The 55,968-nt window shown below is 69.8% G+C and carries 51 protein-coding genes (2 of these 51 cut by a window edge); 33 read left to right on the top strand and 18 right to left on the bottom strand.

The annotated features are described in order from the left end of the window. Positions 1-109: the beginning of an SDR family oxidoreductase gene (locus tag ACZ6ZD_RS23210; protein WP_465675354.1), read on the bottom strand. The gene continues 725 nt to the left of window position 1, outside the view; only the first 109 of its 834 coding nucleotides appear in the window; its start codon is at positions 107-109; the stop codon falls past the left edge of the window. Positions 110-246: 137 nt separating this feature from the next. Here ACZ6ZD_RS23210 and ACZ6ZD_RS23205 point away from each other — a divergent pair, with 137 nt between their 5' ends. From ACZ6ZD_RS23205 to ACZ6ZD_RS23195, 3 genes are all read left to right on the top strand, one after another. Further along, positions 247-399, top strand: coding sequence for a hypothetical protein (locus ACZ6ZD_RS23205; RefSeq protein ID WP_465675352.1), 153 nt, complete (start codon positions 247-249; stop codon positions 397-399). Then, the gene (locus ACZ6ZD_RS23200) at positions 399-704 is read left to right on the top strand and encodes a hypothetical protein (RefSeq protein WP_465675350.1); all 306 of its coding nucleotides are present in this window, start codon (positions 399-401) and stop codon (positions 702-704) included. Before ACZ6ZD_RS23205 ends, ACZ6ZD_RS23200 begins: the two co-directional genes overlap by 1 nt. 61 nt (positions 705-765) lie before the next feature. Continuing rightward, positions 766-1,218 carry an SRPBCC family protein gene (locus ACZ6ZD_RS23195; RefSeq protein ID WP_465675348.1) on the top strand — a complete coding sequence of 151 codons (453 nt, stop codon included), beginning with the start codon at positions 766-768 and terminating at the stop codon, positions 1,216-1,218. Position 1,219: 1 nt separating this feature from the next. On the opposite strand, the gene ACZ6ZD_RS23190 is transcribed toward ACZ6ZD_RS23195, so the two are convergent. After that, on the bottom strand, positions 1,220-2,011 hold the full coding sequence (locus ACZ6ZD_RS23190) for an oxygenase MpaB family protein (protein WP_465675346.1): 792 nt from the start codon (positions 2,009-2,011) through the stop codon (positions 1,220-1,222). Positions 2,012-2,069: 58 nt separating this feature from the next. Here ACZ6ZD_RS23190 and ACZ6ZD_RS23185 point away from each other — a divergent pair, with 58 nt between their 5' ends. The 6 genes from ACZ6ZD_RS23185 (at position 2,070) to ACZ6ZD_RS23160 (ending at position 7,196) form a co-directional block, all read left to right on the top strand. After that, positions 2,070-2,561, top strand: coding sequence for a MarR family winged helix-turn-helix transcriptional regulator (locus ACZ6ZD_RS23185; RefSeq protein WP_465675344.1), 492 nt, complete (start codon positions 2,070-2,072; stop codon positions 2,559-2,561). Positions 2,562-2,636: 75 nt separating this feature from the next. Further along, on the top strand, positions 2,637-3,464 hold the full coding sequence (locus tag ACZ6ZD_RS23180; RefSeq protein ID WP_465675342.1) for an SDR family NAD(P)-dependent oxidoreductase: 828 nt from the start codon (positions 2,637-2,639) through the stop codon (positions 3,462-3,464). A gap of 107 nt (positions 3,465-3,571) precedes the next feature. Next, on the top strand, positions 3,572-4,681 hold the full coding sequence (locus tag ACZ6ZD_RS23175) for an ABC transporter substrate-binding protein (RefSeq protein ID WP_465675340.1): 1,110 nt from the start codon (positions 3,572-3,574) through the stop codon (positions 4,679-4,681). Between the two features lie 48 nt (positions 4,682-4,729). Then, the gene (locus ACZ6ZD_RS23170; RefSeq protein ID WP_465675338.1) at positions 4,730-5,872 is read left to right on the top strand and encodes a sensor histidine kinase; all 1,143 of its coding nucleotides are present in this window, start codon (positions 4,730-4,732) and stop codon (positions 5,870-5,872) included. Beyond that, positions 5,869-6,489: a response regulator transcription factor gene (locus ACZ6ZD_RS23165; protein ID WP_465675336.1), complete on the top strand. Its 621-nt coding sequence runs from the start codon at positions 5,869-5,871 to the stop codon at positions 6,487-6,489. The genes ACZ6ZD_RS23170 and ACZ6ZD_RS23165 overlap by 4 nt, the downstream gene beginning before the upstream one ends. Positions 6,490-6,593: 104 nt before the next feature. Further along, the gene (locus tag ACZ6ZD_RS23160) at positions 6,594-7,196 is read left to right on the top strand and encodes an NAD(P)-dependent oxidoreductase (RefSeq protein ID WP_465675334.1); all 603 of its coding nucleotides are present in this window, start codon (positions 6,594-6,596) and stop codon (positions 7,194-7,196) included. Here the strand turns inward: ACZ6ZD_RS23160 and ACZ6ZD_RS23155 are convergent. After that, positions 7,193-7,612 carry a hypothetical protein gene (locus ACZ6ZD_RS23155; RefSeq protein ID WP_465675332.1) on the bottom strand — a complete coding sequence of 140 codons (420 nt, stop codon included), beginning with the start codon at positions 7,610-7,612 and terminating at the stop codon, positions 7,193-7,195. The two genes, ACZ6ZD_RS23160 and ACZ6ZD_RS23155, sit on opposite strands and share 4 nt — an antisense overlap. 97 nt (positions 7,613-7,709) lie before the next feature. Between ACZ6ZD_RS23155 and ACZ6ZD_RS23150 the strand changes: the two genes are divergently transcribed. From ACZ6ZD_RS23150 to ACZ6ZD_RS23100, 11 genes are all read left to right on the top strand, one after another. Next, entirely contained in the window at positions 7,710-9,194 is a 1,485-nt protein-coding gene (locus ACZ6ZD_RS23150) for an amidohydrolase (RefSeq protein WP_465675330.1), read from the top strand. Between the two features lie 25 nt (positions 9,195-9,219). Further along, on the top strand, positions 9,220-10,038 hold the full coding sequence (locus ACZ6ZD_RS23145) for a M55 family metallopeptidase (RefSeq protein WP_465675328.1): 819 nt from the start codon (positions 9,220-9,222) through the stop codon (positions 10,036-10,038). Positions 10,039-10,152: 114 nt separating this feature from the next. Then, a complete protein-coding gene (locus ACZ6ZD_RS23140; RefSeq protein WP_465675326.1) occupies positions 10,153-11,238 on the top strand; it encodes an ABC transporter substrate-binding protein in 1,086 nt (361 codons plus the stop codon). Continuing rightward, a complete protein-coding gene (menC, locus tag ACZ6ZD_RS23135) occupies positions 11,235-12,350 on the top strand; it encodes an o-succinylbenzoate synthase (protein WP_465675324.1) in 1,116 nt (371 codons plus the stop codon). Before ACZ6ZD_RS23140 ends, menC begins: the two co-directional genes overlap by 4 nt. After that, a complete protein-coding gene (locus ACZ6ZD_RS23130; protein WP_465675322.1) occupies positions 12,347-13,717 on the top strand; it encodes a serine hydrolase domain-containing protein in 1,371 nt (456 codons plus the stop codon). Before menC ends, ACZ6ZD_RS23130 begins: the two co-directional genes overlap by 4 nt. Beyond that, on the top strand, positions 13,714-14,748 hold the full coding sequence (locus ACZ6ZD_RS23125) for a FecCD family ABC transporter permease (protein ID WP_465675320.1): 1,035 nt from the start codon (positions 13,714-13,716) through the stop codon (positions 14,746-14,748). Before ACZ6ZD_RS23130 ends, ACZ6ZD_RS23125 begins: the two co-directional genes overlap by 4 nt. Then, the gene (locus tag ACZ6ZD_RS23120; protein WP_465675318.1) at positions 14,745-15,806 is read left to right on the top strand and encodes a FecCD family ABC transporter permease; all 1,062 of its coding nucleotides are present in this window, start codon (positions 14,745-14,747) and stop codon (positions 15,804-15,806) included. Before ACZ6ZD_RS23125 ends, ACZ6ZD_RS23120 begins: the two co-directional genes overlap by 4 nt. 17 nt (positions 15,807-15,823) lie before the next feature. Then, positions 15,824-16,666 carry an ABC transporter ATP-binding protein gene (locus ACZ6ZD_RS23115; RefSeq protein WP_465675316.1) on the top strand — a complete coding sequence of 281 codons (843 nt, stop codon included), beginning with the start codon at positions 15,824-15,826 and terminating at the stop codon, positions 16,664-16,666. After that, positions 16,650-17,291, top strand: a complete 642-nt coding sequence (locus tag ACZ6ZD_RS23110) for an FMN-binding negative transcriptional regulator (RefSeq protein ID WP_465675314.1) — start codon at positions 16,650-16,652, stop codon at positions 17,289-17,291. Before ACZ6ZD_RS23115 ends, ACZ6ZD_RS23110 begins: the two co-directional genes overlap by 17 nt. Further along, positions 17,288-18,757, top strand: coding sequence for an amidohydrolase family protein (locus ACZ6ZD_RS23105; RefSeq protein WP_465675312.1), 1,470 nt, complete (start codon positions 17,288-17,290; stop codon positions 18,755-18,757). Before ACZ6ZD_RS23110 ends, ACZ6ZD_RS23105 begins: the two co-directional genes overlap by 4 nt. A gap of 23 nt (positions 18,758-18,780) precedes the next feature. Next, on the top strand, positions 18,781-20,418 hold the full coding sequence (locus ACZ6ZD_RS23100) for a PucR family transcriptional regulator (RefSeq protein WP_465675310.1): 1,638 nt from the start codon (positions 18,781-18,783) through the stop codon (positions 20,416-20,418). On the opposite strand, the gene ACZ6ZD_RS23095 is transcribed toward ACZ6ZD_RS23100, so the two are convergent. Then, positions 20,370-21,269, bottom strand: a complete 900-nt coding sequence (locus tag ACZ6ZD_RS23095; protein ID WP_465675308.1) for a GNAT family N-acetyltransferase — start codon at positions 21,267-21,269, stop codon at positions 20,370-20,372. The genes ACZ6ZD_RS23100 and ACZ6ZD_RS23095 overlap by 49 nt on opposite strands. Before the next feature lie 135 nt (positions 21,270-21,404). After that, entirely contained in the window at positions 21,405-22,439 is a 1,035-nt protein-coding gene (locus tag ACZ6ZD_RS23090; protein ID WP_465675306.1) for a helix-turn-helix domain-containing protein, read from the bottom strand. Between the two features lie 55 nt (positions 22,440-22,494). On the opposite strand from ACZ6ZD_RS23090, the gene ACZ6ZD_RS23085 reads away from it, so the two are divergent. From ACZ6ZD_RS23085 to ACZ6ZD_RS23075, 3 genes are all read left to right on the top strand, one after another. After that, complete coding sequence (locus tag ACZ6ZD_RS23085; protein ID WP_465675304.1) at positions 22,495-23,472, top strand: AraC family transcriptional regulator; 978 nt, start codon at positions 22,495-22,497, stop codon at positions 23,470-23,472. A gap of 70 nt (positions 23,473-23,542) precedes the next feature. After that, positions 23,543-24,574, top strand: a complete 1,032-nt coding sequence (locus tag ACZ6ZD_RS23080; protein WP_465675303.1) for a hypothetical protein — start codon at positions 23,543-23,545, stop codon at positions 24,572-24,574. Then, positions 24,571-25,311: an LppM family (lipo)protein gene (locus ACZ6ZD_RS23075; protein WP_465675301.1), complete on the top strand. Its 741-nt coding sequence runs from the start codon at positions 24,571-24,573 to the stop codon at positions 25,309-25,311. The genes ACZ6ZD_RS23080 and ACZ6ZD_RS23075 overlap by 4 nt, the downstream gene beginning before the upstream one ends. A 41-nt stretch (positions 25,312-25,352) precedes the next feature. Here the strand turns inward: ACZ6ZD_RS23075 and ACZ6ZD_RS23070 are convergent, their stop codons facing one another. Continuing rightward, the gene (locus ACZ6ZD_RS23070; protein WP_465675299.1) at positions 25,353-26,591 is read right to left on the bottom strand and encodes an ROK family transcriptional regulator; all 1,239 of its coding nucleotides are present in this window, start codon (positions 26,589-26,591) and stop codon (positions 25,353-25,355) included. Between the two features lie 158 nt (positions 26,592-26,749). On the opposite strand from ACZ6ZD_RS23070, the gene mmsA reads away from it, so the two are divergent. The 4 genes from mmsA to ACZ6ZD_RS23050 all read left to right on the top strand — a co-directional run bounded on the left by mmsA (position 26,750) and on the right by ACZ6ZD_RS23050 (position 32,043). After that, entirely contained in the window at positions 26,750-28,294 is a 1,545-nt protein-coding gene (mmsA, locus tag ACZ6ZD_RS23065; protein WP_465675297.1) for a multiple monosaccharide ABC transporter ATP-binding protein, read from the top strand. After that, positions 28,294-29,592, top strand: coding sequence for a multiple monosaccharide ABC transporter permease (mmsB, locus tag ACZ6ZD_RS23060; protein WP_465675295.1), 1,299 nt, complete (start codon positions 28,294-28,296; stop codon positions 29,590-29,592). The genes mmsA and mmsB overlap by 1 nt, the downstream gene beginning before the upstream one ends. A gap of 76 nt (positions 29,593-29,668) precedes the next feature. Continuing rightward, positions 29,669-30,778 carry a substrate-binding domain-containing protein gene (locus ACZ6ZD_RS23055; protein ID WP_465675293.1) on the top strand — a complete coding sequence of 370 codons (1,110 nt, stop codon included), beginning with the start codon at positions 29,669-29,671 and terminating at the stop codon, positions 30,776-30,778. Between the two features lie 80 nt (positions 30,779-30,858). Further along, entirely contained in the window at positions 30,859-32,043 is a 1,185-nt protein-coding gene (locus tag ACZ6ZD_RS23050; protein ID WP_465675291.1) for a PQQ-dependent sugar dehydrogenase, read from the top strand. Between the two features lie 28 nt (positions 32,044-32,071). On the opposite strand, the gene ACZ6ZD_RS23045 is transcribed toward ACZ6ZD_RS23050, so the two are convergent. Beyond that, a complete protein-coding gene (locus ACZ6ZD_RS23045; RefSeq protein WP_465675289.1) occupies positions 32,072-32,626 on the bottom strand; it encodes a hypothetical protein in 555 nt (184 codons plus the stop codon). Between the two features lie 153 nt (positions 32,627-32,779). Here ACZ6ZD_RS23045 and ACZ6ZD_RS23040 point away from each other — a divergent pair, with 153 nt between their 5' ends. Next, entirely contained in the window at positions 32,780-36,040 is a 3,261-nt protein-coding gene (locus tag ACZ6ZD_RS23040) for a S8 family serine peptidase (protein WP_465675287.1), read from the top strand. Positions 36,041-36,064: 24 nt separating this feature from the next. On the opposite strand, the gene ACZ6ZD_RS23035 is transcribed toward ACZ6ZD_RS23040, so the two are convergent. The 5 genes from ACZ6ZD_RS23035 to ACZ6ZD_RS23015 all read right to left on the bottom strand — a co-directional run bounded on the left by ACZ6ZD_RS23035 (position 36,065) and on the right by ACZ6ZD_RS23015 (position 43,307). Further along, positions 36,065-36,469 (bottom strand): nuclear transport factor 2 family protein, encoded by a 405-nt coding sequence (locus ACZ6ZD_RS23035; RefSeq protein ID WP_465675285.1) that lies wholly within the window; start codon positions 36,467-36,469, stop codon positions 36,065-36,067. A gap of 64 nt (positions 36,470-36,533) precedes the next feature. Continuing rightward, positions 36,534-38,105 (bottom strand): serine/threonine-protein kinase, encoded by a 1,572-nt coding sequence (locus tag ACZ6ZD_RS23030; protein WP_465676085.1) that lies wholly within the window; start codon positions 38,103-38,105, stop codon positions 36,534-36,536. A gap of 53 nt (positions 38,106-38,158) precedes the next feature. Next, complete coding sequence (locus ACZ6ZD_RS23025; RefSeq protein WP_465675283.1) at positions 38,159-38,665, bottom strand: hypothetical protein; 507 nt, start codon at positions 38,663-38,665, stop codon at positions 38,159-38,161. Further along, positions 38,665-41,406 carry an ATP-binding protein gene (locus tag ACZ6ZD_RS23020; protein ID WP_465675281.1) on the bottom strand — a complete coding sequence of 914 codons (2,742 nt, stop codon included), beginning with the start codon at positions 41,404-41,406 and terminating at the stop codon, positions 38,665-38,667. The genes ACZ6ZD_RS23025 and ACZ6ZD_RS23020 overlap by 1 nt, the downstream gene beginning before the upstream one ends. After that, positions 41,403-43,307: a hypothetical protein gene (locus ACZ6ZD_RS23015; RefSeq protein WP_465675279.1), complete on the bottom strand. Its 1,905-nt coding sequence runs from the start codon at positions 43,305-43,307 to the stop codon at positions 41,403-41,405. The genes ACZ6ZD_RS23020 and ACZ6ZD_RS23015 overlap by 4 nt, the downstream gene beginning before the upstream one ends. Positions 43,308-43,413: 106 nt before the next feature. On the opposite strand from ACZ6ZD_RS23015, the gene ACZ6ZD_RS23010 reads away from it, so the two are divergent. Continuing rightward, on the top strand, positions 43,414-45,636 hold the full coding sequence (locus ACZ6ZD_RS23010) for a helix-turn-helix domain-containing protein (protein ID WP_465675278.1): 2,223 nt from the start codon (positions 43,414-43,416) through the stop codon (positions 45,634-45,636). A gap of 28 nt (positions 45,637-45,664) precedes the next feature. Here the strand turns inward: ACZ6ZD_RS23010 and ACZ6ZD_RS23005 are convergent, their stop codons facing one another. Both ACZ6ZD_RS23005 and ACZ6ZD_RS23000 read right to left on the bottom strand, forming a co-directional pair. Next, a complete protein-coding gene (locus ACZ6ZD_RS23005; protein WP_465675276.1) occupies positions 45,665-46,036 on the bottom strand; it encodes a hypothetical protein in 372 nt (123 codons plus the stop codon). 118 nt (positions 46,037-46,154) lie between these two features. Next, positions 46,155-48,929: an AfsR/SARP family transcriptional regulator gene (locus ACZ6ZD_RS23000; RefSeq protein WP_465675274.1), complete on the bottom strand. Its 2,775-nt coding sequence runs from the start codon at positions 48,927-48,929 to the stop codon at positions 46,155-46,157. Positions 48,930-49,062: 133 nt separating this feature from the next. Here ACZ6ZD_RS23000 and ACZ6ZD_RS22995 point away from each other — a divergent pair, with 133 nt between their 5' ends. Beyond that, the gene (locus ACZ6ZD_RS22995; RefSeq protein ID WP_465675273.1) at positions 49,063-50,244 is read left to right on the top strand and encodes a mannosyltransferase family protein; all 1,182 of its coding nucleotides are present in this window, start codon (positions 49,063-49,065) and stop codon (positions 50,242-50,244) included. 9 nt (positions 50,245-50,253) lie between these two features. On the opposite strand, the gene ACZ6ZD_RS22990 is transcribed toward ACZ6ZD_RS22995, so the two are convergent. Beyond that, entirely contained in the window at positions 50,254-50,844 is a 591-nt protein-coding gene (locus ACZ6ZD_RS22990) for a TetR/AcrR family transcriptional regulator (RefSeq protein ID WP_465675271.1), read from the bottom strand. Positions 50,845-50,932: 88 nt separating this feature from the next. Here ACZ6ZD_RS22990 and ACZ6ZD_RS22985 point away from each other — a divergent pair, with 88 nt between their 5' ends. Beyond that, positions 50,933-51,535, top strand: coding sequence for an NADPH-dependent F420 reductase (locus ACZ6ZD_RS22985; protein WP_465675269.1), 603 nt, complete (start codon positions 50,933-50,935; stop codon positions 51,533-51,535). 25 nt (positions 51,536-51,560) lie between these two features. Here ACZ6ZD_RS22985 and ACZ6ZD_RS22980 read toward each other — a convergent pair whose 3' ends face one another. Both ACZ6ZD_RS22980 and ACZ6ZD_RS22975 read right to left on the bottom strand, forming a co-directional pair. Continuing rightward, complete coding sequence (locus ACZ6ZD_RS22980; protein ID WP_465675267.1) at positions 51,561-52,235, bottom strand: alpha/beta fold hydrolase; 675 nt, start codon at positions 52,233-52,235, stop codon at positions 51,561-51,563. 36 nt (positions 52,236-52,271) lie between these two features. After that, on the bottom strand, positions 52,272-53,036 hold the full coding sequence (locus ACZ6ZD_RS22975) for an MBL fold metallo-hydrolase (protein ID WP_465675265.1): 765 nt from the start codon (positions 53,034-53,036) through the stop codon (positions 52,272-52,274). 214 nt (positions 53,037-53,250) lie between these two features. Between ACZ6ZD_RS22975 and ACZ6ZD_RS22970 the strand changes: the two genes are divergently transcribed. Next, the gene (locus tag ACZ6ZD_RS22970) at positions 53,251-53,988 is read left to right on the top strand and encodes a peptide deformylase (RefSeq protein ID WP_465675263.1); all 738 of its coding nucleotides are present in this window, start codon (positions 53,251-53,253) and stop codon (positions 53,986-53,988) included. A gap of 40 nt (positions 53,989-54,028) precedes the next feature. Beyond that, positions 54,029-55,177 carry an esterase-like activity of phytase family protein gene (locus tag ACZ6ZD_RS22965; RefSeq protein WP_465675261.1) on the top strand — a complete coding sequence of 383 codons (1,149 nt, stop codon included), beginning with the start codon at positions 54,029-54,031 and terminating at the stop codon, positions 55,175-55,177. On the opposite strand, the gene ACZ6ZD_RS22960 is transcribed toward ACZ6ZD_RS22965, so the two are convergent. Next, a protein-coding gene (locus ACZ6ZD_RS22960) for an ATP-binding protein (protein WP_465675260.1) crosses the window boundary here: on the bottom strand, positions 55,111-55,968 show its end. It continues 1,893 nt past the right edge of the window; the window shows 858 of its 2,751 coding nt (coding positions 1,894-2,751); its start codon lies beyond the right edge, outside the window; its stop codon occupies positions 55,111-55,113. The two genes, ACZ6ZD_RS22965 and ACZ6ZD_RS22960, sit on opposite strands and share 67 nt — an antisense overlap.

The raw sequence follows: 55,968 nt of genomic DNA, 5'->3' as shown, positions 1-55,968 counted from the left end.
CGCCCGCCCCATGCACACAAGCGAACACCCGCCACCCCTCAGCATCCAGCCGCAACGTAGTCGCGGCCCCGATCCCACTACCAGCTCCCGTAATCACAACGCTGCGCATCACAGCCCCTTCCCTCGACCAAACCCCGCCAGTACCCCAAACCCAGCTAGGTAACAAGACGCACGCCGATCGGGCCCGAAGCGTCTGGGGTGGTTGGGCCCGGGTACCGGCTCGGGACTCAGTGAAAGGACGGGACGATGTCGGGCGATGTTGTCGATCTGATCATGCATGACCACCGTGAGGTGGAGCGGCTGTTCGACGAGTTGAAGGACAGTCCGGAGAAGCGGCCGAACTTGCTGCCGGTGTTGACGGCGCTGCAGGAAAAGGTGCAGCGCGCGGCGGAGAGCTGATGCGGTCGAAGGTGGGCCGGGTGGTCGTGGTGTTGTTGGCAGCGGTGGCGTTCGGCGCGCTGGTCGTGGTGACGCCGTGGACTTCGGGTGCGACCGCGGCTGACGGTCTCGTCGTGCAGCCGATGGCCGACCCGACGCCGACGCCGACGTCCACGGACACTCCGTTGCCGACCAATCCGCCGGGGACCGCGGACGGCGACCCGGATGACTTCAGTGGGACGCCGTGGGTTGTGGTCGGGGCCGGCGTCGTGGTGCTGCTCGTCGCCGGGCTGACCCTCCTGGTCTTCCGTAGAAGATCCGGTTAGCTGCTGCGGGGGCGGGCACCGGGGGCCTTCGACAGCAACGACTTCTTGGAGGTCAGCGACGATGAGCACGATGACGCAGTCGATCGATGTCGACGTCCCGGTGACGACGGCGTACAACCAGTGGACGCAGTTCGAGTCCTTCCCGCAGTTCATGGAAGGCGTCGAGGAGATCCGTCAGCTGGACGCGACGCACAACCACTGGGTGGTCAAGGTCGGCGGGGCGACGCGCGAGTTCGACGCGACCGTAACCGAACAACACCCGGACGAACGCGTCGCCTGGAAATCGGACTCAGGCCCGCGCCACGCCGGCGTCGTGACCTTTCACAAACTGACCGACACCAGCAGCCGAGTGACCGCCCAGATGGACATCGACCCCGAAGGATTCCTGGAGAAGGTCGGCGACAAACTCGGCGTAGTCGAGGGCCGCGTCAAAGGTGACCTCCAGCGTTTCAAAGAGTTCATCGAATCCCGCGGCGCCGAAACCGGCGCCTGGCGCGGCGACGTACCGCGGTAGGTCAGACTCGGTTAGTGGCGATTCGGCGACGTAAGTCCCAGAGGCAGAGGTTGAAGGGGAAACGGCGGATCGGGCCCGGCGAACGGCGGACGACGGACCGAATTCCGCGTAGTAGCCGCTGAAAACGGACTTCGTCGCGGGAGCTCCAGGTCAGGTTCATCTGGTCGCGGAACAGGGGTGGCAGGAAGCCGATTGTTACGAAACGGTGGAAGCGTCGGCCGAGCGCGGCCAGCCAGGCTGGTAGGAATTTGAGATCGATGATTGCTAGTAGGTGTTGCCGGACGTCGTCGTCGACGTGGACCTGGTCGAGCGCCTGGGTCCAGTACTCCTCGAAGGCCGCCCGATCCGCCGGCCACAGCTCGGGCCGGACTTGGAGCATCGTGCCGAAGATGGCTGCCTCCGCATAATGCCGCTCGGGGTCGGGGCTGAAGAAGGCGCGTTGGGTGTCTTCGAAACCTTTGTAGAGACAGGCTGCTACCCAGAGTTGCAGCTCGGGGTCGAAGGCGTTGTAGGTAACCGGGCTCGCCGCGGTCGAACGCACTTGGGTGTGCGCCCGGTTCACGAACCGTCGGTACGCCGCCTGCTCCGCCGGGGTCCCCATCGCCGCGACTGCCAGGTAGGTGAGCGTCGTCCGGGTTCGCCGGACCGGGTGCCGAAACAGATTGCTCCCATCCACCCGGCTCTCGACGACCCCGCGCCCGACCCCGGGCCGTGCCAGTTGCATCACCACATTCGCGCTCCCGGCCAGCAACGAAACGCCGAGCAGGACGTCGCGCAACGTCGGCTGATTCATCGGGCCTCCGGGGGATTAGCATCGGTACTGAAATTTCAACAGGACGGGGACGGCGGTCGTGGCGAAGCGAAAATGGCTGGATGCGGAGGAGCAGGCGACGTGGCGCAGTTTCCTGCTCGCGACGAAATTGCTCACCGATCGGCTCGAGCGGGAGCTCAAGGACGACGCAGGGCTGTCTTTCGCGTATTACGACGTACTCTCCCGTCTGTCCGAAGCGCCCGGCCGCTCGATGCGGATGGCCGAGCTGGCCGCTGGTTCCGTGTTCGACCGTAGCCGCTTGAGCCATATCGTCGATCGCCTGGCCCGCGACGGCTGGGTTCGCCGCGTCCCGTCGCCGACCGACGCCCGCGGTCAGCTCGCCGAGCTGACCGACGAGGGGATGGCCCTTGTCCGCCGGGCGGCGCCGGCACACGCGGCCCAGGTTCGCGCGCTGATGTTCGATCGGCTGACCAAGGAGCAGCAGCGTTCGCTGCGTGAGATCAGCGCGGTGCTGGCCACCGCGGTCGTCGCCCCGGACGGACTGCGAAAACTCGGCTGGCCGGAGGCCTGACACCCTGTTTGTTGAAATTTCAGCACACTCGACTAGGGTTGTGCTGAAATTTCAACGACCGACGGGAGTGCTCGGATGGGACGGTTGCGGGGCAAGGTCGCGGTGGTCACCGGGGCGGCGGGATTGCTGGGGCTGGCCGGCGTCCGGGCGATGGCGGCCGAGGGCGCCAAGGTGGTGATGATGGGCCGGTCCGCCGCGGTGGAGGCGCGGGCCGCGGAGTTGGTTGCCGAGGGCTCCGAGGTGACGGCGTACCGCGGTGACGTGGGCTCCGAGTCGGATATCGCCGCGGTGATCGAGCTCGCGCGGACGACGTACGGGCGGCTGGATGTGCTGTGGAACAACGCCGCGCTGACGGAGCTCGACTGGCTGCAGGGGGACGTCGACGTACTGGCGACCACCCGCGAGCACCTGGTGCGGACCTTCGAGGTCAACGCGGGCAGCGTGTTCCTCGGCAGCAAGTACGCGATCCCGCTGATGGCTGAGACCGGTGGCGGCTCGATCATCAACACGTCGTCCAGCCAGAGCGCGGGCGGTGATCTGGTGCTGGTCTCCTACGGCACCAGCAAGGCGGCGATCGACTACCTGACGATGTCGGTCGCGACCGCGTACGGCCATCTCGGCATCCGCTCCAACGCGATCGCCCCGGGGCTGATCCCGGCCGGTGACATCGACGCCGGCCCCTGGCCGGACTGGCTGGAGCCGCAGAAACTCATCCGCGATTCCCAGGCCATCACGACCCAGGGCGAGCCCGACGACATCGCCGCCGCCGTTGTCTACCTGGCCTCCGACGAGTCCAAGTTCGTCACCGGTCAGACACTGCGCATCGACGGCGGCCTGACCGCCATCCTGCCGATGCTCTCCGACCGCCGCCGGGTCTTCCCGGCCGTTCAACCGAACGGTTGAATCCCGGTTCCATCGGACGGCGGCCGGTTGAACCGGACGGACGACGCGCGCGGGGCCGGCCCGGCGACAGGATCGAGTGGTCAGGTTGTCGAGGAGAGGTTCGGATCGTGACCGGTGGATTGAGTCGGCGGATGTTGCTGGGCGTGGGTGCCGGTGTCGGGGCGGCGGTGGCGGTCGGGACGCCGTCGTCCGCGCGGACGACGGCGCGGGAGGAGAGCCGCTCGCTGGATGAGCTCTACCGGGCGGCCGTGGCCGAGTCCGGGAAGCTCGTGGTGTACGCCGGTGGCGACCGGTCGCTGCAGCAGGACGCGATCGCGGCGGCGTTCCGGGCACGGTTCCCGGAGGTCGACATCCGGATCATCGTCGACTACAGCAAGTTCCACGACGTCCGGATCAACAACCAGCTGGCGACCGGCACGCTGGTCCCGGACGTCGTCCAGCTGCAGACCGTGCAGAACTTCCCGCGCTGGAAGCACGAGCGGCAGCTCCTGCCGTACAAGCCGGCCGGATTCGGGAAGGTCCACAACCGGTTCAAGGACGCCGACGGCGCCTGGATCGCGATCAACCTGTTCGCGTTCAGCTTCATGTACGACGTGGCCGCCGTCGGAGGTGCGGCGCCGACGTCCCCGCGAGAGCTGACGGATCCGCGCTGGCGCGGCCGGATCGCCTCGGCCTACCCGAACGACGACGATGCCACGCTGTACCTGTTCAAGCTGTACGCCGAAGCCTACGGCTGGTCCTGGATCGCGGACCTCGCCCAGCAACAGCCCACCTTCGCCCGCGGCAGCTTCACCCCGGCGGAGGCCGTCGCCCAGGGCGCGAAGGCGCTCGGCGTGGGTGGCGGCGGAGACCCGCGGGTCACCTCGCCGACCCGCTGGATCGTCCCGGCTGCCGACCCCTTCATGGCCTGGGGCCAGCGCGCTGCGATCCTGGCCAGGGCGAAGAACCCGGCCGCCGCCAAGCTCTACCTGAACTGGATGCTCAGCGTCGAACGCCAGCGCCTCGCCTTCAACGGTTGGTCGGTCCGCACGGACGTCGCTCCCGGCACCGGCCTGCGCCCGATCTGGACCTATCAGAACGCCAACCTCGACGGCTTCCCGGCGTTCATGGCCGACCGGGCCGAGGTCGAGCGCTGGCGGCAGACCTTCAGCTTGTACTTCGGTGAGGTCGTCGGTGCGCCCACCCCGGGCTGGCTGGGCCTGCACCCCGGCCGCTGACTGGTTGCCGCTGGCTACACTCGAGTGTCCTGCCCGGAGGGAGCCCAGATGTCCCGGAACGCCGTTTCGCGCCTGGAGATCGCCGTCCATGCCGCGTTCTTCCTGATCGTGGCCGGCACCTTCGGGCGGTTGCTGACGCTCAACTCGCCCTTGTGCGTCCGGGTGCTGACACTCAGCGTGCTGCTCTGCGGCGGGTACGCCGCGGCCGCGTGGCTCGGCCGGGGTCAGCTTCCGCTGGTCGCGGCCACGACTGTCGTGTGGATCGTGCTGATCAACGTCGTCCCCGGTCCGCTCGCGTCGGTCTACAGCTGGCTCGCCGTGCCGCTGGCCTGCCTGCTGCTCCGAGCGCTCGCGGGCCGGACGGCGATCGTTGCCATCAGCATCGTTACCGCAGCGCTCGTCATCACGCTCTACCGGCACGGCGGCGGGTTCGAGCTGATTCTGCTGCCCGCGGTCGCGACCTGGGCGACCGTCGCGCTCTACGCCCGCCAGCACAGCGATCTCGCCGCCAGGCAGGACCTGCTGGACCAGCTCCAGAGCACTCGCGACGAGCTGGCGCGCCAGCAGCACGAGGCCGGCGTCCTGGCCGAGCGCGCCCGGCTCGCCCGCGAGATCCACGACACGATCACCCAGGAGCTCGCCGGCAGCCGCATGCTGCTGCAAGCCGCGGACCGGGACTGGGACGACGACCCGGCGCAGGCCCGGCAGTACCTCCAGGCGGTCTCCGAGACCCTCGGCCGGAACGTCACCCAAGCCAGGCGGTTGATCGCCGATCTGACGCCGCCCGAGCTGGACGACGGCGGCCTCGAAGTCGCCCTCGAGGAGCTGTGCCGCCGCGAACGCCAGTACGGTCCGGCCGTCGAGCTGATCACCAACGGCGCGCGCAGACCGCTCAGCCCGGACGCCGAAGCCGCGCTGCTCCGGACGGCGCAAGGCGCGCTCGCCAACGTTCGCGATCACGCCGGCGCCGACCGGATCGAGGTCGTCCTCGACTGGCTCGACGAGTCGCTGCGGCTCAAGATCACCGACAACGGCGGCGGCGTCTCCGGCCGGGCCAACGCGCCGGACCGCGGCTTCGGTCTGCCCTCGCTGCGCGAGCGGCTCCGCGCCCTCGGCGGCACGCTGACCGTGGACAGTACGCCGGGCCGCGGCACGGCGCTGATCGCCTCGCTGCCGGTGGGTGCGCGATGAGGGTCCTGCTCGTCGACGATCACGTCGTCGTTCGGGCCGGGCTGCGCGCGCTCCTGGCCGGTGAGCCCGGGGTCGAGGTGGTCGGCGAGACCGGCGACGGCGAAGCGTCGATCCGGCTGGCGCTCGACCTGCGGCCCGACGTCGTCCTGATGGATCTCCGGCTCGACAACGGCGCGATCGACGGTATCGAGGCGACCCGGCGCCTGGCCGCCGTCGCGCCCGCGATCAAGGTCGTCGTCCTGACCAGCCACGGCACCCGCACGGACGTCGCCCTCGCTCTGGCGGCCGGCGCCCGCGGCTACGTCCTCAAGGCCGGCCCGCCCGACGAGCTGTTCCGAGCGCTCCGGACGGCGAACGACGGCGGCACCGGGATGGCCCATCAAGCCGTCGAGCTGCTCGTCGACGAAGTCACCAGCCCGGCCGCGCCCGTCAGCGACCGGGAGGTCGAAGTCCTCCGCCTCCTTGCCCAGGGCCACAGCAACCGCGAGATCGCCGCGGCGCTCTTCCTCAGTGAAGCCACCGTCAAGACCCACCTCGTCCGCGTCTACCGCAAGCTGAGCGCGCCGAACCGCGCTGCCGCCGTCACCGAGGCGACCCGGCGTGGCCTGATCAGCTGAGCGGTTTGTGGTCATCAGGTGAGCTGCGATCGACCTGTTCGGTGACCTGCGCTGCGACGTCCTCTGGAGCCACGTAACCAGTTGCTCCGGTAAGGGAGAGTGCAGTGAAGATCGCGGTGTACGGATCGAGCGGGATGGTAGGTAGCCGGGTGGCCGCCGAGGCGTTGGCGCGCGGGCACGAGGTGATCGGGGTGACCCGATCCGGCGGGGTCTCGCCGGACGGCGTCCGCGCGGTCACCGGGAGCGCGGGCGACGCGCAGGCGGCCAAGGAGCTGGCCGCCACGGTGGACGTCGTGGTGTCCGCCATCGGTCCGGCCGGCGGTGATCCCCGAGACTTCGTCAACGCCATCGAAACGCTGATCAGCGCGACCGTCGGCACCCGCCTGATGGTTGTCGGCGGCGCCGGCAGCCTGCTCGTCGACGGCCGCCTGCTCCTGGACGCCCCCGGCTTCCCCGAGATCTACCGCCCGCCGGCCCTCGCGCTGGCCGAGGTCCTCGAAACCCTCCGGGCCACCCCGCCCGAGATCGACTGGACGCTCTTCTCGCCGGCCCCCGAGATCGCCCCCGGCGAACGCACCGGAGTCTTCACCCTCGGCAAGGACGAACCCGTCGGCACCCACATCTCCGCTGAGGACTTCGCCGTCGCCCTCATCGACGAACTGGAGACGCCCGCGCACCGCCGCACCCGCTTCACGATCGCGTACTAACCGCCGACCGGCGACCCCAGCGTGTATTCGTCGTCGTGCTCGTCGAGGGGGACGAACACGACGGCTCCGTCCGGGCCGGTCAGCGTCCACAGACCGGGCGGCTCGGTTTCGCCGTGGAGGACCTGGGTGTCGAAGGCCGCGGCGAACCGGGCGGCGAACTGCTGACAGGTGGCGCGCGCGGCGGCGTCCGGGTCGAGGCCGATGCTGAGCGTCATGGCGAAGTCGCCGCGGACGCGGGACCAGATGCAGAACACGCCGAAGGGATCGGTGCCGGGGCAGTCCGCGAGCTTGGCCGGGGCCTCGTCCTGCTCGGCCAGGAAGACGTCGTCCGGCTCGGCGCCGAAGGTGGTCAGCAGGAAGGTCCACAGCGCCGGCTCGCTCACCAGCCGGCCGGAGAGTACGTCGTAACCCGTCACGCCACGGAGCCTAGTCGTCGGACTCGACGAGGCGGGGGTGGCAAATGTGTGGGATGGGCTGGTGTCCGGGGGCGGTGGTGGGCTGGAGAGTGTCGGCATGACGCTTTCCAGGACGTTGACTCGGGCTCGGTTGGTTGGGACGTTGTCGAGTGGTGACGGACGGTTGATGGACGTCGTCCTCCGGGACGGCCTGATTGCGGCGGTACGGCCGACCGGCAGCGCACCGGCCGTGGGGGAGACCGTCGATCTGGACGGGCGAGTGCTCATGCCCGGGTTGTGGGATCACCACGTGCACTTCGACATGCTGGCGCTCAGCGAGAGCCGGCTGGACGTGTCGGGGGCGCGGTCGGCGGCCGAGTGTGCGGCGCTGGTGGGCAAGCGGTTGGCGGAGCGGCCGACCGCGCCGGGCGCGACCATGGTCGGGACGGGCTTCCAGGACGGGACGTGGCTCGACCGCCCGACCGCGGAGCTGCTGGACAAGCACAGCGCCGACGTACCGGTTGTCCTGATCAGTCACGACATCCACTGCGCTTGGCTCAACACCGCGGCGCTCCGCCGCTGGGTGCCCGGGCTGGCCTCCGACGGGCTGGTCCTGGAAGACGACTGCTACGAGCTGGTGGCCCGGGTCAACGATCTCCCGATCGCCGAGCTGGACGCGCTGGTCGCCGAGTCGGTCCGCCGGGCGCACGCCCGCGGGACGGTCGGGATCATCGAGTTCGAGCGCCGCCCGAACCTGGACAGCTGGGTCCGCCGGACCCGCGCCGGGACGTCGATGCGGGTCGCCTGCGGTGTCTACACCGACCACCTGGACGACGCCATCCGGCGTGGGCTGGCGACCGGCGACGTCCTCCCCGACACCCGCGGCCTGGTCGAGATGGGGTCGTTCAAGATCGTCGTCGACGGCTCGCTGAACACCCGGACCGCCTGGTGTCACGAGGCGTTCCCGGGCCTGGCGGGCGATACGGCGTACGGCGTCCAGGCGGTCCAGGCCGAGGACCTGGACGAGCTGGTCAGCCGGGCCCACGCGGCCGGGATCGCATCCGCCGTGCACGCAATCGGTGACCGGGCCAACACGCTTGCCCTCGACACCTTCGAGCGGACCGGCGCCCGCGGGACGATCGAGCACGCACAGCTCTTGAGCACGGCGGATCTCGGCCGCTTCGCGCGGCTCGGCGTCGCCGCGAGCGTCCAGCCCCGGCACGCGATCGACGATCGCGACGTCGCCGACAAACACTGGGCCGGTCGTACCGAGCGCGCTTTCCCGCTCGCCTCGCTGCTCGCTGCAGGCGCTCGGCTACTCCTCGGATCGGATGCGCCGGTGGCGCCGCTCGACCCCTGGGTCTCGATCGCCTCCGCGGTCACGCGAACCGATGCCGGGCAGGAGCCCTGGCATGCGGAACAGCGGATCTCGGTCGGTCAGGCGCTGGCCGCGTCGACCCGCCACGAGCGGATCGAACCCGGGCAGCCGGCCGACCTCGTCGTCCTCGCGGCGGACCCGCACACACATCCCGTCGAGCAGCTCGCGACCGTGCCGGTCGAGGCCACGGTGATCGCGGGTGAGCTCGTACACGGCAACTGGTGAATCACGAGAACAGGAGCGCAACTGCATGCGAGTCTTCATCTCCGTCGACATGGAGGGCATCGCGGGGATCGCGACGCCGGACCAGGCGTACCACGGCGGTCACAACTACCCGATGGCGCAGCGGCTGATCACGGCGGAGACCAACGCGGCGATCGCGGGCGCCTTCGACGCGGGCGCCACCGAGGTCCTGGTCAACGACGCGCACGGCACGATGGACAACCTGCTGCCCGACCTGCTCGACGAGCGGGCCGAAGTCCTGCAGGGGCGGCCGAAGGCTCAGTGCATGATCCAGGGAATGACGTCGGACCACGACGTCGCATTGTTCGTCGGCTACCACGCGCCGGCCGGGTTGCCGGGCGTCTTCTCACACACGCTGTCCTCGCTGGCGTTCACCCGGTTCCTGGTGAACGGCGAGATCGCGTCCGAGACCGACCTCGGCGTCCTGCAGGCGGCCGCGCTGGGCGTCCCGGTCGGCCTGGTCACCGGGGACGACGAGATCTGCCGGCTGACGCGGGAGAAGCACGCCGGCGTCGAGGCGGTCCAGGTGAAACGGGCCGTCGGGCAGTTCGCGGCGGCGTCCGTCCATCCTGTGAAGGCGCAGGAGCTGGTCCGGGCCGGCGCCGCGGCCGCCGTCCGGCGGGCCGACACCCTGCCGGTCCCGAAGTTGCCCGAGGCACTCACCTTGACCGTGGATCTGAAGATGCCCGCGCACGCCGAGATCGGCGCGCTGATCCCCGGTATGCGGCAGATCGACCGGCTGCGACTGGAGTTCGACGCGGCGTCACCGGATCAGCTGCTGGGGGTGTGCGCCTTGTTGTGGGAGACCGCGCCCGGACACGTCTGAACCGACGGATCGGGGCCGGATAGTTCGTCGGCTTCGCCGACGAAACGGCGGTCCGGCGCTACCTAGCATGTGCGACACCTGAGCGCGGGGACAGACTCTGAAGGAGTGGTCGGAATGAGCAGGCCAACGGCACACGGCGCGGCACGCGTCTACACGCAGAACAGTTTCGGACGCCGTCGCCTGCTCGCCGGGCTCGGCGCACTGGGCGCGGCGAGCGTTCTCCCGGGGTGTACGAACGACGGGCTGAAATCCTCCGGCGCGTCGTCCGGCGCGAGTAGCGCACCCACCAGCAGCACCATCGAGCACGCGTACGGCAAGACCACGGTTCCGCCGGAGCCGAAGCGGATCGTCGCCCTCGGGCAGACCGATATCGACGTCCTGGTCGCCCTCGGCGTCCCGCCGATCGCGGTCGGCGTCTTCAGCGGGGACTGGTACTCGCCGCTGCACCCGTGGAACAAGGACGCCTTCCCGAAGGCGCCGGCCTTCCTCGACTTCGAGGAGTACTCCGTCGAGCAGATCCTGGCCCTGAAACCGGATCTGATCACCGGCGTGATGGGCGGGATGACCAAGAAGGAGTACGACAAACTCAGCGCGATCTGCCCGGTACTGGCCCAGCCGGCCGGGTTCACCGACTGGAACACCCCGATGGACCAGCAGACCCAGATGCTCGCCCAGGCGCTGAACAAGGTTGACAAGGGCAACGAGCTGGTCGACGAGGCGCGCCGGAAGGTGTCCGCGGCCGGCGCCGAGAACACCGGTTTCGCCGGGCTGACGATCGCGCTCGCGGAGCGCTGGGGCGAGACCTACAAGGTGATCGGGCCGTCGACGCCGCGGTCGAAGTTCTTCACCGACCTCGGGTTCAAGACGCTGCCCGAGCTGGACAAGCTGATCGGCAAGGCCTACAGCGCCGACATCTCGTCGGAGAAGCTCTCGCTGGTCGGCAAGGCCGATCTGGTGCTCTGGACGACGGACGGCGGTCAGGTCGAGGCGCTGAAGAAGAACCCGGTCGTCGCCGGGCTCAAGTCGACCAAGGAGGGCCGCTCGCTGTGGTCCACCGGGATGAAGGCCGACTCGGCGTTCTGGGCGATGGACTGGGGGACGGTGCTCAGCCTGCCGTACGCGATCGAGCACGTCGTCCCGCAGATCAAACTCGCGATCGACGGCGCCCCGGACACCAAGGTGGCGAACTTCTCCTCATGACCGGACTGATCGAGACCATCGAGGTCCGCACGGTGCGCCTGCCGTTGCGGACCCCCTTCCAGACGTCGAACGGCGTCAGCACCGAGCGCGAGATCGTGCTCGTCCGGCTGACCGGCGGCGGTGTCGAGGGCTGGGGTGAGTGCGTCGCCGAGCAGCAGCCGACGTACTCACCCGAGTACAGCCGGGGCGCGGCCGACGTCCTCCGGTCGTTCCTGCTGCCCCGGCTGGTCGCGGCCGACGTCCGTTCCGCCTCGGACGTCGCCCCGGCGCTGAGCGGGATCGTCGGGCACCCGATGGCCAAGGCCGCGCTGGAGCTCGCGGTCCTCGACCTGGAGCTCCGGCAGCGCGACATGTCCCTCGCCCGCTACTTCGGCGCGACCAGGACCAGGATCCCGGCCGGCGTCTCGGTCGGCATCCAGCCGTCGGTTCCGGCCCTGCTGGACGTCGTGGGCGGCTTCCTCGACGAGGGGTACCAGCGGATCAAGCTGAAGATCCAGCCCGGCTGGGACGTCGAGCCGGTCCGCGCGGTCCGGCAGCGGTTCGGGGCCGATCTGCCGTTGCAGGTCGACGCGAATTCGGCGTACGACCTCGCGGACGCCGCGCAGCTGCGCCGCCTGGACGAGTTCGGGCTGCTGCTGATCGAGCAGCCCTTGCACCACGACGATCTCTTCCAGCACGCCCAGCTCGCCGAGCTGATCACGACGCCGGTCTGCCTGGACGAGTCGATCGTCTCGGCCCGGGCCGCCGCGGCCGCGATCTCGCTCGGCGCGGCCCGGATCATCAACATCAAACCCGGCCGTGTCGGCGGCTACCTGGAGGCCCGCCGGATCCACGATCTCGCCCAGGCGCACGGGGTGGCCGTCTGGTGCGGCGGCATGCTGGAGAGCGGGATCGGCCGCCGGGCCAACATCGCGCTCGCCGCGCTGCCCGGCTTCACCCTGCCCGGCGACACGTCGGCCTCGAACCGCTTCTACGACACCGACCTCACGGTGCCTGTCACGCTCGAACCGGACGGGCACGTACTGGTGCCGACCGGTCCCGGGATCGGCGCCGCCCCCGATCCGGAGCTGCTGGCCAAGTTCACCGAAGACAGCTGGAGCTACGAACGATGAGTGAACCCACCCTCGTACCGAGCCTCGACCAGGTCGCCGACCGGATCGCGGAGCTGCTCGACGAGCACCAGCTGCCGTCGATCGCGGTCGCGGTTGCCCACGGCAACCAGGTGCAGGCCCGCGGTTTCGGGATGGCCGATCTGGCGGGCCGCCCGGCGACCGGCGACACGCCGTACCTGCTGGCCTCGGTGACCAAACCGCTCGTTGGGACGTTGTGCGTCCTGCTCGCGCAGCAGGGTCTGATCGATCTCGACGAGCCGCTCGGCGACCGGTTGCCCTGGCTCGACGGCAAGAATCGCGCGACCGTCCGTCAGGCGCTCAGCCACACCGCCGGCTTCGGCCGCTACTGGGACTTCGCGTACGGCGAGCCGACGCCCGGGATCGAGCAGGTCGTGCAGCGGTACGGCGTCCAGATCCGCCCGCCCGGCACTCGCTTCGAGTACGCCAACCTCGGGTACGGCGTCCTCGAACCCTGGCTGCTCGCGGCGACCGGCCGGTCGCTGGCCGAGCTGCTGCGGGAGCACCTCTACGAGCCCTTCGGCCTCACCTCCGGCGCCTTCGGTCCCGGCGCGGGCGGGGCGCAGGCGGCGGTGCAGTACACCGCCGAGAAGCTGTTGCCCTACCCAACGATCCACAGCAGCCATTCGGCCGCCGGGATGGCCTGGATGTCCGCCGCCGACCTGGCCCGCTTCGGGCAGTTGCACGTCAAGGGATCCACTGCGTTGACACCCGCGTCCGCGGCCGCAGTACGGCGTCCAGGTGTCGCTCCGGCGTCCGGTGGGCGCCCTGATGTCTACGGCCTCGGGCTGAACGCTCGCTACCCGGACGGCGTCGAGGTGCTGACCCACCTCGGCGACATGTGCGGCGTGGGTACGTCGATCGCCATCCTGCCCGAGCACGGCGTGAGCGTGGCCGCGGTGATCAACCGCACCGGTTCCTGCCTGCAGGCGCGGGCGGCGTGTGAGCTCCTCCTCGACGGCTTGGTGAGCCGGATCGGATCGGGCGACGGCCCGCCGCCGTCCGCCGTCCGCGCGATCGGGGAGTGGGCCGGGTACGCCGAGACGCCGACCGGGCCGGTGCCGCTGCGGCTGGGGGTGTCGGCCGACGAAGGTGCCTGGGTCGAGGTCGCGGACGGTACCCGGACCACGGCCCGCCTCGAAGAGGACGAGTCGTACGACGTGATGTTCGCGGCAGAGGTGCAGTTCCCGACCCCGGACGCGATGCTGGCCAGCCCGTGGCTCGAACTCGCGCTCGACGTCCAGACCGATCGGCTGGTCGGTTCCGCCCGGGCCGTCAAGCACGGCGAGGCGGGCGACCGGGTGGGCAACTGCCTCACCCACTGGTGCGAATTGGAGCGTGTCCAATGAGTACCGAGGTGTTGTCGCCGCCGGTGGTGGTGCACGACGTCCGGCGTCGATTAGTGCTCGGGCTCGGCGTCGCAGCCGCGATTCTGGTCCTGCTGATGGCGTCCAGCCTGGCGTTCGGGGCTGAGCATGTGCCGTTCGGTCAGGTCTGGCGGGCGCTGACGGTCGGGGGTACGGACGCCGACGTGATCGTGCGCGACGTCCGGTTGCCGCGCACGCTCCTCGGCGTCCTGGTCGGCTCGGCGTTGGCCGTCGCCGGCGCGCTGATGCAGGCGCTGAGCCGTAACCCGCTCGCCGAGCCCGGCCTGCTCGGCGTGAACGCCGGCGCCTCGCTCGGCGTCGTGATCGCGATGGCGTACTTCGGGATCGGCGCGCTCTCCGGCTACGTCTGGTTTGCGCTGGTCGGCGCGAGTATTGCGACCGTCGCCGTCTACGCCCTCGGCTCGGCCGGCACTGCCGGTGCTAGCCCGGCCCGCCTGGCCCTGGCCGGCGCGGCCATCACCGCGGCGCTCACCGGCGCGATCTCCGCGATCGTGTTGCTGTCGTCCACGGTCTTCAACGGCTTCCGGGCCTGGAGCGTCGGCACGCTGTCCGGCCGGACGATGCCCGTCGTCGTCCAGGTCGCGCCGTTCGTCGTGCTCGGCCTGATCCTCGCATTGTTCTTGGTCGCCTCCCTGAACGCGCTTGCGCTCGGAGAGGACGCCGCCAAAGGCCTCGGCGCGAACGTTGCCCGGACGCGGCTCCTCGGGGTCGTCGCGACGACCCTGCTCTGTGGCGCCGCGACCGCGGCGGCCGGGCCGATCTCGTTCGTCGGCCTCGTCGTCCCGCATATGGTGCGAACCTTCACCGGCCCCGATCATCGCTGGGTCCTGCCGTACTGCCTGCTCGTCGGGCCGATCCTGATGATCGCCGCCGATCTGGCCGGGCGGCTGATCGCCCGGCCCGGTGAGTTGCCGACGGCACTGGTCACCGCCGTCGTCGGCGCGCCGGTGTTCGTCTACCTGATCCGCCGGCGCCGGATGGCCGGGCTGTGACCGCGCCGCGGGTGGTGCAGAGCGGGCCGGCGATCGCGCGGCTCGCGTACGGCGACTGGTCGGTGCTGTGGCGGCCGCGGGCCGTGATCGCCAGCGGTCTGGTCGTGCTGGCGATGCTCGCCTTCGCGCTGGTCCAGCTGTGCAGCGGCGACTATCCGATGACACCGGGGGAGGTGTTCGCGACGCTGAGCGGCCGCGGCGCGGCAACCCAGGAGTTCGTGATCTACAACCTGCGGCTGCCTCGGCTGCTGACCGCGGCGTTCGTCGGGCTCGCGCTCGGCGCCAGCGGCGCGATCTTCCAGTCGGTGACGCGGAACCCGCTGGGCAGCCCGGAGATCATGGGCTTCACGATGGGCGCCTCGGCCGGCGCGGTGGCCACGGTGCTGGTCCTCGGCGGCCAGGAGCTCGCCGGGATGGGCGGCGCGCTCGTCGGCGGCTTCGTCACCGCGGCCGTCGTCTACCGGCTCGCTTACCGCGGCGGCGGCGTCCAGGGGTTCCGCCTGATCCTGGTCGGCGTCGCGGCGACGGCGCTGCTCGACAGCCTGGTCTCGTACTTGTTGCTCCGGGCCCGCTTGCAGGACGCCGAGGGCGCGTACACCTGGCTGGTCGGCAGCCTGAACGGAGCGGACTGGCAGCAGGTGCAGATCATCGGCCTGACCATCGCCGTACTGATCGTCCCGATTCTTGCTATCGGCAACCAGATGCGGCTACTGGAGATGGGTGACGATCTCGCCCAGGGGCTCGGCGTCCGGGTCAAGGTGACCCGGCGGCGGCTGCTGGTGATCGGCACCGTGCTGTGCGCCGGCGCCGTCGCGACGGCCGGGCCGATCGCGTTCGTCGCGCTGGCCGCGCCGCAGATCATGCGCCGGCTGACCGGCGGCTCGGTCTCGATCGTGCCCGCGGCGCTGATGGGGGCGCTGATCCTGATCGTCGGCGACCTGGCCGCGCAGCGGATCTGGCCCGACACCCAGATGCCGGTCGGCATCCCGACCCTTTGTATCGGCGGCACCTACCTGGCCTGGCTGCTGTACCAGCAGAGCCGTGCCTCCCGACTCTGAGCAGGAACGAGTGAGCCATGACTGACGTTCAGACCGTGCCCGAGACCCAGCCCGGCAACCGCCTGCGCGCCCACGACCTGTCGCTCAAGTACGGCGAGCGGGTGGTCGCGGAGAACCTGTCGATCGACATCCCCGACAACTCGCTGACGATGATCGTCGGCCCGAACGCCTGCGGGAAGTCGACGCTGTTGCGGTCGCTCGCGCGGCTGCTCCCGCCGGACCGCGGCAGCGTCGTCCTCGACGGGCAGGACATCTCCCGGTACCCGTCGAAGGAGGTCGCCCGCCGGCTCGGCCTGCTCCCGCAGACCTCGATCGCGCCGGACGGCATCACGGTGGCCGACCTGGTCGCCCGCGGCCGCTTCCCGCATCAGAAGTTCCTGCGGCAGTGGTCGACGGACGACGACGTGGCGGTCAAGGCCGCGCTGGACCGAACCAACACCACCGAGCTGGCGAGTCGCTTCGTCGACGAGCTGTCCGGCGGGCAGCGGCAGCGCGTCTGGCTGGCGATGGCGCTCGCGCAGGAGACGCCGCTGCTGCTCCTCGACGAGCCGACGACGTACCTCGACATCGCCCACCAGGTCGAGGTGCTGGACCTGTGCGCCGAGTTGCAGGAGAGCGGCGAGCGGACCGTCGTCGTGGTGCTGCACGAGCTCAACCTCGCCGCGCGCTACGCGACCCACCTGATCGCGATGCGCGCCGGAAAGGTCGTCGCGCAGGGCGCTCCGAAGGAGGTCGTGACCCCGGAGCTGATCGAGAGTGTCTACCACTTGCGATGCTCGATCATCGACGACCCGGAGACAGGGACGCCGCTGGTCGTCCCGGCCGCTCGGAGGAGTGTGGATCGTGTACGTCAATCCTGATTTCACCGCCGACACCCGGCAGGCGCACGAGCTGATCGTGCGCTGGCCGTTCGCCGTCCTGGTCTCGATCGAGCCGGAGGTCCGGCTGGCGTTCGTGCCGATCGAGCTGCGTGCGCAGGAGGGCCGGTTCGGGACTCTGGTCGGGCATGTCTCGGCCGCGGATCCGATGGCGGCCGCGATTCGCGCGGGTAGCGAGCTGCGGGTGGCCTTCACCGGCCCGACCGCCTACGTCAGCCCGGCCTGGTACGCCGACGCCGGGCTCCCGACGTACAACTTCGGCGCGGTCGAGGCCGCCGGAGCCGCCGAGCCAATGGACGATCCGCGCGACGTCGAAAGGCATCTGATGACCCTGCTCTCCCAGCACGAGAAGGCTCGTACCGACGAAGGCGACCGCTGGCGGCCGGACCGGTGGGCGCGGGAGCGGACGACGGAGCTGCTGAGCGAGTTGCAGGCGTTCACGATGGAGATCGAGCGGCTCGAGGTGAAGCTGAAGATGGGCCAGAACCGGACGCCGGGCGATCGGGTCGGCACGATCACCGGGCTGGAGGCCGCGAGCCGCGCGCACCTGTCCGAAGCCGCCGCGATGATGCGGATGCGGTACGACGCCGACGGGTGCCCGCGATGAGCGGCCGCGCGGACGTCGCCCTGGTCGGCGGCCGGGTGATCGACCCCGAGACCGGCCTGGACGACATCCGGACGGTCGCCTTCACCGGCGGCGCGATCAGCCACGTGACGACCGAGTTCGTCGCGGCCCGGAAGGTCATCGACGCGACCGGGCTGGTGGTCGCTCCCGGTTTCATCGACCTGCACAGCCACGCGCAGTCGTTGCTCGGTGCTCGCCTGCAGGCGCTGGACGGCGTCACCACCGCGCTCGACCTGGAGGCCGGCCGCTGGCCGGTCGGTCCGGCGATCCGCGCCGCGGAGGACCAGGGCCGCCCGATCAACTTCGGCTTCTCGGCCGGCTGGGCGCATGCCCGGGCCACGATCGCCGGCGGGGTGAAGTTCGGGCCGGACGTCGTCCTGCCCGCGGCGCCCGGCTGGGATCAGCCGTGGTCGAGTCGCCAGGTCACCGAGGTGCTGGACCTGCTCGCGGAGGAGCTGGCCGCGGGTGCGATCGGCATCGGCGTCCTGCTCGGCTATGCGCCCGGCGTGACCCGCGCCGAGTACCTGGATGTCGCCCGGCTCGCGACCGAGTTCACCGTCGGCACTTTCACCCACGCCCGCTACCTGTCCGGGGCCGAGCCCGGGTCGTCCCTCGAAGGCATCCTGGAGGTGATCGCGGCCTCGGCGGCGACCGGGGCGCCGATGCATCTCTGCCATCTGAACAGCACCTCCGGCCGGCAAGCGCCCGACGTGGCCAGCGCCTTGACGACGGCCGCGGCCCAGGGGCTGCACGTGACCGGCGAGGCCTACCCGTACGGCTCGGGGGCGACCGAGATCGGCGCCGCCTTCCTCAGCCCGGAGAACCTGCCGCGACTCGGCATCGACCACTCCGCCGTCCATCTGCTGAACGCCGGCCGGGCGGTTCGCGATCCGGATGAGTACGCCGAGCTCCGCGCCAACCGGCCGGATACCGATGTGATCGTCGCGTTCCTCGACGAGGCCGACCCGGACGACCAGGCGACGCTTCTCGAGACGCTGCTGCTCCCGGACACCGCGATTGCCTCCGACGCGTTCACGCCGTTCCTCGATGCGGCGCCGGTGACCGCCGATCTCTGGCCGGCGCCGTCCGGCGCGGTCACCCATCCGCGCAGCGCGGGCTGCTTCGCGAAGGTGTTCCGCTGGCTGGTGCGCGACCTCGGCGCGCTCACGCTGCCGGACGCCGTCCGGCGCTGCACGCTCATCCCGGCCCAGGTCCTGGCCGCGAGCGCGCCGCAGGCAACGCGGAAGGGCCGGCTGCAGACGGGGTGCGACGCCGACGTGGTGGTGTTCGACCCGGCGCGGTTCGGCGATGTCGCGACGTACGAGCAGCTGGAGGCGTCGCGCGGGATGGTGCATGTCTTCGTGGACGGCGTCCCGGTCGTGCGGGACGGCGAGCTGCAACTCGACGCTCAGCCCGGCCGCCCGATCCTCGGCGCGGGCGCCGGCTGACCCGGCCGGGCCTACCATCGATCATGAGCACCAACGCGAGCTCCGGCCGTGGGCCGACGCTGGGCATGGTTCTGCAGCATCTGGGGCCGATGCTGCTCTCGACCCTGGCCGGCACACCGCACTACCTGACGCCGGTGGGCGGAGTCGTCGTCCACGACCCGAGCGACCCGCCCGCGCTGCCGGCCGGCGCGATCCTGCTCGGGATCGGGGTGACCGACGCGCGCGCGATCGCCGACCTGGTCGAGCTGGCCGATCGGCACGACGCCGCGGCGGTCGTGATCCGGGAGCCGAACGATCGTGGGCTGGTGCTGTCCGACGAGGGGACAGTCGTTCTCGGCGTACCGGCCGGGGTGTCCTGGCAACAGGTGATGGGCGTGCTGACCACGGCGATGCAGTCGGCGCTGCACCCGGCCGACCGCGGGCTCGACGGCCAGGAGGCCGGCGACCTGTTCGGGATGGCCGGAGCGATCAGCGATCTGATCGACGCCTCGATCACGATCGAGGACCGCAACTCGGTCGTTCTCGCGTACTCCGACCATCAGGGCGAGACGGACGCCATCCGGGTCGAGGTGATCCTCGGTCGGCGGACGCCGGACGTCTACGCGGGTTTCGACGAGGAGCGCGGCGCGATGCGGTCGATCCGCGAGTCGCAGCGCCCGGTCTTCCTGCCGCCGCTGGCTCTGTCCGACGGCCGGCAGACGCGCGGGCGGGTGGCGCTCGCCGTCCGGGCCGGGGACGAGATCCTCGGCTTCATCTGGGCGGTGGCCGACAAACCGCTCAGCACCGAGAAGGACGACCTGCTGCTCGACGCGTCCCGGCTGGTCGCGCTGCACATGCTCCAGTTGCGGGCCGGTGCGGACGGCGCTCGCCGGCTACGCACCGACCTGCTGGCGACCGCGCTGACCGGCGGTCCGGAGGCGCGGTCGGCGCTGGACCGGCTGCGGCTGGCCGATCGGCCGCTGATCGTCGTCGCTCTGACCCTGGCCGGAGGAGCGCACGCAGCCGCCGCCGCGCACGTCACGAAGTCGCAGCGGGTGGCGGTGTCGTTCCAGGTCCACCTAGCCGGGAGCTGGGCGGACGCCGCGGTCGCGCTGCTCGACGACACCGTCTACGCGCTGGTGCCGGCTCGGCGTCCGGACACCGCGGTCAGCCTGGAGTACCTGTGCCGGAACTTCGTCGAGCGCACCGCGGACGACGCCGTCGTCGGCATCGGCCGCGTCGTCGAGCACCCGGCCGAGCTGGAGTTGTCCCGCGCCGATGCGGATCGCGCGCTGCGCGTACTGGCCCGGCGGCCCGCCGCGCAGGGGGAGCGGGTCGCCCGCGCCACCGAGATCGAGGCCGAGGCGATGCTGCTGGAGCTGCGCGATCTCGCGCTCGCATCGAAACGCGGGCCGTTCGGCGCGTACGCGCGGTTACTTGCCTATGACGACAATCGCGACTCGACGTTCCTGGTCGACTCGCTCCGGGCCTGGCTGGACGCGCACGGCGACGTGATGGCGGCAGCCGCGGCGACGCACGTCCACCAGAACACCTTCCGGTACCGGCTCAAGCGGCTGTCGGAGATCGGTGAGTTCTCGCTCGAAGATCCGGCGGCCAGGTTCGCCCTGCAGCTTCAGCTGCGCCTCTGGCCGCCGGACTCCGCCGGACGCTCGAGCAAGTAGCACCCGTCCCTGCGGACGTCGACGACCTTCCAGCCGTCGGCGAGCGCCCAGGTCAGCACCGCCCGCAGCCCGGCCCGCCAGGCGCTGGCCGCGCCCGGGTTCGTCTGCCGCAGCCCTTCGATATCGGTCGGAATCTGCAGGGTCAGCGGGCCGGCCGGTGACTCCCCGGCCGGCAGCTCGACCTGCGGTTGACTGCCCTGCGCACGCAGGACGTACGCCGGCTCCCGGTCGAGCACCGTCGGGCGGCGTGGGTAAGGGCGCAGCAGGTTCCAGTTCGCCAGCGCACGGTCGGAGTCGTCGTGCCCGTTCAGAGCGTCGCCCATGTCGCCGTAGAAGTTCTCGAAGTAGCACTCGATATCGGCGCCGAGCCGATGCACGTTCAGGTAGGCGTTGCGGGCGACCAGCGGGTCGAAGGTCCAGGTGATGTTGGTCGCGCCGACACCCAGTGCCCAGTGTCGCTGATGGAGTTTCAGCGCGATCCCCGCGCCCCGGCCGCGCAGCTCGGGCAGCATGCCCGCGATGTGACTGTGCAGCGTCTGTGCCCGCGGCGGCGAGAAGAAGCCCGCGGCTGCGCCGACGACCCGATCACCCACCCGGACCAGCGCGACGTAATTGCCGCTGTGGGCCAGCGCGATCAGCGCTCCCGGCGTCAGCACGCTGCTCTCGCTGTCGTGCCACACCTGGTCGAACAGCTGGCTCGCCGCCTCGCAGTCCGCATGGGTGGTGGCCAGCTCGATCCGCACTCCGGCCTGCTCGGCCGCGTCGTCCGCCAGCACCTTCGCCTCCCGCACCCAGCTGTCCGGAACGAGCACTGAGTCCCCGGCGTCGGGTGCCTTGCTGTCAGCCGTCATCACGTCTCTGCTCTGCCTCTCACCCCTGGGTAGCGGACCCGGCCATCCTCACCGGAACCACCCACCCACCGGCACAGCCCGCCTCACGAATTCCAGCCCCCTCCTTGGGTGAACCGGACGAACCGGTCCAGGCGGCTACTTGTAGGGCTCGAGCCGGCGCTCGATGGCTTTCGCGGTGGCGGCTACTCGGGCTGAGCCGAGCTGGGCGCCCAAGGCTGCGCCGCGCTCGAAGGCGTTGGCGGCCTGCTCGGGTTCGCCGGTGTCGAGGTAGGCGCCGGCCAGCCAGAGGAGGTAGAGCGATTTGTCGCGGCCGCGGGCGTCGTCGTGGGCGGCCAAGGCTCGTTCGAGCGGCGGGATGGCGAGGGCTGGTCGACCGAGGGCGATCCAGCAGGCGCCGGAGATTATGTCGAGGCTGCTGTCGTCCACCCAGTTGATCCAGGGCGGCTCCGGGGTGGAGCGATCTGTGGCCGCGTACGCGTCGCGGGCCGCGTTGAGCGCTGCCTCGGCGCGGCGCGCGTCACCGGCGACGGCGTGCGCCCACGAGGCCCGCGCGTGGACGTCCACCCGGACAAAAGGTGTCGTCGAGCGGTCCAGCGACTCGACCGCTGCGGTGGCTGTGGCCGGATCGGCTTCGAGGTAGGCGAGTAGCGCAAGCGCCTCGCTCACCAGCGGCCGGTCACCAGCGTCGTTCGCGGCCGCCAGGGCGGTCCGATGCAACTTGAGCGCCTCCGGCCGACGGCCGGCGTCATGCGCGGACCAGCCGGCGAGATGGGCCAACTCGGCAACGATCCCGGCGAGCACCTCGCGATGCGGCCCGGCGTCGCGGAGCAGATCAGTTGCCATCCGCAACTCACGCGCGTAGATCGGGTAGGTCTCGTTACCGCCCATGACGTCGTCCAGCCGCCGGAGCGTCTCCGTCCGGGCCCGCAGCAGGTCGAGCTCGGCTGTGCCGATGCGCCCTGCCACCCGTGGCGACGCCGTACCCAGCAGCTGTTCCAGGTCCGTCATCGAGAGCTGGAGCGCCGTGGCCAGCTTGCCCCGGACGAAGGGATGCGGCGCCGCGACCCCGGCCTCCCACCGGGCGACCGTCGTCCGGTCGACGCCCAGTGTGGCGGCCAGCGCCGTCTGACTGAACCCGGCAGCTCGCCGTCGCTGCCCCAGCTCGCTCACGTAACTACTGTAGACCGCACTCTCAGTGACCTCCCGATGCCGGAACATGAGGTTGATGGACGATCGGGCTCCGCTGAGCGGGTACGAAGTGCTGCGGACACGGGACGTCGACGTGGCCCGGCATCGGGTCGGGAAGACTTTCGCCGACCATCGGCTGACGATCAGCCGGGACGCGGAGCTGTTCGAGGCGCGCCACCACGTCGTCCCGCTCGGATCGATGGCGGTCGCCTACTTGGACTACGGCTCCGAGGTGTGGCTGACGCCCGGGCCGATCGACGACATGGTGTTGGTGCATGTGCCGTTGCAGGGCGCGGTCGAGACCTACGGGCAGCGGGAGCGGGTGACGTCCACTCCCGCGATGGCGACGATTGCCCAACCGGACCAGCCGTTCGCGATGCACTGGCAATCGGGCAGCCCGCATTTGCTGGTGCGGTTCTCCGCGACCGAATTACGTCGGCAGCTCGGGCGGATGGTCGCGGCCGACCTGGAGCAGACCCTGCGCTTCAGCCTCGGCCAGGATCTGCGCTCGGAGCGGATGAGCGCCTGGCTGGACGTCGTCCAGCTGGTCTGCCGGCAGGTCGACAGCGGCTCGGATCTGCTCACCCATCCACTGGCCGTCCGCAACCTCGAGCAGCTGATGACGTCTGGTTTCCTGCTGAGCAGTGCGCATTCCGGCAGCGAGCTGCTGCACGGTCCGGGCAAGCCGGCGCCGCCGCGGTGTCTCCGGCTCGCCCTCGATTTCCTGGAAGCACATCTGGCCGATCCGATCACCGTCGAAGAGGTCGCGGCCGCGGCGGACGTCGGCGTCCGCGCGCTGCAAGAGGCCTTCCGGAGGCACCTGGACAGCACGCCGACGGCGTACCTGCGGAACCGTCGGCTCGACAAGGCGCGGGAGGACCTGGTCGCCGGCCGGCCTGGGACGACGTCGGTCACCGATGTCGCGCTGCGCTGGGGTTTCGTCCACCTCGGCCGGTTCGCGGCCGACTACCGGAAGGCCTTCGGCGAGTACCCACGCGACACCCTGCTGCGCTAGCGCGCAGATCGGATGGCCCGGCCGCGCCAAGCGGATAGCCGGGCGGTGGTCACGTTCCTAAAGTCCAGAGGTGCGACCACGATTTCTCGCCCTTGGGCTTGCCCTGCTCCTTGTCAGCGCCTGCGGCGGCAGCAATCCACCGCCGCCCGCGCCGGCCCCGACCAGTACGACGCCAACGGCCGCCCCGGAGTGGACCCGGCCTGAAGGCCTGGCCGTCCTGTCCAAGACCGACAACGGCTACGCCGTCCGGATCTCCGACTGGACGACCGGCGCGATGGTCCAGGATCTGCCGTTCCAGCTGACCGATGGCGGCTTCGAGCCCGCCGTCCGGTCCGATCTCCGGTACGCCGCTCGGCGTAACGGCTACACGAAGATCGAGGTGTACGAACCTCAGTCGGACGTCGGCTACGTGCTCACGGGCACGGTCAAGGACCAGGCCGCGAGTCTCGGCGGCGGCCGGGTCGACCTCGACGACCCGCGCTTCAACCCGGTCACCGGCCGACTCTGGGTGACCGCCACGCCGACCAAGGGCGATGCGTACTACCTGTCGATCGACCCGGCGAAACCGGAGGCCGAGCCGCGCCGGGAAGGCGCCCGGATCTCCGGTCTGCGCCCCTGGCACTGGGGATTCGACAGCAAGGGCGCGCTGGTCGAGACGCCCGAGTGGACCAGGAAAGAGCTCACCGTCGGCGGGAAGACGGGCTACACGTTCACCTACGCGCTGTCCAAGTCCGGCGAGATCGCGTACGCCGGTCTGAGCTTCACGGCCACTCCCACTTACGGCGACGACTCCTACCAACTGCTCGCCGAAGTTGCTCCGGGGGAGTTGCTGTTGCGGCACGACACCGGGCTGGGGGAGGAAGGGGCGCTGCTGCGGGTGCACTTCGACGCTCGTGCCAAGACTGTCCGGCTCGGCGTCGCCGTCCCGGCCAGTGCGGACGACATCCTGTTCCAGGCGCTCTACCCCGACAAGCGCGCCGTCCTGATCGCCACCGAGACCGGCTGGTACCGCGCTCCGCTGACCGGCGCCGGAGCCAAGTCCGAACTGCTGCCGTCCGCCCGGCCCAAGCAGTTCGGTGACGAGGACGAGGTGATCGGGTGAAGCGGGCAGCGGCGGTGCTGATGGCGGTCGTGGCGGTGGTCGCGCTGAGCGGCTGCTTCCGGTACCGCGTGGACGGGAAGATCGACGCCAACGGGCTTGTCAGCGGCTCGATCGTGATCGGCTATCCGGCCGAGTCGGTGAAACAGGACCCCGGGGCGGGCGTCTACGCGGACCTCAAGCGATTCATGACGAAGAACGCGGCCTCGGTCTCCCGGGGATCCGCGTCGGTGCGGCCGATGGACGAGGGGGAGTACCGCGGCTTCCGGATCAGCTTCACCGAGGTCGCGCCGGCCGACTTCGTCCAGCTGATGCGGCACGAAGCGGTGCGCCCGGGGGAGGACGGCGGCGTCACCTACCGCCTCACCCGGCAGGGCGACGAGTTCGTCTTCGACGCGAAGGTTCTGGACGACGTCAAGCAGATCGACTTCCCGCCCGAGATTCTCGAGCGCGCGGACTTCGCCGTCGCGCTGACCTTCCCGGGGCCGGTCGTGTCGTCGAACGGCACGGTGTCGGGCTCCACGGTCACGTGGCGGCCGAATCTCCGCGACGCCCCGCACCTGACGGCGACCGGCCGGATCGCGCGGCCCGCCGACGGCCCGGCCACCGGTGCCGTCCGACCCGGCGATGGGCAGCCCGGCGGGAACGACGTCCTGGCGGCTGCTCTCGCGGGTGGCGCCGGTCTGCTGGTCGTCGCCGGAGCCGGTACTTGGTTACTGATCCGCCGCCGGACGCGGTAACAGTAAACCAAATTGTTTAATTGCGTTGATGAGCGTCGTGATCAGTCCGACAAGAGGGCCGAAAGTTGCGGAGAGTAAACGCTGTGTAGCACCAAGGCGGCGCCGCCGATGACCGCGGAGTCCGGGCCGAGGGGGGAGAGGGTGACCTCGAGCGGCCGGACGTGGCGCGACATCGCGCGGGTGGCGACCGCGCGGCGGACGGCCTCGGCGTACCGGTCGCCGATGTGCCGGATGCCGTGGCCGCCGAGGACGACGAGGTCGACGTCGGTGATGTTGACGACGTTGACCACCGCGGTCGCCACGTAGTCCGCGGCCTGGGCGAGGACGCCGGCGGCCAGCGGGTCGTCGGCCGCGGCGGCGTCCAGGATCGCGCGGATGTCGACCAGGCTCGGCTGGGCGTGGAAGCGCCGGGCCAGCGAGCTCGCGCTGCCGGCGATCAGGCGGCGATGCGTCTCGGCGACGATCGCGGCCGGGCGCGCGACCGTCTCCAGGCAGCCGCGGTTCCCGCAGTAGCACTCCAGGCCGTCCGGGACGACGGACACATGGCCGAACTCGGCGCCGTTGCCCGAGCCGCCGCGGTACACCTGCTGGTTGAGGATCAGGCCGCCGCCGATCCCGGTGCCGAAGAAGAAGTAGGCGAGGTTCGCGACACTCCGCCCGGCGCCGGCCCAGCGCTCGCCGATCGCGGCCGCGGAAGCGTCGTTGTCGAGCGTGACGTCGAGCCCGGTCGCGTCGCCCAGCAGCTGCTTGACCGGCACGCGGTTCCAGTGCGCCAGCTGGGGCGGGCTGACGACGGCGCCGTCGTCCAGATCGATCGGGCCGGGGCTGGCCAGCCCGAGGCCGAGAACGCGCTCCGGGTCGACGTCGGCCAGCCGGACGACCTCCTCGACCAGGCCCGCCATCGCGGCGATCACCTCGGCCGGCTCCGCGCCCGGCGGCGTCGGGAGCCGCCGGGTGACGAGCGGCTGACCGAGCAGATCCACCGCCACGCAGGCGAGTTCGGCCGGGTCGAAATGGACGCCGATCGCGCAGCCGGCGTCGGCGTTGATCCGGAGGATGGTGCGCGGCTTCCCCGAGGTGTTGACGCGGCTGGCGCCGTCCTCGCGGACGATCCCGTCGTCGAGCAGCCGGCGGACGATCCCGGAGACGGCCTGCGGGGTCAGACCGGTGTGCTGGGCGATCTCCTGACGGCTGATGCCGTCGGCGTGCTGGATCTGCTCCAGCACCACGGCCTGGTTGTACCGCCCGACTTTCGGGAGATTCGTACCTGCTTGTCGCACCGATGAGCCTCCAGATCACTGTCTTACGCCAGTCTCTCCCAGAGCGTTGACGAAGTAAATCAATTGGATTTACAGTCCAGCCCACAGGCTGTAACCCACCCGACATCCGGAGAAGTGATGCCCATGCGATGCCTCACCCGTGGCGCGGAGCTCAGATCATGAGCGCCGCACCGGTCTTGCTCGAGATGCGCTCGATCACCAAGACCTTCCCGGGCGTGAAGGCGCTGGCCGATGTCAACCTCGTCGTCCGCGAGGGTGAGATCCACGCGATCTGCGGTGAGAACGGCGCCGGCAAGTCGACGCTGATGAAGGTACTCAGCGGCGTCTATCCGTACGGTGACTACAGCGGTGAGATCCGTTACCGGGGCGAGGAAGCCCGGTTCGGCGACATCCGGGCCAGCGAGCAGGCCGGGATCGTGATCATCCACCAGGAGCTCGCGCTGATCCCGGGGATGTCGATCACCGAGAACATCTTCCTCGGCAACGAGCCGCGGACCGGGCTCGCGATCGACTGGAAGACCGCGCAGCGCCGGGCGCTGGAGCTGATGAAACTGGTCGGCCTCCGCGAGGACCCGGACGCGCTGGTCAAGGACATCGGCGTCGGCAAGCAGCAGCTGATCGAGATCGCCAAGGCGTTCGCCAAGGACGTCAAGCTGCTGATCCTGGACGAGCCGACGGCCGCGCTGAACGAGTCCGACTCCCAGCAGCTGCTGGATCTGCTCCGCGAGTTCAAGACCCAGGGCATCACCTCGATCATCATCTCGCACAAGCTGAACGAGATCGAGGCGATCGCCGACTCGATCACGATCCTGCGCGACGGCAGGACGATCGAGACCCTGGACGTCAAGGCCGACGGCGTGAACGAGGACCGGATCGTCCGCGGCATGGTCGGCCGGGACATGGAGAGCCGGTTCCCGGACCACACGCCGAATGTCGGCGAGATCTTCTTCGAGGTCCGCGACTGGACGGTCCGGCACCCGATCGCGACCGACCGGCTGGTCTGCAAACACGCCAACTTCTCGGTCCGCCGGGGTGAGGTGGTCGGGTTCGCCGGCCTGATGGGCGCCGGGCGCACCGAGCTGGCGATGAGCCTGTTCGGCCGCTCCTACGGCACCTGGCTGAGCGGCCAGGTCTTCAAGGACGGCCGCGAGATCAAGCTGCGGACCGTGTCGGAGGCGATCGAGCACGGCCTGGCCTACGTCAGCGAGGACCGCAAGGCGATCGGCCTGAACCTGCTCGACGACATCAAGACCTCGATCGTGGCCGCGAAACCGGCCAAGATCGCGCGGCACGGCGTCATCGACGAGGTGGCCGAGCACCGGGTCGCCGAGGACTACCGCCAGGAGCTGCGGATCAAGACGCCGTCCGTCGACGAGGGCATCTCCAAGCTGTCCGGCGGTAACCAGCAGAAGGTCGTGCTGGCCAAGTGGATGTTCAGCGATCCGGACCTGCTGATCCTGGACGAGCCGACCCGCGGGATCGACGTCGGCGCCAAGTTCGAGATCTACGGGATCATCAACCGGCTCGCCGAGCAGGGTAAGGGCGTCGTGGTGATCTCGTCGGAACTGCCCGAGCTGATCGGCCTGTGCGACCGGATCTACACGGTGTTCGAGGGCACAATCACCGGTGAGGTCGCGCGCGCGGACGCCGATCCCGAACGCCTGATGAAGCAGATGACCACTACGAAGAAGATGCCGGTGTGATGAGCGGACTCCAAGACCTCAAGAAGAACCTCTTCGGCGGAACCACCTCCGTCGGGCGCCAGTTCGGCATGATCTTCACCCTGGTGGCGATCATCTTGCTGTTCGAGGTGCTGACCGACGGCCTCACGCTGACCTCGGGCAACCTGATCGCGGTGGTCAGCCAGTACTCCTACATCCTGATCCTCGCGATCGGGATGCTGATGGTGATCGTTGCCGGACACATCGATCTGTCGGTCGGCTCGGTGGCCGCCTTCGTCGGGATCGTGGTCGCCAAGGCGATCCAGAACTTCGACCTGCCGTGGCCGCTCGGGATCGCGCTGGGCCTGGTGGTCGGCGCGCTGATCGGCGCCTGGCAGGGCTTCTGGGTCGCGTACGTCGGCGTCCCGGCCTTCATCGTGACGCTGGCCGGCATGCTGCTGTTCCGCGGCGGCAACCAGTTCATCGGTAACGCGGACACCGTCCCGGTCCCGGAGGGGTTCCGGACGATCGGCGCCGGCTACCTGCCCGAGGTCGGGCCGGCGACCGGCTACAACAACCTGACCCTGCTGCTCGGCCTGATCGCCTGTCTGGCCGTCGCCTGGCGCGAGTGGCGCTCCCGCAAGACCCGGCAGGAGATGGGCGCCGAGCCCGCGCCGCTGTGGATCTCCGGGCTGCGGCTGGCCGTGATGGTCGGCGTCATCATCTTCGCCACGCTGCGGTTCGCGGGCGGCCGGGTCGGCACCAGCCTCCCGGTCTCGGGCATCATCCTGATCGGCCTGGTGCTGATCTACTCGTTCTACACCCGCAACACGGTCTCCGGCCGCCGGATCTACGCGGTCGGCGGGAACGCCCGCGCCGCCGAGCTGTCCGGCGTCAAACTGCAGCGGGTCAACTTCTTCGTGATGATGAACATGGGCATCCTGGCCGCCCTCGCCGGGATGATCTTCGTCGCCCGCTCGGCGGCGTCCGGCCCGCAGGACGGCCTCAGCTGGGAGCTGGACGCGATCGCGGCCGTCTTCATCGGCGGCGCGGCGGTCTCCGGCGGTCTCGGCACGGTCAGCGGCTCGATCGTCGGCGGTCTGGTGATGGCCCTGCTGAACAACGGTCTGCAGCTGATGGGCGTCGGCGTCGACCTGGTCCAGATGATCAAGGGCCTGGTACTGCTGTTCGCCGTCGCGATCGACGTCTACAACAAGAGTCAGGGCCGATTCTCGATCATCGACTCGATCACCCGTCCGTTCCGTCGCGACGAGCCGCCGGCCGCGGTGCCGCCGGCCGCCGCGCCGCGGCCGACGGACAAGACCCCGGCCGCCGGCTGAGGCATCCCCCGAACGCCGCGAGGGCGGCAACTCCCGCCAGGCTCAGGCTGGCGGTAGCTCACGAAAGGTATTGAAGATGTCCAAGTTCCTCACCAAGGCGGTCGCGGTCGGTGCCGCTGCCGTGCTCGCCCTCGGCGCCGCGTCCTGTGGCAACAACCGCGAGGGCGAAGGCCAGACCGGCGACGCGCCGGCCAAGGGTTTCGCGGCCGACTCGCTGATCGGCGTCGCGCTGCCGTCGAAGACCTCGGAGAACTGGGTGCTGGCCGGTGACCTGTTCACCAACGGCCTGAAGGAGGCCGGTTTCAAGTCCGACGTCCAGTACGCCGGCGCCTCGACCACCGTCGCGGACCAGCAGGCCCAGATCTCGGCGATGGTCACCAAGGGCGCGAAGGTCATCGTGATCGGCGCGACCGACGCGGCCCAGCTGTCCACCCAGGTCAAGCAGGCCAAGGAGGCCGGCGCCGTCGTCATCGCGTACGACCGCCTGATCACCAACACCGGCGACCTGGACTACTACATCGCGTTCGACAACTTCAAGGTCGGCCAGCTCCAGGGCCAGGCCCTGCTGGACGGGATGAAGGCCAAGAAGGCCACCGGCCCGTGGACCGTCGAGCTGTTCTCCGGCTCGCCGGACGACAACAACTCCGCGGTCTTCTTCAACGGCGCCATGGACGTCCTCAAGCCGCTGATCGACAAGGGCGAGGTCGTCGTCGGCTCCGGCCAGAAGGAGATCAAGCAGACCGCGATCCAGGGCTGGAAGGCCGAGGGCGCCCAGCAGCGGATGGACTCGCTGCTGACCTCGACCTACACCGGCGCCAAGACGCTGGACGGCGTCCTGTCCCCGAACGACACCCTGGCCCGCGCGATCCTGACCTCGATCAAGGGCGCCGGCAAGCCGACCCCGATCGTCACCGGCCAGGACTCCGAGGTCGAGTCGGTCAAGTCGATCATGGCCGGCCAGCAGTACTCCACGATCAACAAGGACACCCGCAAGCTGGTCGCCGAGACCATCACCATGGTCAAGGCCCTGCAGACCGGCGGTACCCCGACGGTCAACGACACCGAGACCTACAACAACGGCACGAAGGTCGTCCCGTCCTTCCTGCTGCCCCCGGTCATCGTGACCAAGGCCAACGCGGCCGAGGCCTACGCGAACGACCCGAAGCTCTCACCGCTCACCAAGTAGTCTCGTAACACCCCTCGAGGCGCCCGTCTGGTTTCCAGGCGGGCGCCCTCGTCGTCGCTGCCTACCTGCGAGGTTCTCCGATGACCGCACCAGTCCGCCGTACCGTCGCTCTGCTCGCCGCCGCGACGCTGCTCAGTGCCTGCTCGACCGACGGCCAGCTCCCGGCGACCCCGAACGCCTCGGCGTCCGGGCTGCGGATCGAGACGGTGGCGGGTGGGTTGGAGCACGGGTGGGATCTGGGGTTCTTGCCGGATGGCAAGGTGCTCGTGAGCGAGCGGCGGGGCCGGCTGTCGCTGGTGTCCTCGACGCAGCCGGGGGCGCAGGTCAGCCAGGTGCGGGCCGACTTCGGCGACGTGCTGGCGGCGGGGGAGGGCGGGCTGATGGGGATGGTGCTCGAGCCGGACTTCGCGCGGACGCGGCAGTTCATCACCTGTCAGACGTACCAGGAGAACGGCGCGGGTAAGGACGTTCGGCTGATCCGCTGGCGGCTCGCTCCGGACGGCGCGAGCGCGGAGCGGGTCGGCGTCCTGCTGTCCGGGTTGCCGATCGCGCGGGGCGGCGGGCGGCATTCCGGTTGTCGGCCGACCATTGCCGCGGACGGCGCGTTACTCGTCGGGACCGGTGATTCCGCGATCGCGGCGCACCCGCAGGACCGAACCAGTCTGGGCGGCAAGGTGTTGCGCCTCGACCTGCGGACAGGCGATCCGGCCAAGGGGAATCCGTTCGCCGGGGCGGCGAACGCCAACGAGCAGCGGGTTTACAGCTACGGTCACCGCAACGTGCAGGGCGTCGCCGTCCGGCCCGGCAGCGGCCAGGTTTTCACGGCCGAGCATGGTCCGGATCAGAACGACGAGGTCAATCTGATTGCCCCAGGGCGCAACTACGGCTGGGATCCGGCCCGCGGTGGTACCGAGGACAGCTACGACGAGAGCGTCCCGATGACCGATCTGAAGCGGTTCCCGGACGCCGTCCCGGCGATCTGGGAATCCGGCGAGACGACCGAGGCGATCTGCGCCGCCGCGTTCCTGACCGGATCGCAGTGGGGTGAGCTGGACGGCGCACTGGTCGTCACGGCGCTCAAGGGCGCCAAGGTGTTGCTGTACAAACTGGATGCCGACGGCAAGGTCTTGTCCGTCACGACCCCGCCGGAGTTCAACACCGCCTACGGCCGGCTGCGCGCCGCGCGGACCGGCCCGGACGGCGCTCTGTACGTCACCACCTCGAACGGCGACGACGACAAGCTGCTCAAGATCACCCCAGCCTGAGGCGGCCGCCGGAGCGGCCGCCCCGGTGTCAGGAGACGACGATCTGAGCGGTCTTGGTGGTCTTGGTCTCACCGGTCTGGCCGCCGCAGAAGGTGATGTTGTAGGTGAAGGTGTAGGTGCCGGGCTTGGCGTAGGTGTGCGGGTCGGACGGCTCGTAGGTCTGGGTGCTGGTCTTCTCCTTCGTGGCGCCTTCGCAGACGACGCTGCCACCGTCAGCGCCGCCCGGCTGCGTGCCGTCCCCGAAGTTGTAGTCGGAGCCCAGGCTCAGGTCGACCAGGTCCGTGTCGTCCGGCAACGGCTTCTTGTCCTCGGCGCCGAGCGGCACCAGCACGGTCCCCGCGACGGTGATCTTCATGGTCAGTTCGCGGCCCTTGAGCGTCGGCGTCAGCGTCACGTCAGCCGTTCCCGGCGTCGGCTTGTTGGTCGCCGGTGCGCTGGTCGAGTTGCTCGGCTGGGCCGCCGGCTTGTCGTCGCCGTTGTTGCACCCGGCAACGAACACGGCGGCCAGCACACCGGCGCCGATCAGCGCGGCGCCCGCGCGGAGTTGTTGTACGGGCAGGTTCTTCAGCAGTGTCTTGGTCATCACGGAAACGGATCGTAGCGTCACAAAGGGTTAAAGGGGCTGTGCGCAACGATCGGCCGCGGAAGCGGAGTCCGAACTCCTCGAAGGTTCTCGTGCAACCCCTGGCCGGGGTGACCCAGTAGGTCAGGCCAGGACTAGCGATGGGAGAACCTCGTGGTATCTGTGCGCCAATGGAGGATTGGTGTCGCCGTACTCGCCGCCCTGGGGTTGAACGCACCGGGAGCCGCAGCCGCACCGCCACCGGTCGCGGCCAAGGAGCCGGCCGCCGTTCAGGTCACGCTCCTCACCGGGGACCGGGTAACGGTGCAGGGCGGTGAGCTGGTCGGTGTCGAGCCGGCCAAGGGCCGCAAGCGGACCGGGTTCCGGACCTTCCGGGACAAGGACCGGTTGTACGTCGTCCCGGCCGACGCCGAGCGCGAGATCGCGAGCGGCCGGCTGGATCGCGCGTTGTTCGACGTCGCCGGGCTGATCAAGGCGAAGTACGACGACAAGTCGACGATGTCGATCCCGGTGCTCGTCACCTACTCGGGTCAGGCGCCCGAGGTCCAGGGGGCCGAGGTGACGCGCCGGCTCGCCAAGGCGTCGGCGCTCAAGGTCGGCAAGGACGACGCCGCCGGGTTCCTCGGTGCTGCGCTGGGCGCACGCGCGTCCGGCGTCCAGAAGATCTGGCTGGACGGCAAGCGGAAGCTGACGCTCGATCGGTCGGTCCCGCAGATCGGCGCGCCCGCGGCCTGGCAGGCCGGCTACACCGGCAAGGGGGTGAAGGTCGCCGTCCTGGACGGCGGGATCGACGCCTCGCATCCGGACCTGTCGACCCGGGTCGCCGGCGCGAAGAACTTCACCGCGGATCCGGACGGCGACGGCAACGGGCACGGCACCCATGTCGCCTCGACGATCGCCGGGACGGCGGCCGCCTCGGGCGGGAAGTACCGGGGCGTCGCGCCCGACGCGACGCTGTACGACGGCAAGGTCTGCGACAACTTCGGCGACTGCCAGTACTCCGCGATCATCGCCGGGATGGAGTGGGCGGCGACCGAGGTGAAGGCGAAGGTCGTCAACGTCTCGCTCGGCGGCCTGGACTCGCCGGGGATCGACCCGATCGAGGAGACGGTCAACCGGCTGTCCGCGGCGACGGACTCGCTGTTCGTCATCGCCGCCGGGAACGAAGGCCCGGGTACCGGCACGGTCGGCTCGCCGGGCAGCGCGGAGGCCGCGCTGACCGTCGGCGCCGTCGACGCGCAGGACCAGCTCGCCGAGTTCTCCAGCCGCGGCCCGCGCGTCGGCGACGAAGGCATCAAACCCGATGTCACCGCACCTGGCGTCGGCATCGTCGCGGCGAAGGCCAAGGACGCCACGATCGGGACGCCGGTCGGCGACCACTACCTGGAGCTCGACGGGACGTCGATGGCGACGCCGCACGTGGCCGGCGCCGCGGCGCTGCTCGCCCAGCAACACCCGGACTGGAGCCCGGCCACGTTGAAGGGCGCGCTGATGGGATCCGCGAAGCCGGCCGCCGATCAAACCGTCTTCGAGCAGGGCGCGGGCCGGGTAGATGTTGCCAAGGGCATCAAACAGACGGTGGTCGCGGAGCCGAGCAGCTTGTCGTTCGGCGTCGCCCGGTTCCCGCACGACGACGACGTACCGATCGTGAAGACTCTCACCTACCGCAACACCGGTGCCCAGCCCGTCACGCTCGATCTGGCCGCGACCCTGACCGGCCCGAACGGCGCGGTCGGCTCGATCGGCCTGAGCGCGCGGACCCTGGTCGTGCCGGCTCGCAGTACTGCGGACGTCGCGGTCACCGTCGTCACCAAACACGACGGGCCGGACGGCGGCTACACCGGACGCGTCACCGCGACCGCCGGAGAGCTGTCGGTGACGGCCGCGGTCGCTGTCACCAAGGAGATCGAGAGCTACGACCTGACCGTCAAGTCCACCGGTCTCGACGGGAAGCCGTCCGGCCCGCTCGGTGCGATCACCAACGTCGACACGGGCGTGTCGTACTTCCTCGGCAACGGCGAGCAGGAGCAGGTGACCTACCGGCTCCCGAAGGGCCTGTACAGCGTCGAGGTCGCCCGGGCCGATCCGGACCCGAACGATCCCGAGCGGTACCGGTTCTACACCGTAGTCCAGCCGGCGCTGCAGCTGACCAAGGACACCGTCACCGATCTCGACCTGCGGATCGCGAAACCCGTCAAACTCACCGTCCCGCACCGCGATGCCCTGCAGGCCTTCGGCCTGGTCGGCTACCAGCGCACGTCCGCGAGCGGCGACTACACCTTCGGCTCGGCGATGGCCGTCTGGGACAACGAGACCGCGTACTCCGGTCAGATCGGACCGGCGCTACCGCCGAAACAGCTGACTGGTCAGGTCGCGACGTACTGGGCCAAGCCGTCGGCGCCCCGGCCCGGGTTCTACAACTCGCCGTACCTGTACGCGACGCTGGACGAGCAGCCCGGCCGGTACCCGACCGGCTTCACGCGGAACGTCAAGACCGCTGACATGGCGCGCATCGACCTGCAGCTGAACGCCATCAGCACCGACCGGCAGTACTGGGTCTTCTTCAAGGGGGCAGGCCGCTACACCAACAGCGGGCTCTCGGCCGGCATCCCCTTCGACCAGCCGGCGACGACCACGGCGTACGTCGAGGCCGCGCCGGTCAGCTGGTCGAGCCAGATCGGCGACCGGAACAGCGACGGCGACCACATCGGCTTCGTCCGGCGTCCGGTGCGAACCTACGAAGCCGCCAAGTGCTATCGGGAACGCAATTACGCCGCTGTCTTCGCTGCGTCCCCGACGTACGCCGGGCGCACCGGCAACGACCTGACGGTCTACCTGGCCGGCTGGACAGATGCCGATGGCAACCTCGGCAGCATGCTCTCGAACTCCGCCTCGAGCAAACTCCTGCGCAACGGCCAGGTAGTTGCCGAGTCGCCCTTCTTCGGCACCGTCGAGGCCACGAACCTGCCCCCGGGCAAAGCCAAGTACACCGTCGAGACGTCGACGACCCGCGACTCCTACTCGTTCGTCAGCACCCGCACCGACCTGCGCTGGACCTTCGAATCCGACACCACCCCCAAGGAGACCCGCTTGCCGATCGTCGGCCTGCGCTACCAGCCGAACGTCGACCTCCGCAACGCCGTCGAGCGGACGCCGATCTCCGTCCTCCCCTTCACCGTCTTCACCCAGCCCGGCGCCCCCGTCCCCGCCCTCCGAACCGTCACCCTGGACATCTCCGGCGACAACGGCAAAACCTGGCACCGAGCCACCGTCACCCCCCAAGGCGCCGACAAGTACCAAGCCACCTTCCCAACCCCCGAGAACGCCGCATCCATCTCCCTGCGCTCCCAAGTCATCGATGCCCAAGGCAACAGCACCGAACTGACCACCCTCAACGCCTACACCCTCAAGTAACCCCACCCCGCCGCCACCGAGGCCTCAAACCCCGGTGGCGGCGGCCGTGTCGGCGTACAACTGAGCGCTGCTGATGCGGCCGTCCCGGACTCCGAACAGCCAAAGGTTCTGGATCACCTTGGCCACCCCGGTCGCCTTCGGCACCGCCGTGTTCGTCAGCCTGACGACCAGATAACCGTCGGCCTCGATGATCTCGTCGACCTGGATCCTGAACGACTCCCACACAGCATCCCCGCCAGGCGGCCCGCCGAAGAGCTTCTCGAACGGCTCGATCCCGCTGAATTCCCCGCCGTACGGCAACGAGGCCGGCAGCCGCGTCACCAGGTCGTCCCGCAACATCGGCCGAACCGGGTCGCGATTACCCCGCTGGAACAGCTCGGTCAGAGCGTCGGCCAGCTCAGCGGCGCTGTACTCCGGTTGCAACGGCATGCTTGCACTCCTCTGCGATCCGTACTGTGCCGCCAACAATACATGTTGGACATAATCTATTCGGCTACTTGACGAGGGTCTGGAGGATGAGGAAGGCGGGGATGACGAGGCTCAGGAGGACGACGGGGGCGGGGTTGCGCGGGTCGGCGGCGCGGGCTTTCGAGGTGACCGCCAGGGCGGCCAGGCACAGGACGGTTCCGATGCCGACCAGGATCGTGTCGACGTAGACGTCGTCATCGGCCAGGTAGAGGTGGTGTCGCTGGAAGAAGTTGGGGATCTGTAAGAGGCTGAAGTAGATACCTGCCGTGATGCCGCCGAGGAGCAGACCGCCGGCTCGGGCGGTGGTGGGAGCTGCGGCGTTCGGGCTGGTTCTCTTGGGTATCTGGAAGCAGATGCCGACCAGCACCACGGCGAGGACGGCGGGTATCAGGAACCTGATGAGATCTTCGGTGACGATCAGGAAGCCGACGCCGAGCAGGGATTCGCCCAGCCACAGGGAGCTGCAGAGCAGTGCGGCGGGCGGGCCGAGGCGGCGGTCGAGAGCCGGCGCCAGAGCGGCGCCGATCGCGCCGCCGACCAGGAGCGCGGCGGCCAAGACACCGAAGAACCACAGCGGAAACTCGTCGTACACGCTGTAGCCGAGCGCGACGAGGAAGACCCCGACGGCCCAGGAGTGGACGCCCGAGAACCAGGTGCGTAGCGCGAGCAGGCGGGGGTCGGCCGTCGGCTGTTCGGTGGGGAGGGGTTTGGTGGATCCGTCGCTGCCGAGTTTCTCGGTTGGGCGGTCGGCGGGGGTGAGGGCGTTCTCGAAGGTTGGGTAGCCGTTGGCGATGGCGGCCAGCTGGGTGCGGGCCGCGTCGGCGTCCAGGCGGGAGTCTGGGTCTTTCGTCATCAGGCCGGCGATGACCGCGGCGAGCCCGCCCGCGTTGCGCGGCGGGGCCGGGTCGCGGGTCATCACGGCGGCGAGCATCGCGGGGAGATCGTCGTGGTCGAAGGCCGGTCGTCCTTCGACGGCGTAGTAGAGCGTCGCGCCCAGCGACCACAGATCCGCCGCGGGCCCGGGCTGCGCGCCGGAGAGCCGCTCCGGTGCGACGTATCCGAGGGTTCCGGTGATGATGCCGGTGCCGGTCAGCGTTCCGGTCGCTCCGGCGACCGAGGCGATCCCGAAGTCGGTGAGCATCCACCGGCCGTCGCCGTCCAGCATCACGTTCTGCGGTTTCACATCCCGATGCAGGACGCCGTTGTCGTGCGCGGTGGTCAACGCCGCCAGCATCCGCAGCCCGAGCTCCGCCGTCCGCCGCGGTGACAACGGCCCCTCGCTGCCCACAGTCTGCGCAAGCGACTCACCCGGCAGCAGCCGCATTACGATCCACGGCCGGCCGTCCTCGGTCACCACATCATGAATCGTCACGATCCCCGGATCGTTCAGACCAGCCGCGGCCCGAGCCTCCCGCAATGCGCGATCGTGGAGGTTCCGCTGCTCAGCAGCGCTCAACCCCGGCGGCAGCCGCAACTCCTTCACGGCCACCTCCCGATGCAGAACGGTGTCGAACGCCTTCCACACCGTCCCCATCCCACCAGCGCCAAGCGGCTCCGGGCCCAGCACATATCGGCCCCCGGCCAGCGTCCGCTCCATCACGGAAAGCACCCTAACCGCTCCCAGATGTCACCACCCCCGAGTCGAATCCACTAACCAGCCGCCGGTGGTTGATGCCCAGCCGAGCCGCCGTCCGCCGATCCACCGCCGTCCGCGCCCCCTTCGCCAGTACCGCCCTCTGCGGAGCCTTGTTCGCCACCCCGGCTGAAGGCGCGTTTGGCGGCCATCCCGGCCAACGTCGCCGACAGCAGGACGGCAGGCAACACGCCACCCGCATCGACGTTCGGCGTCTCCTGCGGGCGCGAAACCGGCACGTCCACCCGCTCGGACGTCGGCGTCCCCTCCACCGCCTTCTGCATCCGGCGCGCGATCGTCCCACCCGAATCGGCCAGACGCGCGACCTGATAGCGCGCCTCCTGACTACCGGCGGCCTCCCTGGACACTCGCTCGTAGGATCGATCCGGCCGTACCTCGGCCACCTCGCGAGCCAGCGGCGCCTCCCCGTTGAGCAGCTGCTCCGCGGGGTTGGCGGTCGGCTGTCGGGCCGGACGATCGCCCGCTGCGCGCTCGGGCGTCCGGGACTCGTTGTCCATCGCCATCAGTTCTCCTCCTCCATCGGTATCCCCAGGACGTGCACCGGCCAGTCGCTGGCCAGATCGAGGTACTCCGCCGCGGCCAGCAACCGCCGCCGCGGATCGGGCCAGTTGCTCAACCTCGCGACGGCTGCCTCGAACCGCGGCGGTACGCCGGTCATCGTGGAAACCGGCGGCAGCCACATGTCCGGATGGCCGCGGAGCTGTGCGAGCTGCGCTGCACTGTTCCCGTTCAGCTCCAGCCCGCGCGCTGCCCAGTCGGCCGTCGCCGGATGCGCGGCGTCCGGGCTCAGCCCGGGGGAGCGGAGCGCGGTGAGGACGTCGATCCAGCGGTAAGCACCCGCCTGCCACTCGACTTCCGTCCCATCGCAGGCCACCGGCTCACCATCGAGCGCGGCGGTCGCGCTCACCGCGAGGTGCGTCGCCAGCGCTTCCGGCTGGTAGTACGGCGACAGTCCGCGATACCGGCCGTCGATCGCCGCCTGCACCCGGTGCGTGATCGCGCATTCGACGGTACGCCGATCCGCGTCCGCCGTAAGTTCGCGAAGCCACCCACGATCGGGACGAGGCGCCGGTCGGCCTACCAGATGCGCGACGGTCAACAGCTCGATCCACAGGACCATCCTCGGCTCCTCCGCGAGCCGACCGGCGACGTTCAGCTCCCGCAGCGTGCAAGGACGACGCGAGCACTCCCGGCCGCAGGCCACGCTGCGCCGCTCCCGGATGGCCGGCGGCACGTTCCGGCCGACGGCCTCCCGATCCTCCCCGAGCGGTACGGCGATCCGGATCGGCCGATCCATCCCGTCGGCGAAGACCGCCGCGACTCCCGGCGGCAGGCTCACCAGCTGTCGCGACTGGGCCTCGTCGAGATTCATCGTCGCGCCGACCGTCCGCCGATCGTCGGCGGCCGGCAGCCGATGGACGATCTTCAGTGCGGTGTTCTTGAGGACGTCCGGGACGATCTTGCCGGGAATCTGCTCGGCCACGACGATGCCCTCGCCGTACGCGCGGATCTCGGCGAGCAGCGCACTGAACAACTCGACCGCGTGCGCCGCCGGCGACCCGGGATGGGCGCGCTTGAGTAGCCGGTGGGCCTCCTCGACGACCGTGACGTGGCGCAACTCGACCGCTCCGCCGCGCCGCCTGGTCCGGAGGTGCTCGTGCAACCGGATCAGCACGGCGCCGATGAAGAAGGCCTTGTCCTGGTCGTTGCCGACGTCCTCGATCTCCAGTACGACGTTGCGCTCGAGCAGGTCGGCGACGTCCAGCGGATGACCGCCTTCGAAGAACCGGCCGGTCGTCCCGAGCCGCAACGAGCTGATCCGGACGTCGATGAACCCGCGGATGTTGTCGGTGATCTCCCGGCCGTAGCCGATGCCGTCCACCACCTCCAGTGCGGTGCGCCGCAGATCGGCGAGAGTCGGGTACCGCGGGACGACGCCGCGGATCCGGGACTCACTCAGCACCGGATCCCAGCCGAGGTCGAGGTAGCAGCGGGTCAGCGCGTGGCTGAGAACCTGCGGGAACGGCTCTTCGGTCTCGAAGGCGGCCAGGAAGAGCGCGCGGACCAGGTCGAGATGGGTCTGGATCGGGAAGCCGGGTTCGGGTTCGAGGGGGTTGAGCCCCACCGGCAGAGCGCCCGGCGCACCCGGCCGGATGACTGTCACCGCGCCGTCGCCGATCCGTCCCGCCATCGCGGCGTACTCGGCCTTCGCCGGCTCGATCACCAGCCAGGGAACGCCTGCCTGGTGGAGCTGTTCCAGCAGATACCGCACGGTCTGCGACTTGCCGGCACCGGTGGCCCCCGCGACGAAGGTGTGCCGGTTCAGCGTCTCCGGATCGACGCCGAACGGTCCGGCGGGCTGGTCGGCGTTGTCCAGGACGACGCCGAGGCGGATCGGCCCGTCGCGTTCGGGGGTGACGTCGAAGCCCATCGGCTCGGTGAGCCGGATGCCCGCGAGCTCGGTCCGCGGCGGCCGGGCGATCGCCGCGAGAAGTTCGGTACTGCCGGTGAACGGCGGGGCCGAGGCGGCGTCGGCGAGCGGCGCCGGGTGGGCGCCGGGCTGAATCACGTACGGCAGATCGCCGAGATCGCTGCCCGCGCACAGCACCGCCGCCGTCTGCCGGACGGCGGCTGCCGTCACGCCGCCGACCAGGACCCGGATCCGCCAGGCGCCGTCGGCGCGGGATCGGCTCAGCTCGCGATAGCGCGCCTCGGATCGTTCGAGCGTGATCTGTTGGTCCGGGTTGTTCGGCCGGTTCCGCAGCCGCGGGATCTCGATGCCAAGGGCAAGCAACTCCTCGTCGACCGCGGCCGCGGACAGCGGCGTCGCGAGCACCAGCCAGCCGAAGGGACGGGCCAGGTGGCCCGCGTAGTCGTCGAATCCGCCGCGCCGGGTGCGTCCGGTCCAGAGCGCGTCGACCCGGCCCGGGCAGGCCACCCAGACTGGCAACCGGCGGAGCTCCGCGGCGACGTCCGCGACGCCGAGCTGCGTCCCGCGGGCACCGGGTGGGAACAGCAGACCGTCGCGGCCCGTGGTCAACGGAAAGTGCGGCCGGCCGCCGGCGACGAACCGCAGCCGCTCCGCGCCGGGCAGGCGATACCACGCGACCGCGATCCCGGCATCGCGCTCCCGCTGCAGCTCGGCGTGTGCGCCGGTCAAGGCCCCGAACAGCTGCTCGCCCTGCTCCGGCTGCCGCGGCACCGAGGCGATCTCGTGGAAGCCGAAACCGTCGAGGAGCGTCATTGTGCGGTCATCTCCCGGGTCGGCCCGACCTGATCGAGGAGCACGATCCCGGGGTTGCAGTCGCCGGTCACCACTCGGCGGCCGAGGGCGGAGGCCTCGACCAGCAGGAACGCGGTCGGCGGTAACGCCTGGATCGTCGTCGGCTCGACGATCGACTCGTAGACGCGGGAGTGCGTCCGGCCGTCCGTCCTGGAGTCGGCCTCGGACTGGTTCACGGTGTCCTGCCAGGATCGGCTGCGCGTCTCGGTGAACGATTCGGACTCCGAGACGCCCGACGATCCCGACGTCCCCCGCCCGGACGAGCGGTTGTCGGCCCAAGCGAACAGCCCGGTGGGGCCGGAGCGAGCGGAGTTGGTGCTCCAGCCTGTTGTCGACGAAGTGCTCCGTCCGGTGCCGGTGCTCGTCCCGTCGGAGCCGCCTTCGGCGCGCGCCGTCCCGGTCGTGAACGTCTTTCCGATCTGCTCGGTCAGCTGGCTGAGGACGACCTTGTGCTCCCGGCCGATGAACTCGGCCGCCGCGGCGGCGTCCTGGGCGTTACCCATCCGCATCACGACCGCGGCGCTGTCCGAGCTGCCCAGGATCTCCTTGAGCTCGTTGCGCAGCCGCTCGAAAAGCAGCACCAGCCGGACGCCGGAACGCCGTGCCTCCTGCGCCAGCGATTCGACGCCGTCGAGGCCGATGTGGTCCGCGCCGGCGACGACCAGGACGCCGTCCCGGCCCGCGCGCTGGTGCCGGATGTCGCGGAGCAGGCGCTGGAAGACGACCCGGTCGAGGATCTCCTTGCGCCGGACCCGCAGGCTGGACGTCGTCACGATCGTCAGACCGCGCGGCAGCCAGATGGACGCCGGGTCGGCGTCCGGGTCGATCGGCCGCTCGTCCTTGCCGAGCAGGTTCAGCGTGCTGCTCAAATGCTGCAGGGTCTGCTGGGTGCGCTCACTCTGGCCGAGCAGATCGACTCGGGCCGTCAGCGCGGTGACCTCGGCCATTGTCAGCGGGCCCTCGTCGTACGTACGGCGCAGGACATCGAGCCCGGCGGCGAGCCGGGCGAAGGTCGGCGGTTCGACGAGCGCACCGGCGACCGTGTCGAGCAGGTCGACGGTCAGCGTGCGGACGTCCGCCCGTTGTTCGGTGTACCGCAGGGTGCTCACGGCCTGGGCCACGAGATCGGCGGTCTCCTCCGGCTCCAGCCCGGCGAACACGTTGAAAGCCGCCAGGTCCGCAGGCAGCCAGAGCTCGGCGACCCGACCGCCCCGGAACGCGACGAAGTCGGCCAGTCCGCCGGCGACGTACCGGTCGCTGAGATCCAGCACGGTCACACCGACGCCGGACTCGATCAGCGACGAGCCCAGCGTGGCGAGCAGGCTGGCCCAGCCGTCCCCAGTGCCGCCGAACACGTCCACGCGGCTCGGCTCGGAGTCCAGCTGGATCGGGTGCCAGCGCGGGCTGCCGGCCCAGCGCAGCCGCTCGCCCTCGTCGAAGGCGTCGACCCGCCACCGCCACTGCTGATGCTCGCGCAGGAACTCGTGGTACTGCGCCTCCCGCTCGGTCATCGCCGAGGCCCAGGCCGCCTTGATCTTCTGCCGGGGGCGCACCACCGGGAGGACGTAGGACAGCACCGCGCCGATCGCGCCGACCGGCGGCGCCAGGATCGGCTCGACGAGCATCACGATCAGCCAGGCGCACACGGTGATCGCGATCCGCTTGCCCATCCGGGCCCGGCCGGTCGCCAGCTGGTGCTCCCAGCGCGCCACATCGGGCCCGATCGGCGGCTCCACCCAGGTCGGCTCGAGGTCGGCCTCCGGGCACCTGCCGATCGGCGCCGGCTCACAGTGCTCCCAGCCCCAGCGCTCACCCGGAACGAACAGGCGGTCGATCAGCGCGGACTTCGTCTCTTCTTCCACCCATCCACCGTGACTGCGAAGCGGCGGCCGGAGCCAGGCCACGAACCGGCCATATAGGGCCGGTCCGTCGCTAGAGTGGCCGCTCGGCCGAGCAGGACGGAGTGCGATGACGGAGTTCGGGAACAGGCTGCGCGAGCTGCGGGAGGCGGCTCGGATGACCCAGGAGGAGCTCGCGAAGCGGGCGGAGATCGGCTTGCGGACGCTCGGGCGGCTCGAGTCCGGCGCCCAGGTCAACCCGCGGCTCGGGACGATCCGGTCGCTCGCGAACGCGCTCGATTTGCCCGAGGAGCGGCTGGTCGGCCCGGTCACCTCGGCGTCCGATCAGGGGCCGGTGATCACCTCCGCGCCTGACCCGATCCTCCAGCGGCTCGCCCCGGCTCTGGACGATCTGGCCCTGGCGGTGGGGCATCGCTGGCGGCGGGAGTACGAGCACCAGCAGCTGAACGATCCGTTCCCACTGCCGGTTCGATGGCGCCGGATCGAGCCCGCGGCTGAGCTGGCCGGCGCGGACCTGGTGGGGGAGTTCGCCGGGTCCGGCGCCTATTACCGGCAGGCGCCGTCCGGTCGGCTGGTGGTGCTGGGCGGTCCGGGCTCGGGAAAGACGATGCTGGCGATCCGGATGGTCCTCGATCTGCTCGGCGACCGCGACTCGCTGGACCCGCTGCCGGTGTTGTTCGCCGTCGGCTCCTGGGATCCGACGGCCGGTAGGGCGAAGGACTGGCTGAGCAGTCAGTTGATCCGCGACTACCCGCACCTCGCGGCGATGACCGGGAGCGGTCTCACGCTGGCCGCCGTCCTCGTCGACAACCGTGCGATCCTGCCGGTTCTCGACGGGTTCGACGAGATCCCGTCCGGACTTCGGCGCGCGGCCCTGGATGCCCTGAACCGCACCTCGTTGCCCATGGTGCTGACGAGCAGGCCCGACGAATACACCGACGCCGTCCAGGGACTGTCCGGTGCCACTGTGGTCGAGCTGGCTCCGCTCGCCGGCGATGACGTGACGAGCTACCTGCCCGCAGCGATCCGCCTCGGCGCCGCCGGTTCGCCCGCGGTGTGGCGTCGAGTGGCGTCCCCGAGGATTCTGGCGGCGCTCGACACGCCGCTGATGGTCTGCCTGGCTCGCGCTGCCTACTCCGACACGCTGGACGCCGAGCCCGCCGAACTGCTGGACGAACGGCGATTCCCCGACTCGGCCGCTATCGAGCAACATCTCGTCACCGGCTACGTCTCCTCGCTGTACCGGGACGAGCCGGGCGGCACGGTCGAGCGCGGCCGCACCTTCAGACCGACCGAGCGGACCGATCGACACCTGCGCTACCTGGCCCGGCACGCGGAGGACCTGAAGACCACTCACCTGGCCTGGTGGGAGATCGGTACCGCGGTCAGTCTGTGGACGCGCTGTTTGGTCGTCGGAGTGGTCTCCGCGCTCACGATCACGGTGCTCTGCGCCCTCCTGACCATTCCGATCGCAGTGGCCTTCGGCAACCAACCACCGCTGACGACGATTCGGCTGCAGACCTTCAACAGCATCGTCAACGGTTTCCTGGCCGGCGCCGTCATCGCTCTCGCCTACGGCCTGGTCCGCTGGAAGCGTCCCGCCGCGCTCGCGCCCTCGCGCATCCGGCTGCGGATCGGCCGGCACCGCCCACCCGGCGCGATTCCCCTGGCCGACCTCCGCGCGCGGGTGCTCATCGCCTTCCTCTGTGGCCTCGCCTTCGGCGCCGGCCCCGCCTTTGCCTCGGCGCTCGCCTTCGACGTCCCCTTCGGCACCGTCCTCGGCCAGACAGCCGCCGGCGGCCTCGTCATCGGTGTCGCCGCCGCCACCGCGACCGCCCTCGTCTCCTGGTTCACCGCACCCGCCGAGCTCGACACCGCCGCGGACGTGAACAGCTTCCTCACCGCCAACCGCTCCACCGCCCTCCGCCAGATGCTCCTCTGCGGCCTCGCCGGCGGAATCGTCCTCGCCATCGGCAGCATCCCGCTCAGAACCTTCGTCCTGGAGCGAGTCCGCCAAGTGGCCCCCGAAGTGACCACCGGCGGCCTCCTCCTCCCAGAACCCGGCTACGAACTAGTAGTAGGAATCACCGGCGGCATCTGCTTCGCCCTGGCCTGCGGCCTCATCCTCACCGCCTGGGGCCAATGGCTCGTCCTAGGCCGCCTCTGGCTCCCGCTCACCGGCAAACTCCCCTGGAACCCCATCGCCTTCCTCGAAGACGCCTACCACCGAGGCGTACTCCGCCAACCCGGCCCCACCTACCAGTTCCGCCACAACTTCCTCCAAAACCACCTCGCTACCCGCCCCAACCAATCGCAGGTGGACAGTCAGTAACCAGCGGCGACATCGAGGCGGTGCAGGGTCAGGATCGGTGCCAGGTGGAGCAGTGGAACTTGCCCCTGTTCGCGACGCAGGCTCGCCAGTAGTAGTTGCCGCGGGCGACGATTCCGGTCAGCCAGTGGTTGTACCGCGTCCCGATCCAGCCGTCCCAGCGCTTGGGTTTGGCGCTGGTCGCACGGTCGAGGTAGATCGCTTCCTCGGAGAAACCGGACAACCCCCGAGCGGTGCCGTCGTTGCACAGTTCGACGGTCAGCCAGCGTCCGCCGACGTAGGTATCGCGCTCAACGCAGGAGGCTGTCTCTCGCTGAGGTGCTGCGGCGGCGGGGATGCTGATGCCGGAAACCGCTGCGACAGCGAAGGTCAAGCAGCCCACGGCCCGGGCAAGACGACGCATGGTAATTGAGTTCCTCTCAGTTCTTCGTGATCGCCGGCGCGGCAGATGCCAGTCGTTGCCGCCGCCGGATTCGATCTTTTCACCGGCCGCTGCCGGGGGCCTGCCTTGTCGAGCGCGCTCAGGACAGCGGCGGGACAGGCGGCAGCTTGCTCAGGAGCTGATGAACTCGGTTCGTGTGATCGGTGCGCCATTCGGAATCCTCCGAGATGGCCAGTAGTTGCTGAGCCCGGAGCAGCGTCGTCCGGGCCTCAACCGGTGAGCCGACCTCGAGCTGGGAGTCGCCCAGCCGAACGAGCGCGGTCGTCAACCCGCCATGATTGTCCAGCTGTTCGTTCAGCTGGACGGCTTCGGCGAAGGCGTCGAGGGCGGACCGATGGTCGCCGACAGCGCTGAGGGCCTGTCCCAGTGTCTCCGCTGCGTACGCGGTGCCCCGTACGTCCGCCGTTATCCGATGCAGCCGCAGTGCCTCGGTCGCTGAGGCGATTGCTTCGGTAGAGCGTCCGACCGACAGTAAGGCCATGGCCAAGTTGTTGCGTAGGGTCGCTTCTTGCTCGAGGTCCGATGCCCCGTCGAGCGCCAGTCGCAGCTGGTCCATCGCCGCGTCCGGCTGACCGAGCAGGCGCAGGGCAATACCCAGGTTGCCGCGGACCAGCCGGACGCCGTAGTCGTGACCAAGCTCGCGGAAGAGCTCCAGAGCTTCGCGCAAAGCGGATGCTGCGGCCTCCACGTCGCCTGCCATGCCGAGAGTCGCGCCGTGCTGGTTGAGCGCGACCGCCTGCAAGAGCGGGTCACCGGCGAGTGTCGCCGAAGTGACCGCCGTGGCCTGGACCAGACGACTCTCGTTGAGCGCATGGCTTCGCTCCAGGTCGTCCCACAGCATGACGGCCAGTCGAGCGGCGAGTTCGTGCTCGCCCCGTTCGGCCGACCCGACGACGAGTGCGATCATCGTGCGCCGCTCGGATTCGAACCACCGACGTGCTTCACAACTGGTGTTGATCCGAGGTGGTTCGGCGGTGGCCGGGGGCGGGACCAGCGCTGGTAGCAACCCCGGGCCGCCCTGGATGCCGCGAGCGAGGTCCGCCGCCGCGAGGTACCAATGCACCAGCCGATTCGCGGCCGCGTTGCGAGCCTCCGGCTCGTCCTCGACCTCCGATCGTTCCCGCGCGTAGGCCCTCATCACGTCGTGCAACCCGACCTGCTGCGCGTTCACCCGGCGAACCAGATGCAAGTCGATCAGAACAGCGAGCGTCCGCCGTGCCTCGGCGACGGGCAGGGCGGTCATGGTGGCGATCGCCGGTAGCTGCAGTGATTCCACCGTCGTTGCGCCGAGAGCCCGAAACATCGCCGCGGCCGTCGGGTCGAGCGTCTGGTACGACCAGGACAGAACGGCTCGGACGTCGGTTCCCGGGCTGTCGCCGCTGCTGAGGACGTCGATCCGATCGGCCAGGTTGCGCAGTCGCTCCACGATCGATTCAGCGCCGTCGGCGTACCGGTTCAGCTGCTCGGCGATGATCGCCAACGCGAGTGGAAGACCGCTGCAGAGTCGCACGAGTTCGTCGAGCGTCGGTTCGTCCACCGGCTGGCTCTGGATCAACTGACGGAGCAGCACCCTGCCTTCCGGCCCGGTCAGGACCGGTACGGCGATCTGTTCCGCACCGTCTCTAATCGTGAGGCTGCTCAGGCGACGCCGGCTGGTCACGATCATCCGGGCGGACGAGCCGGGCAGTAGCGGTCTGAGCTGATCCGCGCTCCGTGCGTCGTCCAGGATCAGCAACAGCCGGCGTCGCGTGAGCTCGGTGCGGAGCAGCGCGCTGCGCGATTCGACGTCCTGCGGGATCTGCGCGCCGGGGACGCCGATACCGCGCAAGATCGTGTCGAGTGCCGTGTCCGTGGTCATCGGCTCGCCCGCGCCGTATCCGTTGAGCCCCAGGAACACCTGGCCGTCGGGAAAGTGTTCTTTCGCCTGGTGCGCCCAGTGGACGGCCAAACTGGTCTTTCCGGCACCTGCTTCTCCGTGCAGGACGACGACGTGTGCCGCGTCGGCGTCGGACGAAAGGAGACGATCCAAGGCCTCGAGCTGTGCTGCTCGGCCGACGAAGCGCCGCAGATCCAAGGGGAGTTGTCTGGGTTCCTGCTCCCGCTGGGGTGGGCGAGCGGAGGTCGACAGCTCGTGCACCGGGACGTCGTCCTGCAGCAGCTGCAGATGGAGCGCCTGAAGGTCAGCGGAAGGATCGACCCCGAGCCCGTCGGCGAGCTGCGTCCGCATCCGCTCGTAGGACTCGAGCGCCTCCGGTCTTCGTCCTTCGGCAGCGAGGGTCTGGAGGAGCCGAAGCCACAACGATTCCCGCAGCGGAAAGGTATCGATCAGCGTCCGGAGATCGTCATGAACCCCGCTCGTCCGCCCGGCCGCGAGGTCGAGATCGATACGGCGCTCCAGGCCGCTCAGGTAGCGCTCGGTGAGATAAGCGCCGTGTGATTGCCGGATTGCCGGCAGGATGCCGCCGACCAGCGGCTCGCCCCACAGCGCGAGGGCCTGGTCCAGCAGCTCGCGCTCGCGGGCCCCTTCCGCTTGGTCGAGCAGCGCCACGAACCGTAATGCGTCGACCATCGCGGGAGCGACATCCAAGGTGTAACCGCCGTCGTCGCGACTGATCGCGGTAGGTCCGAGCAGGCGCCGGAGCTTGGCCATCATCGAATGCAGAGCCGCCCGGACGTGCTTCGGTTCCCGCTCGGCCCAGAGCGTGTCCACCAGTGTCTCCGCTGTCACCGGCCGTCCGGCGCGCAGTGCCATGAGTGCCAGACACGATCGGAGCGTGGCGCCGCGGACATCGACCACACGGCCGTCGACGGCGACCTCGAACACCCCCAGGAGACGAATTCGAAGACTGCTCATCGCTGCATGGTAGTCACGACCGGATCGACTGGCCATGAAAAAAAGTTGCTGGCAGCAGTGGCGGCCGCAGCTCGAGAAGGGGAGTGCGGGCTTCGGGCAACGAAGAGGTGGATGCCCCTCGTTTGGAAGGCCGATGATGCTTCTCGAACGCCGCCCGCCCGTTCACCGCCTGATGCGGGCGGCGAACGCCGTCCGGTTGTCCTCGGCCGATCGCGCCGTCCTCGGTATCTACGTGTTGACCCGGGTCGCGATCTGGCTGACGGCGTACGCGGCGGTCTGGCTGTTTCCGGCCGATGGCAAGGCGCAGCAGCCCGCTGACATCCGAACGGCGTTCGTCCAGTGGGACTGGATCCACTTCGTCCGCATCGCCCGCGACGGCTACTTCCCGGACGGCGCTGGACCGCGGAGCGACGACTGGGACAACCGGGAGGCGTTCTTCCCCGGATTCCCCCTGGCCCTGCGAGCCGTACACGCAGTCGTCGGCGACTGGGTCTGGGCCGGTCTGCTGATCTCCTTCATCAGCGGCGGCGTCGCCGTTCTGGCACTGGCCAGAATCGCCCGCCTCCAGTGGCCGGACACGGACACCGACCGTACGGCCGTCCTGTTCCTCCTGACCTCGCCCTGCGCGATCTTCCTCGCCGTCGGCTACTCCGAAGCCCTCTTCCTCGCGCTGGCCCTTCCGGCTTGGCTGGCCGCCCGCCGACACCAGTGGGCCCTGGCCGCCATCCTGTGCACGCTAGCGACCACCGTACGGATCAGCGGCCTCTTCCTGGCCGCAGCGATCGCCGTACAGTTCCTGGTCGATGCGCGAGCCCACCGAAACTGGCGCGCCGCACCATGGCTGGCCGTCCCCCTCACCGCAGCACTCGGCTACACCCTCTACCTCTTCGAAATGACCGGCGACCCGCAAGCCTGGCAACACGCCCAAGAACGCGGCTGGTACCGAACCGCCACCACCCCGTGGCACACCTGGACAACCACCTGGGAAGCAGCCTTCGGCCACACCCAACTCACCGGCTTCGCCTACATGTTCCAAGCTGAACTAGTTGCCCTAGGCATCGGCATGACCCTCCTCATCTCCCTGCTCATCCGCCGCCAATGGGCCGAGTCCACCTACATCGCCCTCAACCTCACCGCCCTGGCCACCTCCTACTGGTACATGTCCATCCCCCGAGCAACCCTCCTCTGGTGGCCCCTCTGGCTAACCCTCGCCGCCCCCCGCCACCCCCTGATCCGCACCACCTACCTAACCCTCATCCCACCCCTCTCCACCATCTTCGCCCTCACCTACCTAACCGCCCGCTGGGCCGGCTGAGCACGCGCCTCAAGATCGGGCGCTGATCGAGTGGATGGCGGCGTCGACCGCGGGGGCCAGACGGCGGGGGTCGGGGTCGGCTTTGACGAGTAGTTGAAGGCCTTCGAGGAGGGCTGTGAGCATTGCCGCGGTTGCAGGTAGATCCAGGTCGGGGGCCAGCTCGTCCTGGGCGGCGGCGAGGCGGAGGCCATGGAGGAAGCCGGTTTCGACGGCAGTCAGGGTGGAGGCGATGCTCGCGGCGATCTCGGGGTCGCCTGGTAGGCACTCGCCGGCGGTGTTGGCGATCAGGCAGCCCCGCGGCTGATCCTGCTGGACGGCGAGATCGATCGCGCCCATCAGGACGGCGCGGATGCGGGGGAGGACAGGGCCGCCGGTCAGCAGGTCGGGAGCGAGCTGGTCGGCCAGCTGCTCGCGATAGTGCGCGAGCGCGCGGCGGAAGAGACCGTGCTTGTCGCCGAAGACGCGATACAGCGAGCCGGGGTGGACGCCGAGGGCCGTGGTCAGGTCGTCGACGGAGGTCGCCTCGTAGCCCTTCGTCCAGAAGAGCTCCATGGCGCGGCCGACGATCTCGTGTTCGTCGAAACTGCGAGGTCTGCCCATCCGGTCAGCGTACCTCGTAGTTGAACGGCGGCTCTCAAACGGCTAACTTCGGGTTTGGGAATGCTCGCTCAACTATTCGGAGGTTGTTATGGGCATCGGAATCATCGGCGCCGGCGCGATCGGCGGCGCGATCGCGGAGATCTTGGCCCGCGCCGGGATCGACGTGGACATCGCGAACAGCCGGGAGCCGTCGACGCTGGCCGGGCTGGCCGCGCGGCTCGGCCCGCGGGTGCACCCGGTATCGCGCGAGCAGGCCGCCCGGCAGGACGTCGTGTTCGTCGCGGTGAACTGGTCGAAGCTGCCCACGGCGCTGGCGGATCTCCCGCCATGGGACGGGCGGATCGTGATCGACACCAACAACTCGCTCGAGGCGCCGTTGTTCCAGCCCTTCGATCTGGGCGGGCGGACGTCGACGGAGGTGTTCGCCTCGATGGTTCCGGGCGCCCGCGTCGTGAAGGCCTTCTCGCATCTGCTGCCGGGCCTGCTGACCGCCGACCCGGTGGGGCGGGGTGGCCGGCGCGTGCTGTTCCTGACCGGGGACGACGCCGAGGCCCGAAAGACCGTTGCGGCGTTGATCGACCGGCTCGGCTTCGCGGCGATCGACCTTGGTCCGCTGGCCACCGGATCGCCCCTGCTGCAGTTCCCCGGTGGAACGCTGCCTTCCCATCATTTGGTGATGATCGGCGCCTGACCTGGGGAGGTCAGGCGCCGGGGGACTAGCGCGAGGCTTCGTCGATGGTGTCGGCGACGACGGCGGCCTGGGTCATGAAGAGCGCGTGGCTGGCGGATACGTTGGTGATCTTGGCGCCGGCCCGGGCGGCCATGTGCTGCAGCATGGCCTGGTCGAAGGCGCGGTCCTCGGTCGCGATGACGGCCCAGGTGGGCTTGTCGCGCCAGGCCGCCGCGGTCACCGAGCTGGCGAACGCGGCCATGTTGATCGGCACCTGGCTGTCGCGCAGGAAGGCGGCGTCCGCGTCGGTCGCGTCGTGGGCGAAGCCGGCCTTGAACTTGTCGTGGTTGAGGAAGCCGTAGCCGTCTTCGGTGACGTCGATGACGAAGTCCGGGGTGGCGGCGAAGCCCTCGTACTGCTGGCTCGTGGTCTCACCGGCGTCGGGTGCGAGGGCCGAGACGTAGACCAGTCCGGCGACGTTTGGGTGGACGCCGGCCTCGGTGATGACGGTGCCGCCCCAGGAGTGCCCGACCAGGATGGTCGGGCCGTCCTGCTGGTCCAGGATCCGCGTCGTCGCGGCGACGTCGTCGTCCAGTGAGGTGAGCGGGTTCTGGACGATCGTCACCCGGAAGCCGCGCGCGGTCAGGATGTCGTAGACACCCCGCCAGCCCGAGCCGTCGGCAAACGCTCCGTGTACCAGTACGACGTTCTTGATGCTCATGATCTAGTCCTCGCAGTTGCTGGTGGGTAGATGTGGTCAGATGCCGAAGTCGAGGCGGTCGGCCAGGCCGGCGGCAGTGAAGGCGTTGATCAGGTCCTGGCGGTCCTCGGTGAAATGCGACCAGGAGTCGTAGTGGACCGGCACGACGCGGTGGGCCTCGAGGATTCCGGCCGCCTCGGCGGCTCCCGTGCTGCTGAGCACGATCGGCTCGCCGTTGAAGAGGGCGGGCAGCCTGGGCGCGCCGGCGAACAGGATGGCGGTGTCGACGGGTGCGAAACGAGTGGCGATCTCTTTGACGAGGTCCAACGAGGCGTTGTCCCCGCTCACGTAGACGGTTGGCAGTCCGTCGCCGGTCAGGACGAGACCGACGACCGGCCCGAGGAAGCGCTCGACCTGTTCGCGCGGACCTGGTCCGTGCACGGCGGGCACGCCGGTCACGCTGACGGTTCCGCCATCAGGCCGGTCCAGCTCGACGCGCTCCCAGTCGGCCACGCCCTGGGCGTTCTGCCCCAGGCGCTCGGAGGCTGCCGGAGTAGTCAGGACCAGCGGGACGTCGGCGAGCAGCGCCCGGCCGTCGGTGTCGAGATTGTCGGGATGCTGGTCGTGCGAGAGCAGGACGACGTCGATCGGACCCAACTCGGCGGCCGTATGGGTCGACGGCGCCGTCTTGAGCAGGAGGCCACCCGGCGTGGGGTACTCACCGGCTCCGTCGAAGGTCGGATCGACGAGGAAGCGGAGGCCGCCGTACTCGAAGAACACGGTTGGCCCGCCGGTGGCGCGGACAGGGAACTGGGCTGACATTTCAGGACTCCTTCAAGGGCCGGCCAGAGGGCTCGAGCAGGAGAAGAATGCAATATATTGCAAATCCTGTCAACGATCTGGGGACTCCTCGCCCATGAGTGGAGCAAGTCAATATATTGCTGGTCCAGACCGGCAGCGGGTGTCCACAAAAAATAAAGTGCGGGCGGCGAGGATCGTCGCGAAGCTCCCGCCCGAGACAACTGGATTGGATGCCATGAGACTGACCAGGCGTACCCTGCTCGCCGGCAGCGCGGTGGTTCCCGTGGTCGCCGTCGCCGGTACCGCCGCAGCGGCGGAGCGTCGGCCCGCGGGTGGTGGACACGCGATCAGGGACCGGATCGTCGAGCTCGTCGACAAGTACCACGACGGCGTCGCTCCGATCGTCCAGCTCGGGGAGCCGGTGTTGCGGCGGATCGCGGAGCCGTTCGACGGCCAGGTCGATGACGCCGTACTAGATGCTTTCGTCGAGCTGATGCGCCGGACGAACAAGGCCGCGCCCGGCGTTGGGCTGGCGGCGCCGCAGATCGGCGTGCCGGTCCGCATTGCTGTGCTGGAGGATCCGGCGACGGTTTCGGCCGAGGTGGCCGCCGCGCGGCAGCGCTATCCGCTCGAGTTCTTCGCTGCCATCAACCCGCAGTACCGGGCGGTCAGTCAGAAGCGCCGCGGCTTCTACGAGGGCTGTCTGAGCATGTCCGGCTGGGCCGGCGTCGTCAATCGGTACCTGACGGTTGAAGCCTCCTACGTGGACCGGACCGGCAAGTCGTGCAAGCAGATTTTCAAGGGCTGGCAAGCGCGGATCGTCCAGCATGAGGTCGACCACCTCTACGGCACGGTCTACCTCGACAAGGCCGAGCCACGTTCCTTCACGACGATCGCCACCCTGCTGGCGCAGTGGAACGACCCAGTGCCGACCAGAGCAGCGCAGAGCCTGGGGTTCCGTCTCGATCTGTGAGCCCGGCCGGCTCAGCTCATTTCAACCAAGGAGATTTCTCATGCGTTGGCAGAAGCCACTCGCGATCGCAGTTGCCGCTGCGCTCAGTAGTTCGCTCACGGTCTCGGCCGCGGCTGGTCACCGGCCGGCCGGAAAGGCCTGCGGACCGAACGCGAAGTTCCTCGGGTTCTCCGACTCGCTGGACAAGACGACGTACGACGGCCAGCTGGTTTCCGGCCTGTCGGCGTTGAGTATGACGGGGCCGAGCAATGCGGTCACCCTGGTCGACAACGTCGGGACGACGCCTGCCCGGGTCTTCGATCTGAAGATCACCAGTACGGCGACCGTCGCCGTCAACGGGGTAACGGTCCTGCGGCGTCCGGACGGAGCGGCCTACAACGGGCAGGACTTCGACGGTGAAGCGCTCGTCGTCGAGCGCGGCAGGCGCACGATCCTGGCGACGTCGGAGCGAGAGCCGTCGATCCGCCGGTTCCGGCTCTCCGATGGTCTGCAGGTCGGTTCGCTCCCGGTGCCGGCGCGATTCCAGGTGGCCCCGGCCGGCGAGGCGGCCCCGAACGGAACCTTCGAGTCCTTGACGGCAAGCCCCGACGGCCAGACGCTGTTCGCCGGCCTCGAAGACCCGCTGGCTCCCGATGGCCGGGACGCCGAGGGGCGCGGACGGAACCGGATCCTGCACTACAAGGGCACGACCGGGCGGGACTATCAGGTCGCGGCCCAGCTCGCCTACCGGACCGATCCGCGGCTGTCCCTGGTAGAGCTCGCCTGGGCGAGCCCGACCCAGCTGATCTCCCTCGAGCGCGGCTTCACCGCGGGCGTCGGCAACACCGTCCGCGTCTTCACGGTCTCGCTCGCCCGTGCTACTGACGTGACGAAGCGCGCATCCCTGGTCGATGCCCCCAGCAACGTCTTTGTGCAGAAGACGCTGCTGTTCGACCTTGCGGACTGCCCGCCGTCCGGCGCCGTCGCCAAGCAGCCGCAGCCGAATCCGCTGCTCGACAACGTCGAGTCGCTGGCACTCGGCGGCTATCTGACGAACGGCGACCGGCAGCTCTACCTGCTGTCCGACGACAACAACAGCCCGACCCAGACGACCCGGTTCTATGCGCTGCAGGTCGCCCTGGATCAGTCGCCGCTGTCGGTCAGCGCGTCGCGGAGACCGGCGCGGGCGGAGATCCCGAGTTTCGGGTAGATCCGGTAGAGGTGGGCGCCGACCGTGCGATGGGACAGGAACAACCGCTCGGCGATCTGTTTGTTGCTCAGGCCGCTCGCCGCCAATCGGGCGATCTCGAACTCTTGAGCGGTCAGCTTGCCTGCTGCCTCTGGATCACCCGGTCCGGGACGCCGATAACCGGTGGCGCGCAGTTCCTGCACGGTGCGCGTCAGCCACGGCTCGGCGCCGATCGCGGCGAAACCGGCCTGCGCTTCGAGCAGGTGGCTGCGGGCCCGCGCGAAGGCCTTGCGCCGGCGAAGCTTCTCCGCGAACGCCAACCGGATCCGGCTGATCTCGAAACGCCAGCGCTGTACGTCGGCCGAGTCGAGGAGCTCTTCGAGTCGCCGGTCGGCCTCCTCGTCGGTGCGGACCAGGGCCTCGACGCCGTACTGGACCAACGCCATCCGCGGCGAGATCGCAGCGATGTCCGCCGTCCGTACGGCGTCGGCGTGGGCCCGGGCCTCGGTCGTCCGGCCGGTCCGCAGCGCGGCTTCGACGAGGTCGATGACGACCCACAAGGCCATCGGCACACGAGGCTCCAGCACTCCGGGAGGGTTGATCGCGGTGGCGTGCAGATAGGCGGACTCGAAGTCGCCTTCGGCCGCCGCGGCGAGTGTCCGCGGATAGTGGGCCACGGCCACCGCTCCCGCAATTCCGCGCGGAAGCGCCCATCGGGTGATCTCGTCGGCGAGCGTGTACGCCTCGTCGGTCCGCCCGCGCGCCGCCGCGACGCTCGCGCGGTTGAACTGGAAGTACCAGGCCAGGAAGGG

It is taken from the genome of Kribbella sp. NPDC104218 (assembly GCF_055584105.1).
Note: the sequence above shows the minus strand (reverse complement) of the source record. Positions and strands in the feature narration are given on the sequence as shown.

Bases quoted from the DNA above. Each gene is read 5' to 3' on its own strand.
- ACZ6ZD_RS23000 (WP_465675274.1), bottom strand. From the start codon at position 48,929: ATGAGCAGTCTTCGAATTCGTCTCCTGGGGGTGTTCGAGGTCGCCGTC.
- ACZ6ZD_RS23105 (WP_465675312.1), top strand. From the start codon at position 17,288: ATGAGCGGCCGCGCGGACGTCGCCCTGGTCGGCGGCCGGGTGATCGAC.
- ACZ6ZD_RS23195 (WP_465675348.1), top strand. From the start codon at position 766: ATGAGCACGATGACGCAGTCGATCGATGTCGACGTCCCGGTGACGACG.
- ACZ6ZD_RS23010 (WP_465675278.1), top strand. From the start codon at position 43,414: ATGACGGAGTTCGGGAACAGGCTGCGCGAGCTGCGGGAGGCGGCTCGG.
- ACZ6ZD_RS23085 (WP_465675304.1), top strand. From the start codon at position 22,495: ATGGACGATCGGGCTCCGCTGAGCGGGTACGAAGTGCTGCGGACACGG.
- ACZ6ZD_RS22990 (WP_465675271.1), bottom strand. From the start codon at position 50,844: ATGGGCAGACCTCGCAGTTTCGACGAACACGAGATCGTCGGCCGCGCC.
- ACZ6ZD_RS23045 (WP_465675289.1), bottom strand. From the start codon at position 32,626: ATGACCAAGACACTGCTGAAGAACCTGCCCGTACAACAACTCCGCGCG.
- ACZ6ZD_RS23095 (WP_465675308.1), bottom strand. From the start codon at position 21,269: ATGACGGCTGACAGCAAGGCACCCGACGCCGGGGACTCAGTGCTCGTT.
- ACZ6ZD_RS22970 (WP_465675263.1), top strand. From the start codon at position 53,251: ATGAGACTGACCAGGCGTACCCTGCTCGCCGGCAGCGCGGTGGTTCCC.
- mmsB (WP_465675295.1), top strand. From the start codon at position 28,294: ATGAGCGGACTCCAAGACCTCAAGAAGAACCTCTTCGGCGGAACCACC.
- ACZ6ZD_RS22980 (WP_465675267.1), bottom strand. From the start codon at position 52,235: ATGAGCATCAAGAACGTCGTACTGGTACACGGAGCGTTTGCCGACGGC.
- ACZ6ZD_RS23145 (WP_465675328.1), top strand. From the start codon at position 9,220: ATGCGAGTCTTCATCTCCGTCGACATGGAGGGCATCGCGGGGATCGCG.
- ACZ6ZD_RS23165 (WP_465675336.1), top strand. From the start codon at position 5,869: ATGAGGGTCCTGCTCGTCGACGATCACGTCGTCGTTCGGGCCGGGCTG.
- ACZ6ZD_RS23180 (WP_465675342.1), top strand. From the start codon at position 2,637: ATGGGACGGTTGCGGGGCAAGGTCGCGGTGGTCACCGGGGCGGCGGGA.
- ACZ6ZD_RS23170 (WP_465675338.1), top strand. From the start codon at position 4,730: ATGTCCCGGAACGCCGTTTCGCGCCTGGAGATCGCCGTCCATGCCGCG.
- ACZ6ZD_RS23200 (WP_465675350.1), top strand. From the start codon at position 399: ATGCGGTCGAAGGTGGGCCGGGTGGTCGTGGTGTTGTTGGCAGCGGTG.
- ACZ6ZD_RS22985 (WP_465675269.1), top strand. From the start codon at position 50,933: ATGGGCATCGGAATCATCGGCGCCGGCGCGATCGGCGGCGCGATCGCG.
- ACZ6ZD_RS23190 (WP_465675346.1), bottom strand. From the start codon at position 2,011: ATGAATCAGCCGACGTTGCGCGACGTCCTGCTCGGCGTTTCGTTGCTG.
- ACZ6ZD_RS22995 (WP_465675273.1), top strand. From the start codon at position 49,063: ATGATGCTTCTCGAACGCCGCCCGCCCGTTCACCGCCTGATGCGGGCG.
- ACZ6ZD_RS23140 (WP_465675326.1), top strand. From the start codon at position 10,153: ATGAGCAGGCCAACGGCACACGGCGCGGCACGCGTCTACACGCAGAAC.
- ACZ6ZD_RS23050 (WP_465675291.1), top strand. From the start codon at position 30,859: ATGACCGCACCAGTCCGCCGTACCGTCGCTCTGCTCGCCGCCGCGACG.
- menC (WP_465675324.1), top strand. From the start codon at position 11,235: ATGACCGGACTGATCGAGACCATCGAGGTCCGCACGGTGCGCCTGCCG.
- ACZ6ZD_RS23020 (WP_465675281.1), bottom strand. From the start codon at position 41,406: ATGACGCTCCTCGACGGTTTCGGCTTCCACGAGATCGCCTCGGTGCCG.
- ACZ6ZD_RS22975 (WP_465675265.1), bottom strand. From the start codon at position 53,036: ATGTCAGCCCAGTTCCCTGTCCGCGCCACCGGCGGGCCAACCGTGTTC.
- ACZ6ZD_RS23125 (WP_465675320.1), top strand. From the start codon at position 13,714: ATGAGTACCGAGGTGTTGTCGCCGCCGGTGGTGGTGCACGACGTCCGG.
- ACZ6ZD_RS23025 (WP_465675283.1), bottom strand. From the start codon at position 38,665: ATGGCGATGGACAACGAGTCCCGGACGCCCGAGCGCGCAGCGGGCGAT.
- ACZ6ZD_RS23100 (WP_465675310.1), top strand. From the start codon at position 18,781: ATGAGCACCAACGCGAGCTCCGGCCGTGGGCCGACGCTGGGCATGGTT.
- ACZ6ZD_RS23150 (WP_465675330.1), top strand. From the start codon at position 7,710: ATGACGCTTTCCAGGACGTTGACTCGGGCTCGGTTGGTTGGGACGTTG.
- ACZ6ZD_RS22965 (WP_465675261.1), top strand. From the start codon at position 54,029: ATGCGTTGGCAGAAGCCACTCGCGATCGCAGTTGCCGCTGCGCTCAGT.
- ACZ6ZD_RS23130 (WP_465675322.1), top strand. From the start codon at position 12,347: ATGAGTGAACCCACCCTCGTACCGAGCCTCGACCAGGTCGCCGACCGG.
- ACZ6ZD_RS23205 (WP_465675352.1), top strand. From the start codon at position 247: ATGTCGGGCGATGTTGTCGATCTGATCATGCATGACCACCGTGAGGTG.
- ACZ6ZD_RS23115 (WP_465675316.1), top strand. From the start codon at position 15,824: ATGACTGACGTTCAGACCGTGCCCGAGACCCAGCCCGGCAACCGCCTG.
- ACZ6ZD_RS23055 (WP_465675293.1), top strand. From the start codon at position 29,669: ATGTCCAAGTTCCTCACCAAGGCGGTCGCGGTCGGTGCCGCTGCCGTG.
- ACZ6ZD_RS23005 (WP_465675276.1), bottom strand. From the start codon at position 46,036: ATGCGTCGTCTTGCCCGGGCCGTGGGCTGCTTGACCTTCGCTGTCGCA.
- ACZ6ZD_RS23035 (WP_465675285.1), bottom strand. From the start codon at position 36,469: ATGCCGTTGCAACCGGAGTACAGCGCCGCTGAGCTGGCCGACGCTCTG.
- ACZ6ZD_RS23030 (WP_465676085.1), bottom strand. From the start codon at position 38,105: ATGGAGCGGACGCTGGCCGGGGGCCGATATGTGCTGGGCCCGGAGCCG.
- mmsA (WP_465675297.1), top strand. From the start codon at position 26,750: ATGAGCGCCGCACCGGTCTTGCTCGAGATGCGCTCGATCACCAAGACC.